This window comes from Amycolatopsis thermalba (assembly GCF_003385215.1).
Lineage (GTDB): Bacteria > Actinomycetota > Actinomycetes > Mycobacteriales > Pseudonocardiaceae > Amycolatopsis_E > Amycolatopsis_E thermalba.
Window position 1 is genome coordinate 56580 of record NZ_PQHW01000001.1, and the last position, 54298, is coordinate 110877.

At 73.5% G+C, this 54298-nt stretch carries 57 protein-coding genes and 1 pseudogene (2 of these 58 only partly in view); 29 read left to right on the forward strand and 29 right to left on the reverse strand.

What is annotated here, in order from left to right:
- From D0D15_RS00250 to D0D15_RS00265, 4 genes are all read right to left on the reverse strand, one after another.
- Positions 1 to 623 carry the 5' portion of a DUF899 domain-containing protein gene (locus D0D15_RS00250; RefSeq protein ID WP_094002863.1) on the reverse strand. 43 nt of this gene lie to the left of the window's left edge, so 623 of the gene's 666 nt are visible here — the first part of the coding sequence; the start codon lies at positions 621 to 623; its stop codon lies beyond the left edge, outside the window.
- Positions 624 to 651: 28 nt separating this feature from the next.
- Positions 652 to 987, reverse strand: coding sequence for an ArsR/SmtB family transcription factor (locus tag D0D15_RS00255; RefSeq protein ID WP_115944130.1), 336 nt, complete (start codon positions 985 to 987; stop codon positions 652 to 654).
- Positions 977 to 1408, reverse strand: coding sequence for an SRPBCC domain-containing protein (locus D0D15_RS00260; RefSeq protein WP_094002788.1), 432 nt, complete (start codon positions 1406 to 1408; stop codon positions 977 to 979). The genes D0D15_RS00255 and D0D15_RS00260 overlap by 11 nt, the downstream gene beginning before the upstream one ends.
- 109 nt (positions 1409 to 1517) lie before the next feature.
- A complete protein-coding gene (locus D0D15_RS00265) occupies positions 1518 to 1886 on the reverse strand; it encodes a DUF5997 family protein (protein ID WP_094002862.1) in 369 nt (122 codons plus the stop codon).
- Between the two features lie 45 nt (positions 1887 to 1931).
- Here D0D15_RS00265 and D0D15_RS00270 point away from each other — a divergent pair, with 45 nt between their 5' ends.
- From D0D15_RS00270 to D0D15_RS00280, 3 genes are all read left to right on the forward strand, one after another.
- Positions 1932 to 2654, forward strand: coding sequence for a LysR substrate-binding domain-containing protein (locus D0D15_RS00270; RefSeq protein ID WP_233156991.1), 723 nt, complete (start codon positions 1932 to 1934; stop codon positions 2652 to 2654).
- A 144-nt stretch (positions 2655 to 2798) separates the two neighbouring features.
- On the forward strand, positions 2799 to 3131 hold the full coding sequence (locus D0D15_RS00275; protein ID WP_094002861.1) for a TfoX/Sxy family protein: 333 nt from the start codon (positions 2799 to 2801) through the stop codon (positions 3129 to 3131).
- Between the two features lie 58 nt (positions 3132 to 3189).
- Complete coding sequence (locus D0D15_RS00280) at positions 3190 to 3498, forward strand: DUF1905 domain-containing protein (RefSeq protein ID WP_094002786.1); 309 nt, start codon at positions 3190 to 3192, stop codon at positions 3496 to 3498.
- Here D0D15_RS00280 and D0D15_RS00285 read toward each other — a convergent pair.
- Both D0D15_RS00285 and D0D15_RS00290 read right to left on the reverse strand, forming a co-directional pair.
- Complete coding sequence (locus D0D15_RS00285) at positions 3482 to 4486, reverse strand: 2Fe-2S iron-sulfur cluster-binding protein (RefSeq protein WP_094002785.1); 1005 nt, start codon at positions 4484 to 4486, stop codon at positions 3482 to 3484. The genes D0D15_RS00280 and D0D15_RS00285 overlap by 17 nt on opposite strands.
- A gap of 1 nt (position 4487) precedes the next feature.
- A complete protein-coding gene (locus D0D15_RS00290; protein ID WP_094002860.1) occupies positions 4488 to 5711 on the reverse strand; it encodes a cytochrome P450 in 1224 nt (407 codons plus the stop codon).
- A gap of 139 nt (positions 5712 to 5850) precedes the next feature.
- Here D0D15_RS00290 and D0D15_RS00295 point away from each other — a divergent pair, with 139 nt between their 5' ends.
- Complete coding sequence (locus D0D15_RS00295) at positions 5851 to 6780, forward strand: AraC family transcriptional regulator (RefSeq protein ID WP_094002784.1); 930 nt, start codon at positions 5851 to 5853, stop codon at positions 6778 to 6780.
- A 103-nt stretch (positions 6781 to 6883) separates the two neighbouring features.
- Here the strand turns inward: D0D15_RS00295 and D0D15_RS00300 are convergent, their stop codons facing one another.
- Together D0D15_RS00300 and D0D15_RS00305 are read right to left on the reverse strand one after the other, a co-directional pair.
- Positions 6884 to 7492 carry a class I SAM-dependent methyltransferase gene (locus D0D15_RS00300; protein WP_094002783.1) on the reverse strand — a complete coding sequence of 203 codons (609 nt, stop codon included), beginning with the start codon at positions 7490 to 7492 and terminating at the stop codon, positions 6884 to 6886.
- A gap of 292 nt (positions 7493 to 7784) precedes the next feature.
- Positions 7785 to 8702, reverse strand: a complete 918-nt coding sequence (locus tag D0D15_RS00305; RefSeq protein WP_094002782.1) for a LysR family transcriptional regulator — start codon at positions 8700 to 8702, stop codon at positions 7785 to 7787.
- Between the two features lie 71 nt (positions 8703 to 8773).
- Here D0D15_RS00305 and D0D15_RS00310 point away from each other — a divergent pair, with 71 nt between their 5' ends.
- Positions 8774 to 9622, forward strand: a complete 849-nt coding sequence (locus tag D0D15_RS00310; protein WP_094002781.1) for an SDR family NAD(P)-dependent oxidoreductase — start codon at positions 8774 to 8776, stop codon at positions 9620 to 9622.
- On the opposite strand, the gene D0D15_RS00315 is transcribed toward D0D15_RS00310, so the two are convergent.
- Together D0D15_RS00315 and D0D15_RS00320 are read right to left on the reverse strand one after the other, a co-directional pair.
- The gene (locus D0D15_RS00315; RefSeq protein WP_094002859.1) at positions 9594 to 9965 is read right to left on the reverse strand and encodes a DUF4267 domain-containing protein; all 372 of its coding nucleotides are present in this window, start codon (positions 9963 to 9965) and stop codon (positions 9594 to 9596) included. The two genes, D0D15_RS00310 and D0D15_RS00315, sit on opposite strands and share 29 nt — an antisense overlap.
- A 324-nt stretch (positions 9966 to 10289) precedes the next feature.
- Entirely contained in the window at positions 10290 to 12362 is a 2073-nt protein-coding gene (locus D0D15_RS00320; protein ID WP_233156990.1) for an N-acetylmuramoyl-L-alanine amidase, read from the reverse strand.
- 353 nt (positions 12363 to 12715) lie between these two features.
- Here D0D15_RS00320 and D0D15_RS00325 point away from each other — a divergent pair, with 353 nt between their 5' ends.
- The 11 genes from D0D15_RS00325 (at position 12716) to D0D15_RS00375 (ending at position 20236) form a co-directional block, all read left to right on the forward strand.
- Positions 12716 to 13015, forward strand: a complete 300-nt coding sequence (locus D0D15_RS00325) for a DUF1540 domain-containing protein (protein ID WP_094002779.1) — start codon at positions 12716 to 12718, stop codon at positions 13013 to 13015.
- Positions 13016 to 13160: 145 nt separating this feature from the next.
- Positions 13161 to 13541, forward strand: a complete 381-nt coding sequence (locus D0D15_RS00330) for a YciI family protein (protein WP_094002778.1) — start codon at positions 13161 to 13163, stop codon at positions 13539 to 13541.
- Positions 13542 to 13578: 37 nt separating this feature from the next.
- Positions 13579 to 14754 (forward strand): RNA polymerase sigma factor, encoded by a 1176-nt coding sequence (locus tag D0D15_RS00335; protein ID WP_233157001.1) that lies wholly within the window; start codon positions 13579 to 13581, stop codon positions 14752 to 14754.
- A 199-nt stretch (positions 14755 to 14953) separates the two neighbouring features.
- Entirely contained in the window at positions 14954 to 15412 is a 459-nt protein-coding gene (locus D0D15_RS00340; RefSeq protein WP_094002776.1) for a DUF4383 domain-containing protein, read from the forward strand.
- 25 nt (positions 15413 to 15437) lie between these two features.
- Positions 15438 to 16421 carry a pirin family protein gene (locus D0D15_RS00345; protein WP_094002775.1) on the forward strand — a complete coding sequence of 328 codons (984 nt, stop codon included), beginning with the start codon at positions 15438 to 15440 and terminating at the stop codon, positions 16419 to 16421.
- A gap of 65 nt (positions 16422 to 16486) precedes the next feature.
- Complete coding sequence (locus tag D0D15_RS00350) at positions 16487 to 16846, forward strand: MmcQ/YjbR family DNA-binding protein (RefSeq protein ID WP_115944131.1); 360 nt, start codon at positions 16487 to 16489, stop codon at positions 16844 to 16846.
- A gap of 26 nt (positions 16847 to 16872) precedes the next feature.
- A complete protein-coding gene (locus tag D0D15_RS00355; protein WP_094002773.1) occupies positions 16873 to 17205 on the forward strand; it encodes an ArsR/SmtB family transcription factor in 333 nt (110 codons plus the stop codon).
- A gap of 69 nt (positions 17206 to 17274) precedes the next feature.
- The gene (locus D0D15_RS00360; RefSeq protein WP_094002772.1) at positions 17275 to 18123 is read left to right on the forward strand and encodes a TIGR03620 family F420-dependent LLM class oxidoreductase; all 849 of its coding nucleotides are present in this window, start codon (positions 17275 to 17277) and stop codon (positions 18121 to 18123) included.
- Positions 18124 to 18207: 84 nt separating this feature from the next.
- Positions 18208 to 19167: a hypothetical protein gene (locus tag D0D15_RS00365; RefSeq protein ID WP_115944132.1), complete on the forward strand. Its 960-nt coding sequence runs from the start codon at positions 18208 to 18210 to the stop codon at positions 19165 to 19167.
- The gene (locus tag D0D15_RS00370; RefSeq protein WP_094002770.1) at positions 19164 to 19607 is read left to right on the forward strand and encodes an ABA4-like family protein; all 444 of its coding nucleotides are present in this window, start codon (positions 19164 to 19166) and stop codon (positions 19605 to 19607) included. The genes D0D15_RS00365 and D0D15_RS00370 overlap by 4 nt, the downstream gene beginning before the upstream one ends.
- Complete coding sequence (locus D0D15_RS00375) at positions 19604 to 20236, forward strand: GrpB family protein (RefSeq protein WP_233156989.1); 633 nt, start codon at positions 19604 to 19606, stop codon at positions 20234 to 20236. The genes D0D15_RS00370 and D0D15_RS00375 overlap by 4 nt, the downstream gene beginning before the upstream one ends.
- A gap of 13 nt (positions 20237 to 20249) precedes the next feature.
- On the opposite strand, the gene D0D15_RS00380 is transcribed toward D0D15_RS00375, so the two are convergent.
- The gene (locus D0D15_RS00380) at positions 20250 to 20585 is read right to left on the reverse strand and encodes a VOC family protein (RefSeq protein ID WP_094002769.1); all 336 of its coding nucleotides are present in this window, start codon (positions 20583 to 20585) and stop codon (positions 20250 to 20252) included.
- Between the two features lie 72 nt (positions 20586 to 20657).
- Here D0D15_RS00380 and D0D15_RS00385 point away from each other — a divergent pair, with 72 nt between their 5' ends.
- Positions 20658 to 21512: a GNAT family N-acetyltransferase gene (locus D0D15_RS00385; protein ID WP_094002768.1), complete on the forward strand. Its 855-nt coding sequence runs from the start codon at positions 20658 to 20660 to the stop codon at positions 21510 to 21512.
- A gap of 100 nt (positions 21513 to 21612) precedes the next feature.
- Here the strand turns inward: D0D15_RS00385 and D0D15_RS00390 are convergent, their stop codons facing one another.
- Positions 21613 to 22245, reverse strand: a complete 633-nt coding sequence (locus tag D0D15_RS00390; protein WP_094002767.1) for a TetR/AcrR family transcriptional regulator — start codon at positions 22243 to 22245, stop codon at positions 21613 to 21615.
- Positions 22246 to 22418: 173 nt separating this feature from the next.
- Between D0D15_RS00390 and D0D15_RS00395 the strand changes: the two genes are divergently transcribed.
- Both D0D15_RS00395 and D0D15_RS00400 read left to right on the forward strand, forming a co-directional pair.
- Complete coding sequence (locus tag D0D15_RS00395; RefSeq protein ID WP_162830476.1) at positions 22419 to 23300, forward strand: alpha/beta fold hydrolase; 882 nt, start codon at positions 22419 to 22421, stop codon at positions 23298 to 23300.
- Between the two features lie 138 nt (positions 23301 to 23438).
- Positions 23439 to 24287, forward strand: coding sequence for an SGNH/GDSL hydrolase family protein (locus D0D15_RS00400; RefSeq protein WP_094002765.1), 849 nt, complete (start codon positions 23439 to 23441; stop codon positions 24285 to 24287).
- A gap of 28 nt (positions 24288 to 24315) precedes the next feature.
- Here D0D15_RS00400 and D0D15_RS00405 read toward each other — a convergent pair whose 3' ends face one another.
- Together D0D15_RS00405 and D0D15_RS00410 are read right to left on the reverse strand one after the other, a co-directional pair.
- Positions 24316 to 26025: a BCCT family transporter gene (locus D0D15_RS00405; RefSeq protein WP_244214917.1), complete on the reverse strand. Its 1710-nt coding sequence runs from the start codon at positions 26023 to 26025 to the stop codon at positions 24316 to 24318.
- Positions 26026 to 26230: 205 nt separating this feature from the next.
- Positions 26231 to 26599, reverse strand: coding sequence for a winged helix-turn-helix transcriptional regulator (locus tag D0D15_RS00410; RefSeq protein ID WP_094002857.1), 369 nt, complete (start codon positions 26597 to 26599; stop codon positions 26231 to 26233).
- A 97-nt stretch (positions 26600 to 26696) separates the two neighbouring features.
- Between D0D15_RS00410 and D0D15_RS00415 the strand changes: the two genes are divergently transcribed.
- A complete protein-coding gene (locus D0D15_RS00415; protein ID WP_094002763.1) occupies positions 26697 to 27518 on the forward strand; it encodes an alpha/beta fold hydrolase in 822 nt (273 codons plus the stop codon).
- Here D0D15_RS00415 and D0D15_RS00420 read toward each other — a convergent pair.
- Both D0D15_RS00420 and mdlC read right to left on the reverse strand, forming a co-directional pair.
- On the reverse strand, positions 27489 to 28724 hold the full coding sequence (locus D0D15_RS00420) for an MFS transporter (protein WP_094002762.1): 1236 nt from the start codon (positions 28722 to 28724) through the stop codon (positions 27489 to 27491). The two genes, D0D15_RS00415 and D0D15_RS00420, sit on opposite strands and share 30 nt — an antisense overlap.
- 28 nt (positions 28725 to 28752) lie before the next feature.
- Complete coding sequence (gene mdlC / locus D0D15_RS00425) at positions 28753 to 30321, reverse strand: benzoylformate decarboxylase (protein ID WP_094002761.1); 1569 nt, start codon at positions 30319 to 30321, stop codon at positions 28753 to 28755.
- 97 nt (positions 30322 to 30418) lie between these two features.
- On the opposite strand from mdlC, the gene D0D15_RS00430 reads away from it, so the two are divergent.
- Positions 30419 to 31342 carry a LysR family transcriptional regulator gene (locus D0D15_RS00430; RefSeq protein ID WP_233156987.1) on the forward strand — a complete coding sequence of 308 codons (924 nt, stop codon included), beginning with the start codon at positions 30419 to 30421 and terminating at the stop codon, positions 31340 to 31342.
- Between the two features lie 44 nt (positions 31343 to 31386).
- Here D0D15_RS00430 and D0D15_RS00435 read toward each other — a convergent pair whose 3' ends face one another.
- Genes D0D15_RS00435 through D0D15_RS00450 form a run of 4 tightly spaced genes read right to left on the reverse strand, consistent with a single transcriptional unit; the run spans position 31387 to position 36584 of the window.
- The gene (locus D0D15_RS00435) at positions 31387 to 31773 is read right to left on the reverse strand and encodes a RidA family protein (protein WP_094002759.1); all 387 of its coding nucleotides are present in this window, start codon (positions 31771 to 31773) and stop codon (positions 31387 to 31389) included.
- A complete protein-coding gene (locus D0D15_RS00440) occupies positions 31757 to 32806 on the reverse strand; it encodes a dipeptidase (RefSeq protein WP_094002758.1) in 1050 nt (349 codons plus the stop codon). Before D0D15_RS00440 ends, D0D15_RS00435 begins: the two co-directional genes overlap by 17 nt.
- Positions 32803 to 34554, reverse strand: a complete 1752-nt coding sequence (locus D0D15_RS00445; protein WP_158224375.1) for a hydantoinase B/oxoprolinase family protein — start codon at positions 34552 to 34554, stop codon at positions 32803 to 32805. The genes D0D15_RS00440 and D0D15_RS00445 overlap by 4 nt, the downstream gene beginning before the upstream one ends.
- Positions 34551 to 36584: a hydantoinase/oxoprolinase family protein gene (locus D0D15_RS00450; RefSeq protein WP_094002756.1), complete on the reverse strand. Its 2034-nt coding sequence runs from the start codon at positions 36582 to 36584 to the stop codon at positions 34551 to 34553. Before D0D15_RS00450 ends, D0D15_RS00445 begins: the two co-directional genes overlap by 4 nt.
- Positions 36585 to 36733: 149 nt before the next feature.
- Between D0D15_RS00450 and D0D15_RS00455 the strand changes: the two genes are divergently transcribed.
- Positions 36734 to 38233: a PucR family transcriptional regulator gene (locus tag D0D15_RS00455; RefSeq protein ID WP_094002755.1), complete on the forward strand. Its 1500-nt coding sequence runs from the start codon at positions 36734 to 36736 to the stop codon at positions 38231 to 38233.
- Here the strand turns inward: D0D15_RS00455 and D0D15_RS00460 are convergent.
- Positions 38209 to 39570, reverse strand: coding sequence for a hydantoinase/oxoprolinase family protein (locus D0D15_RS00460; RefSeq protein ID WP_094002754.1), 1362 nt, complete (start codon positions 39568 to 39570; stop codon positions 38209 to 38211). The two genes, D0D15_RS00455 and D0D15_RS00460, sit on opposite strands and share 25 nt — an antisense overlap.
- Positions 39567 to 40625 (reverse strand): DUF917 domain-containing protein, encoded by a 1059-nt coding sequence (locus D0D15_RS00465; protein ID WP_115944134.1) that lies wholly within the window; start codon positions 40623 to 40625, stop codon positions 39567 to 39569. The genes D0D15_RS00460 and D0D15_RS00465 overlap by 4 nt, the downstream gene beginning before the upstream one ends.
- A gap of 83 nt (positions 40626 to 40708) precedes the next feature.
- On the opposite strand from D0D15_RS00465, the gene D0D15_RS00470 reads away from it, so the two are divergent.
- From D0D15_RS00470 to D0D15_RS00480, 3 genes are all read left to right on the forward strand, one after another.
- Positions 40709 to 41662 (forward strand): threonine ammonia-lyase, encoded by a 954-nt coding sequence (locus tag D0D15_RS00470; RefSeq protein ID WP_094002752.1) that lies wholly within the window; start codon positions 40709 to 40711, stop codon positions 41660 to 41662.
- Positions 41663 to 41729: 67 nt separating this feature from the next.
- Positions 41730 to 42821, forward strand: coding sequence for an LLM class flavin-dependent oxidoreductase (locus tag D0D15_RS00475; protein ID WP_094002751.1), 1092 nt, complete (start codon positions 41730 to 41732; stop codon positions 42819 to 42821).
- A gap of 74 nt (positions 42822 to 42895) precedes the next feature.
- On the forward strand, positions 42896 to 43597 hold the full coding sequence (locus D0D15_RS00480; protein WP_094002750.1) for a lysophospholipid acyltransferase family protein: 702 nt from the start codon (positions 42896 to 42898) through the stop codon (positions 43595 to 43597).
- Between the two features lie 150 nt (positions 43598 to 43747).
- Here the strand turns inward: D0D15_RS00480 and D0D15_RS00485 are convergent.
- From D0D15_RS00485 to D0D15_RS00495, 3 genes and pseudogenes are all read right to left on the reverse strand, one after another.
- Positions 43748 to 44359 (reverse strand): annotated as a pseudogene (locus tag D0D15_RS00485) (aspartate/glutamate racemase family protein).
- Positions 44360 to 44384: 25 nt separating this feature from the next.
- Positions 44385 to 45116, reverse strand: coding sequence for a hypothetical protein (locus D0D15_RS00490; RefSeq protein WP_115944135.1), 732 nt, complete (start codon positions 45114 to 45116; stop codon positions 44385 to 44387).
- 526 nt (positions 45117 to 45642) lie between these two features.
- On the reverse strand, positions 45643 to 46521 hold the full coding sequence (locus tag D0D15_RS00495) for a LysR family transcriptional regulator (RefSeq protein WP_094002748.1): 879 nt from the start codon (positions 46519 to 46521) through the stop codon (positions 45643 to 45645).
- 82 nt (positions 46522 to 46603) lie between these two features.
- On the opposite strand from D0D15_RS00495, the gene D0D15_RS00500 reads away from it, so the two are divergent.
- Together D0D15_RS00500 and D0D15_RS00505 are read left to right on the forward strand one after the other, a co-directional pair.
- On the forward strand, positions 46604 to 47290 hold the full coding sequence (locus D0D15_RS00500) for a type 1 glutamine amidotransferase domain-containing protein (protein WP_094002747.1): 687 nt from the start codon (positions 46604 to 46606) through the stop codon (positions 47288 to 47290).
- A 35-nt stretch (positions 47291 to 47325) separates the two neighbouring features.
- Positions 47326 to 47808: a MarR family winged helix-turn-helix transcriptional regulator gene (locus D0D15_RS00505; protein ID WP_094002746.1), complete on the forward strand. Its 483-nt coding sequence runs from the start codon at positions 47326 to 47328 to the stop codon at positions 47806 to 47808.
- Here the strand turns inward: D0D15_RS00505 and D0D15_RS00510 are convergent.
- Together D0D15_RS00510 and D0D15_RS00515 are read right to left on the reverse strand one after the other, a co-directional pair.
- Positions 47775 to 49091: an alpha/beta fold hydrolase gene (locus tag D0D15_RS00510; RefSeq protein WP_233156986.1), complete on the reverse strand. Its 1317-nt coding sequence runs from the start codon at positions 49089 to 49091 to the stop codon at positions 47775 to 47777. The two genes, D0D15_RS00505 and D0D15_RS00510, sit on opposite strands and share 34 nt — an antisense overlap.
- Entirely contained in the window at positions 49091 to 50377 is a 1287-nt protein-coding gene (locus tag D0D15_RS00515; protein ID WP_094002744.1) for an MFS transporter, read from the reverse strand. Before D0D15_RS00515 ends, D0D15_RS00510 begins: the two co-directional genes overlap by 1 nt.
- Positions 50378 to 50522: 145 nt before the next feature.
- Between D0D15_RS00515 and D0D15_RS00520 the strand changes: the two genes are divergently transcribed.
- Positions 50523 to 51338 (forward strand): mycofactocin-coupled SDR family oxidoreductase, encoded by an 816-nt coding sequence (locus D0D15_RS00520; RefSeq protein WP_094002743.1) that lies wholly within the window; start codon positions 50523 to 50525, stop codon positions 51336 to 51338.
- 5 nt (positions 51339 to 51343) lie between these two features.
- Positions 51344 to 51907: a TetR/AcrR family transcriptional regulator gene (locus D0D15_RS00525; protein ID WP_094002742.1), complete on the forward strand. Its 564-nt coding sequence runs from the start codon at positions 51344 to 51346 to the stop codon at positions 51905 to 51907.
- On the opposite strand, the gene D0D15_RS00530 is transcribed toward D0D15_RS00525, so the two are convergent.
- Positions 51897 to 53087 carry a cytochrome P450 gene (locus D0D15_RS00530; protein WP_094002856.1) on the reverse strand — a complete coding sequence of 397 codons (1191 nt, stop codon included), beginning with the start codon at positions 53085 to 53087 and terminating at the stop codon, positions 51897 to 51899. The two genes, D0D15_RS00525 and D0D15_RS00530, sit on opposite strands and share 11 nt — an antisense overlap.
- A 152-nt stretch (positions 53088 to 53239) precedes the next feature.
- On the reverse strand, positions 53240 to 54298 hold the 3' portion of the coding sequence (locus tag D0D15_RS00535; RefSeq protein ID WP_115944136.1) for an 8-amino-7-oxononanoate synthase. It continues 78 nt past the right edge of the window; 1059 of the gene's 1137 nt are visible here — the last part of the coding sequence; its start codon lies off the right edge, out of view; it ends in the stop codon at positions 53240 to 53242.

The following is a 54298-nucleotide window of genomic DNA, read 5'->3' on the forward strand; positions in this document are numbered from 1 at the left end:
GGCGTGCGCGGGTAGCCCTCGGGTGAGTCCTCCCAGGTCTCCTGCCGTCCGAGCGCGGTGATGTCGAGGTAGCTCCAGGTGCCGCCCATCGCCTCGTCGCCGCGGTTGTTGACGAAGTAGGTGCGGAACACGCGGTCGCCGTCGCGGATGAAGGCGTTGGTGCCGTGGTACTCGGCCACCCCGAAGTCGCTGTCGAAGTCGTCCAGGATGGTGTACCAGGGCATCGTCCAGCCCATCCGCGCCTTGACCCGCTCGATGTCCGGCTGCGGCGCGCGCGAGGCGAACACCAGCGTGGTGTCGCGGGCGTTGAGGTGGGCGGGGTGCGCGACCTGGTCGGCCACCATCGAGCAGCCGACGCACGCGTGGCCGGGCCAGCCGTGCACGCCGGGTTCGAGGAACGCCCGGTAGACGATCAGCTGGCGGCGGCCGTCGAACAGGCCGAGCAGGGTCGTGGGGCCGTCCGGCCCGTCGAACCGGTACTCCCGGTCCACCTCCGTCCACGGCATGCGGCGGCGCGCGGCGGCCATCGCGTCCTTGGCGCGGGTCAGCTCCTTTTCCTTCACCAGGAGCTCCCGCCACGCGGCCTCCCACTCCGGCCGCGAGACGATCGGGGGTGTCCTCATCGGATTCTCCACCTTCCACATCGGACGATCATGCGGTACCTCCCAGGTGGTCGCGCAGTTTCCCCAGCCGGTCGTCCCAGTCGCGGGCCAGTGCGGCGAGGAACTGTTGCGCCACCTGCATCGGGGCCGGCCGGAGGTGGTAGCGGACGCGGCGCCGCTCCCCCGGCTCGGCGGTCACGAGACCGGCGTCGGCGAGCAGGGCCAGGTGCTTGGCGACGCCCTGCCGGGTGATCGGCAGCCGGCCGGCGAGGTCGGTGGCCGTGGCCGGCCCCGCCGCGGCCAGCTCGGCGAGGATCGCCCGCCGCGTCGGATCGGCCAGCGCGGCGAAGACCTGCTCGGCGACGGCCTCGGCGTCACGCCGCATCGAGGTAGGCGGCCAGCTCGCCCAGTTCACGGGCCCAGCCTCGGTTGTTGCCGTCGAACGCTTCGCGGTGCGCGCCGCCGGGCAGCTGGGCGAAGCCGGTCTCCACGACGGTCAGCCGCGTGCCGCGCCCGGCCGGTTCCAGGGTGAACTCGACGTAGGTCCGGCGCGGGTCGTCCTCGGGCAGGCCGTAGATCCGCCAGGTGAAGCCGAACACGCGCGGCTCCTCGACCCGCTCGATGCGCAGGTCCTGGCGGGACCCGTCGTCCCACTTCAGCTCCGCCGCGCCGCCCGGCCGCAGGTCGATCGACGCCTCCTGGCCGAACCACGTGCCCAGCCCCTCGGCGGTGGTCAGCGCGGCCCACACCGTCTCCGGCGGGTGGCCGAGCTCGACGACCCGCTCGATGCGATCCGGAAATGCCATGACGCCTCCTGTTGCAACTCGTTGGTTGCCACACTATGGCAACCGAACGGTTGCGTCAACGGGCGCGAAAAAAGCCGGCCTCCCGTATCGGGGAGACCGGCCGCGGCGCCTACTTCTGCTTCTTCAGCCGCGCTGCCTCCTTGCGCACCTCGGCCTGGGTGGCGCGCTCGTGCTGCAGCCACTCGGGGTTCTCGGCCTTCAGCGCGTCGATCTGCTCGGTGGTGAGCGGCTCGGTGATCCCGGCCCGGGCCAGCCCGCCGATGGACACGCCCAGCTTCGCCGCGACCACCGGCCGCGGGTGCGGGCCGTTGCGGCGCAGTTCGCGCAGCCACTCCGGCGGGTCGGCCTGCAGGGCGTTCAGCTCGTCGCGCGAGACGACACCCTCCTGGAACTCCGCGGGGGTGGCTTCCAGGTACACGCCCAGCTTCTTGGCCGCCGTCGCGGGCTTCATCGTCTGGGGAGTCTTCTGCGACGTCATGCGGTCCAGGGTAACGACCGCGGTCACGGCCGGTAACCTGGCGTGGTGACAGAGCCGACCTCCTTCACCCTCGGGTACGTCCCGGGGGTGACGCCCGGCAAGTGGGTGCGGATCTGGCAGGAGCGGACGCCGGACATCCCGCTGGACCTGGTGCAGGTCACCGCCGCGGAGGCGGCGGACCGGGTGCGCGACCGGGCGGTGGACGCGGTGCTGCTGCGCCTGCCGACCGACCGGAGCGGCCTGCACGCCATCCCGCTCTACACCGAGACGACGGTCGTCGTCGTGCCGAAGGACCACCTGGTGGCCGCCGCGGACGACGTCACCGGCGAGGACCTGGCCGACGAGCTGGTGCTGCACCCGCTCGACGACACCCTCGGCTGGGAGCACCCGCCGGGCCGGCCCGCGCTGGAGCGCCCCGCGACGACGGCCGACGCGATCCAGCTCGTCGCGGCCGGCGTGGGTGTCCTGGTGGTGCCGCAGTCGCTCGCCCGGCTGCACCACCGGCGCGACCTGACGTACCGGCCGCTGACCGACGCCCCGCAGTCGCGCGTCGCGCTCTCCTGGCTCGAAGACGAGACGACCGACCTGATGGAGCAGTTCATCGGCATCGTGCGCGGCCGGACCGTCAACAGCACGCGCGGCCGGCCACCCATGCCGAAACAACCCAAGGCGAAGCGCCCCGCGGAGGAGCGCAAGCCCGCGCCGCGCCGGAACCAGCCGCGGGGCGCGGCGAAAGGCGGCCGGCGCGGCAAGCCCCGCCGCCGCTGACCCGCGGCGCGTCGACCCGCGCTGAGCGGACGCCGGAACGCCCGTCCCGGGGCGATCTGCCGCCGCGACCGAAGCCCCGCCGTGCGGTTCTCCCGCGTGCCGCACATCCCGGCGGCCGCGGGGGCGCACCGGCCATACTCGGGCATGGCTTACGACCACGAACTCGCCGACCGGGTCCGGGATCTGCTGTCCGGCGCGGACGGCATGAGCGAGAAGCGGATGTTCGGCGGGCTGGGGTTCCTCGTCCACGGCAACATGGCCCTCGCCGCGGCCTCCGGCGGTGGGCTGCTCGTGCGGGTCGAGCCGGACGACGGTGAGCGGCTCCTCGGCGGGGACGTGCAGCCGATGGTGATGCGCGGGCGCGAGATGCGCGGCTGGCTGCGCGTCGGCCCCGCCGCCGTCCGGACTCCCGAGCAGCTCGGCGAATGGGTCGAACGGGGCGTGTCCTACGCCCGGGCCCTGCCCGCGAAGGCCTGAGTGATCGCCCGCGCGCCGCGGCCCCGAAACTGTCGGTGCCCCGTGGCAGTCTGACCGCGTGAACATCGCTTTCGACGCCGAACTGTGGGTGTGGGACGCGCGGCGCGCCGACACCTGGACGTTCGTGAGCCTGCCCGCCGGCGCCTCCGACGAGATCAGCGACCTCACCGAAGGCAGCCGGCAGGGCTTCGGATCGGTGCGGGTGCGCGTCCGCGTCGGCGCGACCACCTGGACGACCTCGGTCTTCCCGGACAAGGCGCGCGGCTGCTACGTGCTGCCGGTCAAGCGCGCCGTCCGGGAAGCCGAGGGCCTGCAGCCGGGCGACACCACGGCCGTCACCCTGGAACCCCTCACGAGGCCGGCGTGAACTTCTCCCGGTGGATCCGCCTCGGCGACATCCGGCGCCGCTTGAAGGCCTTCACACCCGCCTCCACCATCGCCGGCGGGCCGCACAGCCACCCCGACCAGCCGCGCCCGCTCGGCACGTCCTCGACGAACGCGTCGGTCGGGAACCCGCCGCGGTACGCCGGATCCGGCTCGTCCGACAGCACCGGCACGAACCGGAAACCCGGGTGCCGCCCGGCGATCTCGGCGAACCGGCCGAGGTCGTACAGGTCCGCCGCGCCCCGCACGCCGTGGTACAGCAGCACCTCCCGCTCCGGGTGCCGCGCCAGCGCGGTGCGGGCGATGCCGACCAGCGGGGCCAGCCCGGTGCCGCCCCCGATGAGCACCATCGGGCCGCCGTCGTCCTCCTCCGCCGGTGGCAGGTGGAAGTCGCCGAGCGGGCCGGTCGCCTCCACCCGGTCCCCGGCGGCGAGCCCGCCGAAGAGCCAGCCGTCGGTGGCGATCCCGCCGGGCACGCGCCGGACGTGCAGCTCCAGCACCTTGTCCTCGTCGGCCGTGTTGGCCAGCGAGTACCGCCGCCGCGCACCGGAGCCCGGCACGACCAGCTCGACGTACTGCCCGGCCTCGAACGCGAGCGGCTCGGACAGGCCCAGCAGCACCCGGCGGGTGTCCCGCGCGATGTCGGCGACCTCCAGCACGGTGGCCGTCAGGTCGCGCAGCGGGTGCGTGGCGCGCCCGGCGTCGGCGGCGCTGCTGACCTCCGTGTCGGCGAGCGGCCGGGCCTGGCAGGCCAGCGCCAGGCCCGCGGCGCGCTCCTCGGGGCTGAGGGTGTCCTCCGGCGCGGCGCCGTGGTCGACCTCGCCGGTGAGCACCTTGAGCTTGCACGTGCCGCAGGTGCCCTGGTTGCACGAGTTGGGCATCCACACCCCGCCGCGCAGGAACGCCTCGAGCAGGGTCTGGCCGGGGGCGCACTCGACCCGCCTGCCGCCGACGCTGACCGCGAACGTCACCTCAGACCTCCCAGGTGACGTGCAGCGAGGTCGGGCCGCGGAAGCCCCAGCCCCAGAACTCCACGCCCTCGCGGGTGTCGCGCTCCAGGTTCGGGATGGCCTCGAACAGCTCCTCCAGCGCGATGCGCATGACGTGGTTGGCGAAGTAGATGCCCGCGCACGCGTGGTTGCCGGCGCCGAAGGCCAGGTGCGGCAGCGGCGGGCGGTGCAGGTCGTACCGCGAAGGGGCCTCGTACTTGCCGGTGTCGTGGTTGGCCGAGCCGTAGGACAGCATCACCGGCGTCCCGGCGGGCAGGTCGACCCCGGCGACGGTCACCGGTTTGGTGGAGATGCGGGCGGTGGCCGACCAGATCGGCGAGGTCCACCGCAGCCCCTCCGAGATCGCCCGCGGGATCAGCGCCGGGTCGTCGACGACCTCTTCCAGCTGCTCGGGCCTGCTGAACAGACCGACCAAAGTGGACGCCATGCCGTGGCCGGGTTCCTGCATCGCGCCGAGCAGGTAGACGTAGATCGTGGGGTAGATGTACTCGCGGTCGCGGGTCTGGCCGGGCGGCATGCCGTCGTGCAGCCAGTGCGAGATGGCGCTGTCGTCGGGGTGCTCGATCCACCGGTCGATCAGCGGGTCGACCACGGCGCGGATCTCGGCCTTGGCCTGGTCGCCCTCGGCGAAGCCCTCGGGGTTGGCGAACTCGCCGTTCTCGTCGACGGCGGCGTTGGTGAACGAGCGGCTCAGCTTGGCGAACCACTCGCGCAGCTTGTCGGAGTCCACGTCCTGCAGGCCGAGCAGGTCGCCGAGCGAGCGGACGCTGACCGGCTCGCAGTACTGCGCGACCAGTTCGGCGTGCCCGTCGTTTTCGAACCGCTCGAGGTAGCGGCGCGCGATGGGCCGCACCAGGTCGTCGATCCAGCGGTCCACCTCGGCGGGCTGCAGGGCGGGCTCGACCATGGAGCGCAGGTCGGCGTGGATGTCGCCGTTGACGCCGATGATCGCCGGGTGCCCGAAGGTGCGGCCGCCGGCCGGGGTGATGACGGCCTCGAAGTCCGGGCTGGTGGCGACCTCGCGGCAGACCTCGGCGGTCGAGGCGACGTAGGAGCCCAGCACGGGCACGAAGGCGAGCGGAGCTTCCGCCCGCAGCCGCTCGTACACCTCGTACGGGTTGCGCTCGAGCTGCGTCATGGTGACCTCGTCGAGCCAGGCGAGGTCGGGCCGTTCGGTCGTCGTCATCGCGGTGTCCTCCCACATCGTCGTCCGGGATGACACGGGAGGCTAGGCAGCGCTGACCCGCGCGGCGACACGCTTCGCGCGGTGACGGCACGGATCGCGCGGCCGGTTCGTGACGTGCGTCTCTGGTAGCCTCCTGCGCATGCCCGCACGGCGTAGTGCGCCGCCCCGGGACTGGCACCAGGCCTCCCGGAAGGTGGCGGAGGCTTATTTCCCGCACGAGCTGCGGCCGCTCGGCGGTGGCCGCGACCCGCGCCTGACGCTGCGCACGCTGGACCTGGGCCCGGTGCTGGTGGGCCATGTCGGGTGGGGCGCCGACGTGCGGATCGGGTGTGAGTACCCGGGCGCGTACGAGGTCAACATGCCGCTGACCGGGCACCTGGAAAGCCGTGGCAGGCACGGGCCGGTGGTGTCGGTGGCCGGGCAGGCGACGGTGTTCCGCGCCGACACGCCGTCGCTGATCAGCCACTGGGACGCGACCTGCACGGTGCTGGGCGTGAAGTTCGACAGCGCGTGGCTGGACCGCGAGGCCGAGCGGGTGCTGGGCGGTGACCGGGTGACGCTGCGTGGTGAGCTGCCCGACCAGCTCGAACTGGGCGCCGGGCAGGGCCGCGCGTGGCGTCAGCTGGTGGGCGGCCTGGCGGCGAACCTGCACGAGCCCGGGATGCTCGGGGAGGTGGTGCGGGAGCAGCTGGCGGGTGCGCTGGCGGCGAGTTTCCTGCTGGCCGGGTGCCCCGAGGCGGGCGCGGGCCCGGTGCCGCGCCCGCGGGCGATCAACCGCGTGCTGGACCGGCTGCGCGACGACCCGGGACGAGCCTGGACGGCGGGCGACATGGCGGAGGTGGCGGGCACCAGCGTCCGGCGGCTGCAGGAGGGGTTCCGGCAGTGGGTGGGCTGCAGCCCGACCGAGTACCTGCTGGGAATCCGCCTGCAACGCGCCGACGCGGACCTGGCTTCGTCGGGGTGCACGGTCAGCGAGGTGGCGGCCCGCTGGGGCTTCTCGAGCGCCAGCCGTTTCGCGGCCGCCTACCGGCGGCGGTACGGGGTGCCTCCGGCGCAGGCGCGCCGCTGAGCGGCTTCTGCGGTGCCGGGCCGTTCGGCCGGCCGAGCACGCCACCTGACTCCCCCACTACCGGCGCGTCCCCGGTGCCGGGTGGTCACGCGCCCCGGAGCGGTTACCCCTTCGCGGTGGCCAGGACCAGGTAGCGGTCCGCGCCGTCGTCGATGGTGTCGAGGCGCCAGCCGGCCGCGGTGAGGGCGGCGCGGATGTTCGGCTCGGCGCGCAGGTCCTCCGGGGTCAGCTCCCGGCCCTGCCGCCGCGCGAGTGCCGCGCGCCCGACCGGATGGAACAACGCCAGCCGCCCACCGGGCCGGCAGACCCGGGCCAGCTCCCGCAACCCGGCCACCGGATCGGCCAGGTGCGACACGAGCCCCGCGGCGAACACCGCGTCCAGCACCCCGGACCGCAACGGAAGGTGCACCGCGTCCCCGAGCACCAGCGCCGCAAGGCGATGGCGCCCGCGCACGGTGGCCTCGGCGAGCATCTCGGGCGTCACATCGACCCCGATGACCGTCCCTTCCGGACCGACTGCGTCCCGCAACTCCGGCAGCGCGCGCCCCGTGCCGCAAGCGATGTCGGCCACCACTCCACCCACCGGCGGCCCCAGCTCGGCGACGGCACGCCGGTAGCGCGGCCCGTCGTCGGGGAACTTCAGCTCCCAGGCCGCCGCCCGCGGCCCGAAGAAGGCCCGCGTCGCAGCGAGATCGGTGGATGGCACGCTCATGGGAGCAGCCTAGGCGTTCCGCCCCCAACCAGGCACACGCAGCGACCACCGCACCGCGGACACCACTCGCACCGAGCCGGGAAAGTGGCGGCCGCCCACCACTGCAGCGGACCTCACGACAGGCCCGCACCTCCGCCACCGGCCCAGCACCACGCACAGCCAGCACAACGGCCGCAACCACCCACACCGGCGAGCGGCCGGCTCACGACAGCCCACGCACCCCCACTCCGCTCCCCACCGGCCGGCACCGCGCAACGCCAGCGGCAACCGGCCTCACGCCAGCCCGCCCACCTCACGACAGCGCCGGCGCCTCCACTGCCGCCAGGCGCAGCGCCTCCGCCACCCGCGCCACCGCCTGGGGCAGTGCGCCGGGCAGCCGCGCGAGCATCAGCCGCCGTTGTTCGGACGGGCCGCCGTGCACCGGGAGGATCCGCACGCCCGCCGGCGCCACCGCGGCGAGCGACGCGGGCGCCGTCGTGATGCCGCAGCCCGCGGCGACCAGGTTCAGCTTCGCCAGCCAGTCGCGCGCCGTGTGGGCGATCTCGGGCCGCTCGTCGAGGCCCGGCCGCACCCCCATCACCTTGTCGCCGCCCGCGCCCGCGATCCACCGCTGGCCGTGCAGATCCGCGATGTCCACGAAGTCGCCGCGCGCCAGCGGATGCGTGGCGGGCACGGCGACGCACAGTCCGCGTTCGGCGAGCGTCCGCAGTTCCAGCGCCGGCGTTTCGCTGTCCGGCGGCCGGAACGGCGGCGCGGCCGCGATCAGCGCCAGGTCCAGCGTTCCGGCACGCAACGCGCGTACCAGCGCCGGGGTACTACCCTCGCGGGTCACCACGGTGATCGCCGGGTGGGTCTCGCGCAACGCGACCAGCGCCTGCGGCACCAGTCCGGCCCCGGCGCTGGCGAACCAGCCGAACCGCACCGTGCTGTGCTCGTCGGGCAGGCCGGCCAGCTCCCGCGCGGTGGCGTCGATCTGGTCGACGACGCTCGCCGCGCGGCGCACCACCACCCGGCCGGCGGGAGTCAGCCGCACGCCGTCGTGCCGCCGTTCCAGCAGCGGCGCCCCGGCGGCGCGTTCGAGCGACGCGATCTGCCGGGACACCGCGGACTGCGTGTAGCCCAGCGCGGCCGCGGCGGCGGTCAGCGTGCCCCGCTCGGCCACCTCCCGGAAAACCCGCAGCGCGGTGAGGGAGGCATCGGTGAAGGCCATGATGAACAGGAATACCCCAGGTGCGGAACTTTCGCTACCCGGATGGCTCCGGGGTTCCTAACGTCGGAGGCATGAACAGAGTCGCAGTTGTCACCGGCGCCACCCAGGGTCTCGGCCTCGCACTGGTCGAAGGTCTCGCGCAGCGTCTGTCCACAGGGGACACCGTGTACCTGACCGGGCGTGACCACGAGCGGATCCAGCAGGCGGTGGAGGCGATGCCCGCCGGTGGTGCCCACGTCCGCGGCGAGGTCTTCGACGTGGGCGACCCGGAAGCCGCCGCCCGGTTCGCCGATCTGGTCCGGGAGCGGCACGGTGGCGTCGACATCGTCTTCGGCAACGCCGTCATGCGCGTCGGCCCGGACGACGACCCGCGCGCGATCATCGACACCTACACCGAGGTCAACAACTTCGGCACCACGCGGCTGTTGCGGGCGTTCGCGCCGCTGGTGCGCGACGACGGCAGCCTCATCGTGGTGGCCAGCTCGCTGGGCACGCTGAAGCAGCTCGCGCCGGTGCTGCACCACCACTTCGACGGCCTGACCGCGCTCGACGAGGTGGACGAGCAGGTCGCCGCGTGGCGGGACGCGGTCAAGGACGGCAGCGCCCGCTCCGGCGCCTGGCCGGGTTTCGTGAACATCCCGTCCAAGATCGCCCAGGTCGCGGCCGTGCGCGCCCTCGCCTCGCAGCGCCGGGACGGCGACCTGACGCGCGGGATCCTGCTGGCGGCGGTGTGCCCGGGGATGATCAACACCCCGACCTCCGCGCTGTGGTGGGACGTCAGCGACGCGCCGACGCCCGCCACGGCCGCGATTGCCCTGCTGGACCTCGTGCTCGAGCCCGGGAAGCCCGAGCACTACGGCGAGCTGGTGCGGTTCGGGCAGGTCGTGCCGTTCACACCAGGAACAGCAGCACGGCGCTGAGCAGGATGACGACGGCGGTCGCGAAGTGGACGCCGAACGCGACCGCCTTGGGCCCGCCATTGCGCAGCACGACGACCGTGTCACCGAACGGGAGCAGCGCGACGACCAGCATGAACCAGGCCTCGGCGTGCGGTCCGGCGAAGGCCAGCAGGGCCAGGCCGACGAGGCCGTAGCCGCCGTCGCGCAGCCCCTTGATCGTCAGGTAGGCCGGGTCGCCGCCGGTCCGGGCGGGGACGCCGTAGCCGGCCGCGGCGGCGCGGGGCGTGAACAGGAACCGCGCGCCGATGAACACGAGCAGCAGGTTGAGCAGGATGGCGAGCCCGTAGGCGACCGGGGTGAGCATCTTCATCTCCTTGCTAGCGTTGCTAGGTACGTGATCGACACTAGCGTGTTGGTGACAGAAGCGCTAGCACTGCTAGATAGGTGGGAGATGTGATCCGTTCGGCGCCCCGGGCGCGGAGCGGGAGCGGTTGAATCGGGCGGCCGGATGAGCCGCTGCGGCCGCGGACCGGAGCGGCCGAGTCGCGTGCGGACGCAGGGGCGAGCAGCTTGATGGGCTCGGACGGCGCGGGTAAGAGCCGCCGCGAGGCAGCGGCGGCTCTTACCGATCAGCGACCGGCGCAGGCCAAGCGACCGCCCCACTGACCGCCAGAGCCCATCCCCCGGCTCAGTACCGGTACGCCACCGCCTTGCCGGTGGCGAACGAGAAGACGATGTAGCCGCCCTGGAAGTCGTTCCGGCGGCCGCCCGCCACGGCGTACTCGTCGCTCGTCGGGTAGCCCAGCCAGGACTTCTCCCAGCCCAGCGACGCCCAGTGGGAGCGGATCGCGCCGTAGATGGCGTGCGCGCCCGTGCCCGGCGACCAGTACACCGACCCGCCGCCGCTGCCGTTGAAGTGGTTGTACCGTCCCACCCCGTCCGGCGTCACCAGCTCGTTCGTCGTCGGGTAGCCGAGCGGGCCCGCCTCCCAGCCCAGCGCGCTCCACCGCGCCCGGATCGCGCCGTAGATCGCCCGCGCGCCGGTGCCCGGCGTCCAGTAGATCGACCCGCCGCCGCTGCCGGTGAAGTGGTTGTACCGGCCCACCCCGTCCGGCGTGCCCCGCTCGTCGGTCGCCGGGTAGGCCAGCGGGCCCGCCTCCCAGCCCAGCGCCGACCAGGTGTCGCGGATCGCGCCCTGGATCGCCTGCGCGCCGGTGCCCGAGGTCCAGTAGATCGACGCGTTCCCGGTGAAGTGGTTGTACCGCCCCACCCCGTCCGGCGTGACCCTCTGATCGGTGCGCGGGTACCCGAGCCCGGTCTCCCAGCCGCGCGCGGCCCACTTGTCGCGGATCGGCCCGTGGATGCCGCGCGCGCCGGTGTCCGGGGTGAAGTAGATCGAGGCGTTCTCGCTGAAGTGGTTGTAGCGGCCCACCCCGTCGGGCGTGCCCCGCTCGTCCGTCGTCGGGTACCCGAACAGCGACTGCCCGCCCAGCGCGGTGAACGTGCCGTGGATGGCGCCGTGCACCCAGTAGGCGCCCAGGTCGGACCGCCACGCGATGGTCGACCCGCCACCGCCGAACGTCGTCGCCCGGCCACCGCCCGGCCAGTCCGTCTCGACCGCGTACACCGGGCCCGCCGCGGCCGTCCCGACCGCCACCCACTTCTGGTGCACCGCGCCGGACCGCCAGTCGCCGGCCAGTTCGGTGGCGCGCGTGCGCAGGGCAGGCAGCTGCGCGTAGCCGGAGTTGCCGGGGCACTCGGTGGCGCCCACGTCCCGGTGCCCGAACACGGTCGGCAGCGTCACCTCGGTGCCCGCCGGGTACTTCGACGTGCCGCCGCCCCGGCTGACCAGCGTGGTCGAACCGGACGGGTCGGTGTAGCCGTTGCCGAGCTTCCACGCGGTCATCCGCGCCACCGCGTCCAGCGTCGCCTCGCTCGGCGCGACCGTGCTGTGCGTGCCGAGCATCGCGATGCCGAACGTGGACGTGTTGAACCCGCCCGCGTGCGCGCCGATCGTGGGCAGGTTCAGCCCGCCCGCGCGGCCCTCGAACACGGTGCCGCACTTGTCGACCAGGGCGTTGTAGCCGATGTCGCCCCAGCCGTTGGTGACCGCGTGGTAGTAGTAGATGCCCCGCACCAGCGACGCCGACTCCTCGCAGGTGTAGTCGTTGCTGTTGTCGGTGTGGTGCAGCGTCACGGCCTTGACGGTGGGCGCGTACTCCGGCGTCCAGGTCATCAGCGATTCGTCGGCGCCCCACTGCGCCCGCGTCACCACGGCCGGCATCGACGGCACCCCCGACGCCTGCGCCACCGTCGCATCCGCCGGGGAGGTCCCGGGATCGACCAGCACGGCGGACAGCTCGCCGGTCACCGGCACGCCGCCGCGTTCGGCGCGCACCTGCAGCCGGTCGGCCGGGCCGGTCCAGATCGGCTCGGTCGTGGACGGCGCCGCCACCCCGTCGCGGCCCGAGTCCTGCCGGTCCACGGCGCGCCAGTCGCTCCACGCGCCGCGCTGCGACCGCCACCGCACCGACACCTTCTCCGGCGCCGCGCCCCGCCAGCTCAGCCCGGCCAGCGAAAACCCTTCCCGCGCCGCGACCTCCCGCGCGCCCGGCGCCACCTCGGGCGCGTTCGCGAGCGCCACGGTGGACGCCTTCGGCTCGACCGGCCCCGCCCCGGGCTGCGCCGCGGCGGGCGCGGACACCACGACCGCGACGGCCGCGACGACGGACAACAACGAACCCCAGTGACGCGGGCGCACGCGAACTCCTCGGTGAAGCCGACACAAACGCGAGGAGCCTACGCGACGAACCGGATCATGAGGACGAAAAATTCGAGAATTTTTCACACGGGAACCGGGTGATCATGGTTGGGAATTATCCCGCCACCAGGCGATCGTCTACAGTGGACACCAGTGGTACGGACAATCACCCGAAGGGGCGGGAATCATTTCCGGGGGCGCCCTCCCGCAATTCTCGTCCGTGCTCCCACCAGCGCAAACCGCACCTTCAAGGATAGGCTCACCTAATTCCCGCCGAATTGCCGCGCACGCCCGGCGGTGGCATTGTCCGGGGTACCGGACGATGTCCCACCACCCTGTCGTGAGGAGCGGTTATGACCAGCACCGAGATGCCCGCTGTGGCCGAGTGCACCGTCACCGGGTGCTCGTACAACCACGACGGATGCCACGCCTTCGCCATCACCGTCATGGGCGAGAACGGCTCGGCGGACTGCGGCACCTTCGTGCCGCTGAACACCAAGGGCGGCCTGGACCGGGTCGTCGCGCAGGTCGGCGCCTGCTCGCGCACCGACTGCACGTACAACTCCTCGCTCGAGTGCACCGCCTCGGGCGTCCGGGTCGGGCCGGGTACCGGCGGTCACGCCGCCAACTGCCTCACCTACACCCCGCGCTGAGCGCCCGGGACGACGAGGGCACGGCCGCCGCGCGCGGCCGTGCCCTCGTGCTTTTCCCGCGCGTCCGGGCGAGAATCTCCCGGCGGGCTGTCGAGTCAGGGGCATCCCGTTCGTCATCTTCGGATGAGGACGACGGGGAGGACGGATGCGCTACCTGCTGATGATCTACAACTGCGAGCGGCCGCAACCGCCGGATCCGGGCTTCGCCGAAGCCCTGGCCCGGGTGACGGCGTTCGCCGACGAGCTGCGGCGGCGTGGCGTGCTGGTCGCCGGCGACCCGGTGCAGGACGTGCACACCGCGACGACGGTGGCCGTGCGCGAGGGGCGGACGCTGATCACCGACGGGCCGTTCGTGGAGACGCACGAGCACCTGGGCGGCTACTACGTGCTGGACTGCCGGGACCTCGACGAGGCGCTGGAGCTGGCCGCGCTGTGCCCGTTCGCCGAGAGCGGCACCATCGAGGTCCGGCCGCTGGCGCACGTGCCCGGTGTCGGCCACAGCCCCGCGCCCTCCGGTGCCGGCTGAGGCGGTCGGGCGCGTCTACCGCGAGCACCGCGCACGGATGCTGGCCGCGCTGGTCCGGGTGCTCGGCGATTTCGAGCTGGCCGAGGACGCGCTGCAGGACGCGTGCGCGCTGGCGTTGCGCGCGTGGCGGGAGACGGTGCCCGGCGATCCGGTCGCGTGGCTGCTCACCACCGCCCGGAACCGGGCCATCGACCGGCTGCGGCGGGAGCGGGCGGGCCGGGAGAAGGAGGAGCGGGCCGGCGCCGGGTGGCCCGCGATGAGCGAGCCCGGCGCGGAACGCCTGCTCGCCATCGGTGACGAGCGGCTGAGCCTGATCTTCACCTGCTGCCACCCGGCACTGGCGCCCGAGGCCCGCGTCGCGCTCACGCTGCAGGCCGTGGCCGGGCTGACCGCGGCGGAGATCGCGCGCGTGTTCCTGGTGCCGGAGGCGACGCTGGCGCAGCGGCTGGTGCGGGCCAAGCGCAAGATCCGCGACGCCGGGATCAGCTTCGCCGTGCCGGCCGACCACCTGCTGCCGGAGCGGCTGTCCGGGGTGCTGGCGGTGGTGTACCTGATCTTCACGCAGGGCTACACGGCCGCGCCCGCGGAGGCGGGCACGCTGCGCGCCGAGGCGATCCGCCTCGCCAAGCTGATCGCCGCCCTCATGCCGGACGAGCCGGAAGCACTCGGGCTGGTCGCGCTGCTCCTGCTGCACGACTCGCGGGCCGCCGCGCGGCACTCCCCCACCGGCGAGGTGGTCCTGCTGGCCGACCAGGACCGCGGCCGCTGGGACCGGGCCGCGATCGCGGAGGCCGTCGGGGTGCTGGACCGCGCGCTGCGACACGGCACGCCCGGCCCGTACCAGCTGCAGGCGGCGATCGCGGCGCTGCACGCGCAGGCGCGCTCGGCCGGCGAGACCGACTGGCCGCGGATCGCCGCGCTCTACGCCGAACTGCTGCGGGTCGCGCCGTCGCCGGTGGTGGCGCTCAACCACGCGGTCGCCGTCGCGATGACCGACGGGCCCGCGGCCGGGCTGGCGCTGCTGGAGCGGATCGACGGCCTGGACCGCTACCACCTGTTCCACGCCGCCCGCGCGGACCTGCTGCGCCGGCTCGGCCGCGCCACCGAGGCCGCCACGGCCTACCGGCGGGCGCACGACCTGGCCGCGAACCCCGCCGACCGCCGCTTCCTGGCCGCCCGCCTGACCGCCCTCGGCGAGCCGGAGTCCACCTGAGACCGTCCATTCTCGGCCACCGGCCGGGGCTGCCCGGACATCGGCGGCGCCTGCCGTGCCGGCCGGATCCGCGCCGTCCCGGACCGGAGCCGCGGCCGCGCTGAGCACGGTCACCAGCGGCCCGCGTGCGCTCGCCGACGGTTAGGCCGCCGGCGGCCGGGAAGCCACCCCGGTGAACCGACTTCCGGGAGGCAGGACCATGTCGCACACCCCCACCGCCGCGGGCACCGCCCGCACCGTCACCCAGATCCTCGCCGCGGTCGTCGCCGTGGTGTTCCTGCTGGTCGGCATCGCCGGGTTCATCCCGGGGCTCACCACGAACTACGACCAGCTCACCTTCGCCGGCCACCACTCGGGCGCGATGCTGCTCGGCGTGTTCGCCGTGTCGGTGCTGCACAACCTGGTGCACCTGCTGTTCGGCGTCGCCGGGCTGGTGCTGGCCCGCACCGCGCGCGGCGCCCGCGCCTTCCTCATCGGCGGCGGGCTCGTCTACCTCGTGCTGTGGCTCTACGGCCTGCTCATCGACCACGGCTCGGCGGCCAACTTCGTGCCGGTCAACGACGCCGACAACTGGCTGCACCTGGGCCTGGGCGTCGGGATGATCGTGCTCGGCCTGTTCCCGCTCTCGGCGGGCCGTCCCCGCGCCGACACGCGCTGAACCGCGCGGGTGGCACGATGAGGCCATGAGCAATGTCGAGGCGGACCCCGCCGAGCTGGTGTGCGGGGACCGGCCCGCCGCGGCGCGCACCGTGACCGTCCTGACGCCGCGCGATGTCCCGCTGGGCGGGCCACGCGCGATGCGGGTCCGCCGGACACTGCCGCAGCGGCAGCGGTCGCTGATCGGCGCGTGGTGCTTCGCCGACCACTACGGCCCGGAGGACGTCGCCGCGGGCGGCGGCATGGACGTCGCGCCACACCCGCACACCGGGTTGCAGACCGCGAGCTGGCTGTTCAGCGGCCAGATCGAGCATCGCGACAGCCTCGGCACGCACGCGCTGGTCCGGCCCGGCGAGCTGAACCTGATGACCGGCGGGCACGGCATCGCGCACTCGGAGGTGTCCACACCGGACACCACGACGCTGCACGGTGTCCAGCTGTGGATCGCGCTGCCGGACGAGCACCGGCACACCGCGCGGGACTTCCACCACCACGCGCCGCCGGTGGCCGAGCTGCCCGGCGCGGCCGTGCGGGTCTTCCTGGGCAGCCTCGCCGGCAGCACCTCGCCGGTCCCGTCATTCACTCCCCTGCTCGGCGCCGAACTCACGCTCGGCCCCGGCGCGCGCGTCGTGCTGGACGTCGACCCGGCCTTCGAGCACGGCGTGCTGCAGGACCTCGGCGGGGTCACCGTCGCGGGCAGGAAGCTGAGCAACGGCGACCTCGCCTGCCTCGCGCCCGGCGCGGGTGAGCTGGAGCTGGTCAACGACGGCAGCGGCCCGGCGCGGGTCCTCCTGCTCGGCGGCGCCCCGTTCGCCGAGGAGATCGTGATGTGGTGGAACTTCGTGGGCCGCAGCCACGAGGAGATCGCCGCCTACCGGGCGGCCTGGCAGGCGGGGTCGGAGCAGTTCGGCCGGGTCGAGGGCTACCGGGGAGCGGTGTCCCGGCTGCCGGCGCCGGAGCTGCCGCACGCGCGCATCAAGGCGCGCCGCAACCCGCCTGCACCGGGGTAGTTCCGGCCCGCGGATGGACGGCACACTGGTGACGGGGCGGCTCGCGACCGGGTGCGGAGGTGCGGATGGCGGTGCTCGACGATGTTCGCGCGCTGGGCTCGGAGCTCGAGCGCTCGTATCCGGTGTACGTGCGCGGCCGGTTGAAGTTCCGGGTCCGGCAGATCGTCTACGTCACGTTCTCCCCCGACGAAACGGTGATGGAGTTCGCGTTCCCCAAGGAGGAGCGCGCCGCGCTCGTCGCCGGCGAGCCGCACAAGTTCCGGCTGCCGTCGGCGCCGGACATGCGGTTCAACTGGGTTCGCGCCGAGCTCGCCGCGCTGGACCCGGCCCGGGCCCGCGAGCTCGTCGTGGACGCGTGGCGGATGGTGGTCCCCCGGAAGCTCTCCCGCGCCTACGACCTCGCCCATCCCGGCGGCCCGGGATGACGGTCGCGCCGGATAACCTGGACGCCATGACGGAAGCCGCGGTCACCCCGGACCCCGACGTCGTCCGCGCGCTGCGGGCGCTGTCCAATCCGGTGCGCCTGCAGCTGCTGTCCTGGCTGCGCGAACCCGAGCGGCACTTCCCGATGGACCAGGCGATCGCCGATCCGGCCGAGGTCGGGGTGTGCGTGAGCCACATCCAGGCCAAGGCGGGGCTCGCCCAGTCCACGGTGTCGGCGTACCTGGCCGAGCTGCAGCGCGCCGGCCTCGTGCGCGCCACCCGCGTCGGCAAGTGGACCCACTACAAGCGCGACGAGCAACGCATCGCCGAGCTGGTCGCGGTGCTCGGCCAGACCCTCTGACGCCCCCCGCTCCCCTGGACGGGAGGCCCACGCACGCGCTCATATCGAGAATCTGCGATACTTCGATACATGGATGACCTGGGCACGTTCGGGATCTACACGTTCGACTTCGAGCACCAGCCGGCGGCACTGATGCGGGAGTCGGTCCGGGAACTGGAGGAGCAGGGCTGGCGCGCCTTCTGGTTCCCCGAGATCGGCGGACGCGAGGCGTTCACGCAGGCCGCCGTCCTCCTCGCGGCCACCGAGCGGCTGCGCGTCGTCAACGGCATCGCGCAGATCTGGTCGCACCCGGCGGCCTCGGCACACGGCGCGGCCGCCCTGCTGGCCGACGCCTACCCCGGCCGGCACGTCCTCGGCCTCGGCTTCGGCGGCACGCCCCACCCGGGCGTGAAACCGCTGGCCGCCCTGCGCACCTACCTCGACGAGCTGGACGCGCGGGAGTCCGCGGCTCCGATCCGCCGCATCCTGGCCGCCTACGGGCCGAAGATGCTCGAACTCGCGCGGGACCGGGCCGCGGGCGCGCAGACCTACCACGTCAACGTCGAGCACACCGCCCAGGCACGCGGGATCCTCGGCCCGGACGCGTTCCTCGCCGTCGAGCACGCGGTGCTGTTCGAGACCGACCCGGCGAAGGCCCGGGCGGTCGCGCGGGAGCACCTGCACACCTACCTGACCACGCCGTACAACGTCGCCAAGTTCCGGCGGCTGGGCTACACCGAGGACGACCTCGCCGGTGGCGGCAGCGACCGGATCGTCGACGACCTGGTGTTCTGGGGCGACACCGCGACCATCGCCGAGAAGCTTCGCCGGCACGTGGCGGCGGGCGCGGATCACGTCGCCGTGCAGGTCATCGGCATCCCGCCGGGCTCGACCGCGCGGCCGCGCTGGCGCGAACTCGGCGAGGCGCTCCTGCCCTGACCGGTTTTCCTGTGGACTCTCTCAGGATGGATAGCGTAGCTTCCCGTATTGGATAGTTGCCCTATCCGACTGGGAGGAGAAACCATGACAACCCTGCTCGGCCGGGTCCCGGCCTGGCACCGCCCGATGATGTGGACCGCCGGGCTCATGGCCGGCATGACCGTGGTGTCGCTCGCCGGCCTGGCGCTCGACGACCGGGTCCTGCTCGGCGCGCCGATCTGGCTCAAGCCGCTCAAGTTCGCGATCTCGATCGCGGTGTACTGCGTGACCTGGGCGTGGTTGCTCACGCTGCTGCGCCGGGGACAGCGCCTGGCCGCCGGGGTGTCCACCGCGATCGCGGTGATCGTGGTGGTCGAGTACGCGATCATCGTGCTGCAGGTGGTTCGCGGCCGGGCGAGCCACTTCAACGCCGCGACCGCGTTCGACGCCGCCCTGTTCGCGATCATGGGCGTGTCGATCGCGGCGCTGTGGACGGGCACGCTCGTGCTCACGATCCTGCTGCTGCGCACGGAGATCGCCGATCCGGCGGCGCGGTGGGCCATCCGGCTCGGCGCGGTCGTGTCGCTGGCCGGGATCGGGCTCGGCGCGCTGATGGTCGGACCGACCGAGGAGCAGTCGCGGTCGCTGCGGGACGGCACGTTCGAAGGTCTCATCGGCGCGCACAGCGTGGGCGTGGCCGACGGCGGGCCGGGCATGCCGCTCACCGGGTGGAGCACGACCGGCGGCGACCTGCGGATCCCGCACTTCGTGGGCATGCACGCGCTGCAGGTGCTGCCGCTGTTCGCGCTCCTGCTGACCGTGCTGGCCCGGCGGTTCGCGCGCCTGGAGTCCGGCCTCGTGCGGGCGCGGCTGGTGGCGGTGGCCGGGTTCGGCTACGCCGGCGTGGTGGCGCTGGTGACCTGGCAGGCATTGCGCGGGCAGCCGCTGATCCGCCCCGACGCCTGGACGTCGCTGGCGCTGGCCGGGCTGGTCCTCGGCGGCGCGGCGGGCGCGTCCTGGGCGCTGGCCGCCTCGCGCGACCGCGTGGAAGCGGGGGTCTCGTGAGCACGACGAGCCTGTTCCAGATCACCTTCTACCTGGCCGCGCCGTTCTGGGCGCTGATGATCCTCGCGCCGGGATGGTCCGGGACGCGGCGGGTCATCGCCTCGCCGTGGATCGTCCTGCCGCCCCTGGCGATCTACACCGTGTTCGCGATCGGCGACTTCGGCACGCTGTGGGCGGTGGTGAGCCGCCCGGACCTGGAGACGCTGCGGGCGTTCCTGGGCACCCCCGAGGGCGCGGCGGCGATCTGGGCGCACCTGATCGCCTTCGACCTGTTCATCGGCCGCTGGATGTACTTCGACGCACGGGAGCGGGACGTGCGTCACGCGTTCCTGGCGCCGATCCTGGTGCTGACGATCCTGCTGTCGCCGTTCGGGTTGCTGGCGTACCTGGCGGTCCGCTCGGCGCGAAGTCCACAGAGGACACTTTCGGCGCGGCGATGACGCGCTGGAAGGGCGGGTCCAGCGCTGCTGGCTTCGGGGTGGTGGCCACGTTCGCGGGGATCACCCGCCACCACGACCTCGATCCGGACGAGAACCCGTGGGTGCACCGCCCGCCCGCGCCGGTGACCGTGCGGATCGTGCCCTACGACCCGGCCTGGCCGCGCCGCTACCGGGAACTGGCATCGGGAATCCGCGCGGCGCTCGGGGCGGCCGTCCTGGATCTGGAGCACGTCGGCTCGACCTCGGTGCCCGGGCTGGCCGCGAAGGACGTCATCGACATCGACCTCACCGTCGCCGACCCGCGCGCGGAGGACGCCTACGTGCCCGCGCTGGAGCGGCGGGGGTACGTGCTGACGATCCGGGAGCCGTCCTTCCACGAGCACCGCTGCCTGACCCTGGCCGAGCCGCGGGTGAACCTGCACGTGTTCGGGCCGGACTGCCCGGAGACCATCCGGCACCGCCTCTTCCGCGACTGGCTGCGCGCCCATCCCGGCGACCGCGTGCGCTACCAGGAGGCGAAGCTGGCCGCGATCCCCGGCGGCGGCACCGTGATGGACTACAACGCCCGCAAGCAGGCCACGATCCGCGAGATCCACGACCGGCTGTTCCGCGCCCACGGGATGCTCTAGATCCCGGCGGTGCTCACGCCACGGGAGCGCCGCCGAAGCCGATCTCGTTGCCGTCGGGGTCGCGGAAGGTGATCTTGCGGACGCCGTTGTCGTAGATCTCGCGCTGGGCCGGTTCCAGCCCGCGTTCGGCGATTCCGGCGACCACCGCGTCCAGGTCGTCGACGAAGATCGTGTGCTGCGCGTGGCCCGCGTGCCCGGGCCGGTGCTCGATGTAGACGTAGCGGTGCTCGGCCAGCTCCCACACCGCCTCGACGTCGTTCGGCTCGAAGGTGATCGGTCCCAGCAGCCGCTCGTACCACTCGCGCGCGGCGGCGTAATCGCTGACCGGGATCCCGGCGAAGAGGTCCATGCGCCGCAGCCTAGCCACGACCGGCCGAAAACCGGGTGCCCTCACCCTCCCCGGTGGTGTGTGATCGGCGGTATGACGATCGAACCAGCCGCCGGCGACCTGGCCGGGGCCGTGGCCGCACTGCGGGAGTGGCAGCGCGACGACGCGCCGGTGCAGCTGCATCCGGGCGACGTCGGCTGGTTCTGGCGCTCCGGCGCGGAGGCCACGGCCGCGGCGGTCCGGACCTGGTGCCGGGACGGGCGGATCGTCACCGCCGGGCTGCTGGACGGACCCGATCTGCTGCGGCTGGCGGTCGCACCGGGCGCGCTCCGGGACGAGGAGCTGGCCCGGCAGCTGGCCGGCGACCTCGCCGACCCGGCGCGTGGTGTCCTGCCGCCGGGCAAGGTGTTCCTGGAAGCCCCTCCCGGCGCGCTGGTCCGGGACCTGCTCGCCGAGGACGGCTGGCGCGCCGGCGAGGCGTGGACGCCGCTGGTCCGCGACCTGACCGAGCCGGTGGCGGACCCGGGCCTGCGGATCGAGGTGACCGGGCCGGAGCAGGCTCCCGCGTGGAGCGCCGTGCTGCGCGCGTCCTTCGACGGCTCGACGTTCACCGAGCAGCGCTGGCACGCGATGGCGGCGGGCGCCCCGTTCGCCGACGCCCGCTGCCTGCTCGCCTACGACCGGGGCACGGCGGTGGCGGCGGTGGCGGTCTGGTCGGCCGGCCCGGGCAGGCGCGGGTTGCTGGAGCCGGTGGGCGTGCACCCCGGCCACCGGCGGCACGGCCACGGCCGGGCGATCACCCTCGCCGCGGCGGCCGCACTCCGCGAACTGGGCTCGTCGAGCGCGCTGGTCTCCACCCCGAGCACCAACGTCGCCGCGGTGGCCACCTACCGCTCGGCCGGCTTCCGGCAGCTGCCCGAGCGCCTGGACCTCTACCGCGACACCTAGGGAGTCTTCTCAGCACGCTGCCGGGCGCGGAAAAAGGGGGCTGCACGGCCGCTTCCGCGGCCCGGCCACCCGCCGAGCGCGCCGCCTACCACCGCGACGCCTAGGGCCGCCGCAGGCCCCAGCCGACCAGGTCCGCCGCCAGCGCCAGCAGGCCGGCCAGTCCGCGTTCGTCCTCGCGCAGCTTGTCCGGGCGCCAGGCCAGGCTGATCACGCCGTTCCAGCTCGACCACAGGACCTTCGCCGCCTTGCGCGCGTCCAGCGGGCGGATCGTGCCGTCGGCGATGCCCCGTTCGATCGCGTCGATCATGCGCGCGTTCTGCTCGTCCACCCGGCGCGCCAGCCGCGCGGCGGTCTCGGCGGCGGCGTCGTAGTTGCCCAGCGGCGCGGGGAAGGCCAGCATCCGGAAGAACTCCGGCTGCTCCAGGTAGAACCGCAGGTACTGCTCGGCGGCGGCCTCCAGCTGCTCGACCGGCGAGCGGTCCGGCGTGTAGGCGCGGTCCATGTACTCGCGGTCCACGTCCAGCGCCCGGTCGACCACCGCGGCGTGCAGGCCGGCCTTCGAACCGAAGTTGTTGTAGATCGAGCCGACCGCGACCCCGGCGCGCTCGGCGATCTCCTCGACCGTCACCTCCTCGACCGGGCGGCGGGCGAAGACCTGTTCGGCGGCCTTGAGGAGGGCGTCGATCGTGCGCTGCTTCCGCGGATCCCGTGCCTTGACGTCGCCGGTGGCCATGCCGGACACCCTACGCGTTCCTGCATCCGTTGCAAGAACTCCGCGCGCCTGCTACCGTGAGCCCACTTTTGCAACGATTGCAGGAACTACGGAGGCAGGGATGACGACAACCTGGGCCCGGGACATCTCCTGGAAGCTCGGTCCGCGCCGGTACCCGGCCCAGGAGGAAACCCATGTCCCAGCCCGCTGACATGCGGTCGGTTCAGGTCGACGGCGCCCGGCTCGCCTACCTGGACCTCGGGGACCCCGCCGCGGAACCCGTCGTGCTGCTGCACGGCTATCCGGCCAACCACCGCTCCTGGCGCCACCAGATCCCCGCACTCGCCGAGCGCCATCGCGTGCTGGCCCTCGACTGGCTCGGCTGGGGCGCCTCGGAGCGCCGGACCGATCTGCGGTTCGACTACGACACCGAGGTCGCCCGCCTCGGCCGCGTCCTGGACGCCCTCGGCATCGGCGAGTGCAACCTGTTCGGCCACGACTACGGCGGCTTTCTCGCCCTCGGCTTCGCCCAGCGCCACCCCGCCCGCGTGCGGCGGCTGGCGATCCTCAACAGCCGCGCCCACCGCACCTTCGTGCCCGCCTGGTACGCCGTGTTCTCCCTGGTGGGACTGCTCGGCCGCAGCCCGCTCGCGGGCGCGTTCGCCAAGATCCTGCCCGTGGCCGCGATCAACCGCGCGGGCCTGCGCACCCCGCTGCGGGAGGGCGTGATCGACCGCGGCACCCTCGACGACTACCTCGGCTGGATGCGGGGCACCGACGGGGCCCGCTGGCTGCTGCACTACTTCAGCGACTACCGCGTCCCCGCCCGCCGCGATCTCGCCGAGGGCCTCGGCCGCATCCCCTGCCCCACGGCGATCGTGTGGGGCACCGGCGACGACTACCTGCGCACCACGATCGCCGAGGAACTCGCCGCCGGGATCCCGCGCGCCGAACTCACCCTGATCGCGGGCGCCGGGCACTTCGTGACGGAGAAGGCACCGCGGGAGGTCCTCGCCGCCCTGCGCCACCTCCTGGACCGGGACCGCGCCGGCGCCAAGATCCACGACGGCGCGTGAGGGCGGACTTGTCACACCGGTGAGGGTCCGGTCGCGGGATGCGACCGGGCTCCTTGACAAGCGTTTCGCGGATGCCCGACGATCAGCTACCTACTCGTCAGTAGTTTCGGCACCCGTCAACGACGCCCGGGAGAAGCCATGCCTCGCCGCCTCGCCGTCCTCCTCGCCGCGGCCACCGCGGCCGCCACCCTCGCCGCACCCGCCGCCCACGCCGAATCCCTGGACTACGTGGCGCTGGGCGACTCCTACAGCGCCGCCTCCGGGGTGCTCCCGCCCGATCCGGCCGCCTCGCCGCTGTGCCTGCGCTCCAGCCGGAACTACCCGCACGTCCTCGCCGTCGAGATCGGCGCGCACCTCACCGACGTCACCTGCGGCGCCGCGGAGACCAAGCACTTCACCACCGCCCAGTACCCGGGCGTGCCGCCGCAGCTCGACGCCGTCGGCGCGGACACCGACCTGATCACCATGACCATCGGCGGCAACGACAGCGGCGTGTTCATCTCCGCGATCCTCGCGTGCGGCTCGGCCGGCATCCTCACGCTCGGCCAGGGCAGCCCGTGCCGCGACATCCACGGCTCCAGCTTCGAGGACACCGTCCGGACCAAGACCTACCCGGCGCTGGTGACCGCGCTGCGGGCGGTGCGGGACAAGGCCCCGGACGCCGAGGTGGCGATCCTCGGCTACCCGTGGATCCTGCCCGCCACCGGCGGCTGCTTCGACCGGATGCCCGTCGCCGCCGGCGACGTGCCCTACCTGCGCAGCCTCCAGGCCACGCTGAACGACGCCGTCGAACGCGCGGCCGGCGAAACCGGCGCGACCTACGTCGACCTGTCGGCGGCCTCCGAAGGCCACGACGCGTGCCAGGCGCCGGGCGTGCGCTGGATCGAACCGGTCCTGCAGGGCACCAATCCGGTCGTGGTGCACCCGAACGCCAGGGGCGAGGCCGCGATGGCCGCCCGGACGCTCGCGGTGCTGGGCCTGCGCTGACCTGAACGCCGCCCGCCCGGGCGCCGGATCACGTGCGGCGGGAGCGCAGGCGGCGGCGCCTGCGCTCGTCGCCGGTGCGCTCGTCGTGGATCTCGGCCAGCGAGCGCAGCATCTCGCGCTCCCGGATCACCAGCGGATCGGTGCGCAGATCCCGGTACAGCGTCACGCACAACCCGATCATCACGACGACGAACGGCACCGCCACGAGGATGGTGAGGTTCTGCAGGCCGGTCAGCGCGTCCTCGCCGCCGACGAGCAGCATCACCGCCGCGACCGCACCGGTCAGCACACCCCAGAAGATCACCGCGTTGCGGTGCGGGTTGACCGAGCCCTTCTGCGACAGCGTGCCCATCACCACGGACGCGGCGTCGGCGCCGGACACGAAGAAGATCGACACCAGGATCATCACCAGGATCGCCATCGGCACGAACCACGGCAGGTGCTCCAGCAGCGTGAACGTGGCGGACTCGGAACTGCCCGCGCCCGCGATGTCCACACCGGACCGTTGTTTCTCGATCGCCGCGCCGCCGAAGATCGCGAACCACACGAGGCTCACCACGCTCGGCACCGCGATGACGCCGATGACGAACTGCCGGATCGTGCGGCCGCGCGAGATGCGGGCGATGAACATGCCGACGAACGGGGTCCAGGAGATCCACCACGCCCAGTAGAAGACCGTCCAGCCGGACAGCCAGGTCTGCATCTCCGCGCCGCCGGTCACGCCGGAGCGGCCGGACATCTCGGCCAGCTCGCGGAAGTAGTCGCCGATCGCGCTGGGCACCAGGTTGAGGATCAGCACGGTCGGGCCGACCACGAGCACGAGCACCGCGAGCAGCGCGGCCAGCACCATGTTGATGTTGGACAGCCACTGGATACCCTTGGCGATGCCGGACACCGCCGAGGCGATGAACGCCACGGTGAGGATCGCGATGATCCCGACCAGCAGGCCGGTGCCCGGGTTGTCGATCCAGCCGACCGACGCCATGCCGCCGCCGACCTGCAGCGCGCCCAGGCCGAGCGAGGCGGCCGAGCCGAACAGGGTCGCGAAGATCGCCATCACGTCGATCGCCTTGCCCAGCGGCCCCTCGGTGCGGCGCCTGCCCAGCAGCGGCGCGAACACCGAGCTGATCAGCTGGCTGCGGCCGCGCCGGAACGTGCTGTAGGCGATGGCGAGCCCGACGACCGCGTAGATCGCCCACGGGTGGACGGTCCAGTGGAACAGGGTGGTGGCCATCGCGGTGTGCACGGCCTCGTCCGAACTGGGGGCCGCGGGCCCCGGCGGCGGGCTGGCCAGGTGCGACACCGGCTCGTACACGCCGAAGAACATCAGGCCGATGCCCATGCCGGCGCTGAACATCATCGCGATCCACGAGGCGGTGCGGAACTCGGGCTTCTCGTCGTCGCGGCCCAGCCGGATGCGCCCGTAGCGGCTCACCGCCAGCGCGACGACGAAGACCACGAACCCGCTCGCGGCCAGCACGAACGCCCACCCGCCGTACGGGATCACCGCGTCGTTGAGCACGGTGCCGGCGACGTCGGCCAGGCTGCCCGGCGAGGCGACCCCCCAGGCGATGATCGCCAGCGCCAGCGCGGCGGCCACCCCGAACACCGTGCGATCGGTCCGCGGCGGCTCACCCGCCGCGCCGACCGGAGGCACGTGCTCGTCCGGGAGGTGCCCGGCGATACCGGTCTCCTCGGGAACCCTTGCGCGGGCCTCGGCTTCAGAGTCAGCAGACATACGCACGCGCCTTCGCGAGGGGCGCGGCCTCCCTTCCGGTGCGGTAACCCGAACGGGTCAAACCTAAATCATTGGTCGACCTACCGTTGCCGATGGGTCGGAAATGAGCAACCTCACGGGCCCGTTTCCGGGTGCCGGTTGGCGTGTCCACCTGCGGAATGGCAGGTTCGCCACAGTCCGGACACGAACGGCTCAAGAACGGCGTTCAAGAGCAGTCCGTCGCGGCGCGGTCGATTTCGGCCATGTGCGTCTCCGCCCAGTTCCGCACCACCGCGAGCGCCTCCTCCAGCGACAGCCCCAGCGCGGTGAGCCGGTAGTGCACGCTCGGCGGCACGGTCGGCTCGACCCGCCGTTCGGCGAGGCCGTCCCGCACCAGGCTGCGCAGCGTCGTGGACAGCATCTTCTGCGAAACGCCGGGCATCCGCCGCCGGAGTTCGGCGAACCGCACCTCGCCCGGGGCCGCCTCGGCGAGGACCTTCACCGCCATCGACGTCCACTTCGTGCCGATCCGGTCCAGCAGCGCGCGGGTCGGGCAGTCCGGATCGAACAGATCACCCCGGGGAGACGTGGTCACCTCGAACTCACCACCTGTGCCGAAAGTGCGGTCTTCCCGGCTCACCGCCGGTTACCTACGTTGACGTGGTCACCAATGGTAACCCCAGGAGGAGCCCGTGGACCTGCACCGCGTCCGGACCAACGGCATCGAGACCACCGTCACCACCGCCGGAGAGGGCCCGGCCGTCCTGCTGCTGCACGGCTTCCCGCACACCCGGCACGTGTGGCACGGGATCGTGCCCGCGCTCGCCAGGCACCACCGCGTCATCGCGCCGGACATGCGCTGGACCGGCAGCGACGCCGCCGGCGGCTACGACGCCGGCACGCTCGCCGCCGACGCGCTGGGCGTCCTGGACGCGCTCGGCGAGGACACCGCCGCGGTGGTCGGCATCGACGCGGGCACAACACCCGCCGCACTGCTCGCCCTGCGGCATCCCGGCCGGGTCCGCCGCCTGGCCGTCATGGAATCGCTGCTGGGCACCCTGCCCGGCAGCGGGGACTTCCTCGCCGCCGGGCCGCCGTGGTGGTTCGGCTTCCACGCGGTGCCCGGCCTGGCCGAGGAGGTCCTCACCGGTCACGAAGCCGCCTACCTCGGCTGGTTCCTCGCCGCCGGCACGCGCGGGCGCGGCGTCCCGGCCGCGGTCCGGGACGCCGTCGTCGCCGCCTACACCGGGACCGAAGCCCTGCGCCGCGCGTTCTCCTACTACCGCGAGCTGCCGCGCAGCGCCCGGCAGATCGAGGCGGCCGTGCGCGCCCGGCGCCTGACCGTGCCCACCCTGGCCATCGGCGCGCACCCGGTCGGCGACGCGCTCGCCCGCCAGCTCCGGCCGGTCACCGACGACCTGACCAGCCACCTCATCGAAGACTGCGGGCACATCATCCCGCTGGACCGGCCGGCCGAGCTGCTGTCAGTGCTGGAGCCCTTCCTGCGCCGGTGACGCCGGAGCCGCCGACGGCGCCTCGCGCTTGCCCGAGCCCAGCAGAAGGATCGCGCCCAGGCCGAGCCCGGCGACGACCGCGAAGAAGTAGAAGCCCCACGGGTAGGCCACCCCGGCGGTCACCAGCGCGCCGGTGACGAACGGGCCCAGGATCGAGCCGAGCCGGCCGATCGCCGAAGTCATGCCCAGCGCCGTGCCCCGCGCCTGGGCCGGGAAGGCGTGCGCGACGTAGCCGTAGATCAGCACCTGCGCCGAGAACACGAACACACCGGTCAGCAGCACCAGCCCGTTGAGCACGAAGGCGTTGCCGATCTTCAGGCTCAGCAGCGCCAGCAGCACCGCGCCGGCGCCGAACCAGATCCGCGCGATCGGGCGGATCCCGAACCGGTCGGCGATGGTGCCGGCGAGGACGAGCCCGATCACCGCGCCGATGTTGAGCACCAGCAGCAGCGTGATCGACGTGGACAGCGGGTAGCCGGCGGTGCGCATCAGCTGCGGCAGCCACGTGTTCAGCCCGTACACCAGCAGCAGGCCCATGAACGAACCGGTCCAGACGGCGATGCTGATGCGGCGGAACTTCGGGCCGATCAGGTCGCGGAAGCCGAACTTCGCGGCGTCCTGCTTGGCCTCCAGGTAGGCGGCCGACTCGGGCAGCTTCCACACCATGATCGGCACCACGAGCAGCCCGGCGATGCCGCCGCCGTAGAACAGCACGTGCCAGTTCTCCACCGCGGCCAGCGCGAGCACCGAGGTGAGCACCGCGCCGACGTGGTAGCCGGTCATGGTGAACGTGGACGCGCTGGCCCGGCGCCGCGCGGGCAGGTTCTCCGACATCACGGTCAGCGCGACCGGCATGCACGCGCCCAGCCCGAGCCCGGCGACGAACCGGAACACGCCGAAGGTGGCGACGTTCGGGGCCAGCGGCAGCACCAGCGTGAACACCGAGAACAGCAGCACCGAGCCGATGAGCATGATGCGGCGGCCGAACCGGTCGGTCAGCGGGCCGAGCGCGGCGGCGCCCACCGCGACGCCGATCAGCGACACGGTCGCCACGGCGGTCGCGCCGGCGGCGGTGAACCCGAGGTGCCCGGTCTTGAGCAGCGTCGGGATGGTGGCGCCGAGCGCGACCAGGTCGTAGCCCTCGAGCAGGACGGTCAGCCAGCACAGCACCGCCGTCCAGACCGAGCGGGCGGGAGACGTCGTCATTGCCGTTCTCCTTGTGGGGTGGGGGGAATCAGGGAGTGGTCGGTTCGGTGTCGACCTGGATCAGGCGCGGCCCGGCCGGAGCGGTCTTCAGCTGGGCCCGCAGATCGTCCACATCGGACACCGTGGTGGCCGGCACACCGTAGCCGGCGGCGATCGCGGTGAAATCCAGGCCCGGGATCTCGGTGCCCGGCACGTCCGTGGTGCCCAGCAGGTCCGCGAACCAGCGCAGCGCGCCGTAGGTGCCGTTGCGCAGGATCACGAACGTCACCGGCACCCGGTAGTGGGCCGCGGTCCACAGCGCGGTGATGCCGTAGTTCGCGGAGCCGTCGCCGATCACGCCGACCACCGGGCGGCCGGGCAGGCCCATCGCGACCCCGACCGCGGCGGGCATCCCGAATCCGAGACCGCCCGCGGCGGGCCAGAAGTACGAGCCGGGGCGGCGCAGGTCCATCTGCCGCCACCAGGCGGAATTGGTCGACGTGGACTCCACGACGTAGGCGGTGTCGGCGGGCTGGGTCTCGCGCAGCGCGGCGAACACCTGTTCCGGGTGCAGGGCCCGCTCGCCGGTGGCCGGCTCCGGGGTGGGCGCGAACGCGGTCTCCCCCGCCTCGCGCGCGGGCAGCCGGACGAGCAGGCCGTCCAGGACCGGCCCGGCGGCGGCGACCAGCGACTCCCCCATCGGCGCGCGGGCCGCCTCGCCCGGGTCGTCGGTGACCTGGACCAGCGCCGCGCCGTCGGGCAGGAACGGGCCGGGCACGTGCTGGTGGTACCGGAACACCGGCGCGCCCAGCACCAGGATCAGGTCGTGCCCGTCGAGCCGCGACGACACCGAGCCGATCCCGGCCGGCAGGACGCCGCGGAACAGCGGGTGCCGGTTGGGGAACGGCAACCGGTGCGGCGACGGCGCCACCCACACCGGCAGGGCGAAGTGCTCGGCGAAGGCCACCGCGCGGTCGAAGAGGCCGAGGGCGTCGATGTCGCCGCCGAGCACCAGCACGGGGTTCCGCGCGGCGTCGAGCCGTCGCGCGAGGTCGTCCAGCTGCGCCGCGTCCGGGGACAGGCCGCGGCGGACCGTGCGGTCGAGAACCGGGCTGTCGTCGATCTCGGCGGACCAGTCGTCGTAGGGCACGGACAGGTAGGTCGGGCGGCGCCGCAGTTCGGCCTCGAACACCGCCTGCGCGAGCGACCGCGGCACGTCGCCGGGGCAGCTGGGTTCGCCGGACCAGCCGGCCAGTGGCCGCATCAGGGAGGTGGCGTCGACGTTGGCGAGCATCGCCTCCAGGCCGATCGCCGAGCGGACCTGCTGACCCGCGGTCAGCACCAGCGGCGAACGGGAGTAGACGGCGTTGGTCAGCGCGCCCATCGCGTTGCCCGACCCGGCGGCGGCGTGCAGGTTGACCAGCGCCGGGCGGCCGGTGGCCTGGGCGTAGCCGTCGGCCATGCCGACCACCACGCCCTCGTGCAAGCCCAGCACGTAGGTGAAGCTCGCGGGCAGATCGGCCAGGAACGGCAGCTCGTTCGAGCCGGGGTTGCCGAAGATCGTGGTGAGGCCACGGCGTTCGAGGAACTCGTGGGCGATCTTCCGGACGGTCGGCATGCTCGGTGTCCTCCTCGGCAACGGGGTGTCCCGAGGGTGGCAGATCATCCGGTCGTGCTCCAATCAATGTTGCCGACCGCCCTCATAGACAGGATCGATGATGCGGGACTTCGACCTCAACCTCGTGCGCGCGTTCGTGCTGCTCTACGAGACGCGTAGCGTCACGGCGACCGCGGAGTCGATGCACGTCACGCAGCCGACCGTGAGCTACAGCCTGCAGAAGCTGCGCCGGCGGTTCTCCGACGAGCTGTTCCGCCGCACCGGCGGCGGGCTGGTGCCGACCACGACCGCGCAGGCCCTGTACCCGCCGCTGCACCACGCGCTGGCCGAGATCGAGTCCACGCTGAGCGGCGCGCACTCCTTCGACCCGGCGACCGCGTGCGCGCGGTTCACGCTGGCCCTGTCGGACCTGGGTGAGGTGACACTGCTCCCCCGGCTGATGGCGGCGCTGGCGGCGCGGGCGCCCGGGGTGACGCTGACGGTGCGGCCGCTGGACGTGGACAGCGCGGTGGACCAGCTCGGCCGCGGCGAGATCGACGCGTTCGTGGCCTCACCGCTGATCAGCTCGCAGCGGGTGACGCGGATCCCGCTGTTCTCCGAGGGCTACGTGGGCATGGTCGCGCGGGACCACCCCCGGCTGCGCGGCGCTGCCATGTCCGTGGCGGAGCTGACCGCGGAGCGGCACATCACGGTGTTCGGCCCGACCGGGCACCACGGCCCGCGCCGGGCCCTCGAGGCGCGCGGCCTGCTGGACCGGGTGGTACTGGAGGTGACGCGGTTTTCCACGCTGCCCTACCTGGTGCAGGACAGCGAGCTGGTCGCGATGGTGCCGAGGCTGGTGGCGGACGCCTTCGCGAGCGGCCACCGCGTGCGGCTGCTGGAGCTGCCGTTCGACATCGAGCCCGCGCAGGTCTCGGTGTACGCGCGGCACAGCCACGCCCGCACCCCGGCGCAGCAGTGGCTGACCGGGTTCATGCACGAGACCCTCGCCAGGCCGGGGGCCGCGCCGGCGCAGCCGTGACCGGCGGTGCCGCTCGGCGGCACCGCCGGTCACGAGTTGCGGGATCAGGGCCGGCCGGCTCCCGGGCGGTAGGCCACCGCGGTGATCTCCACGCGGAGGCCGAACGGCAGCGCGGCGACGCCGACCGTCGTCCGGGTGGGCAGCTGGCGGTCACCGAAGAACCGCCGGTAGGCGGCGTCCATGGCGGCCCAGTCGTCGATGTCGGCGAGATAGCAGGTCACGGCGACGAGGTCGTCCACCGTGGCGCCGGCCTCGGCGAGGATGCGCTCCAGATTTCCTAGCGCGGTCAGGGTTTCGCTCTCGATGCCACCGGGGACGATCGCGAAGTCCGCGTCGAATCCGCCCTGGCCGGACACGTACAGGAGGTCACCGGCGACGATGAGCGGGGTGTAGGCGCCCTTCGCGGTGCCGGGGTCAACGTTGGTGCGCATGTGCGGCTCCCGTGCTGGGTTCGTGGTGGTCGAGCACGCCGTCGAGGAAGGCGCGCAGGTTGTCGTGCAGGACGGCGTCGCACTCGGCGGGTGACCAGCCGCGCGCCCGCATCCGCTCGGCGAGGTGGGGGAAGTCCGCGGGTCCTTCGAACCCGTCCACCGCCGCGTCGAACGTCATCCCGTCCGGCATGATCACGTCCGGCGGGATGTGCAGCGCCCCGGACCGGACGATCTGGCGGGAGAAGTCGGACCCGATCGCCAGGTGCTTCACCCCGACGACCTCGCGGGCGTGGTCGAGGTGGTCGACCGCCTTGTCGAGCGTCGCCGCGCCGCCTTCGACGCCGAGCGTCACCGGGTGCGGCATCACCCCGATGAGCCCGCCCGCGCCGGCCACGGCGGTGAGCTGCTCGTCGCTGAGGTTGCGCGGGCTGTCGTACACCGCGCGGCACGCGGCGTGGCTGACGAGCACGTGCCCGTGGGCCGCCCGGTCCAGGACCTGGTCGAGCGTGCGGGGGCTGGCGTGGGCGAGGTCGATGGCGACGTGCCGGTCCACGAGCGCGTCGACCAGGGTGCGGCCGAGCGCGCTGAGCCCGCCGTCGCTGTCGTGCTCGCCCAGGCCGTCGGCGAACGGGTTGCGGCGGTTCCAGGTCAGCCCGACCATCCGCACGCCGAGCGCGACGAACGGCTCGAGCAGGGCGGGCGTGTACCCGAAGGGCTCGGTTCCTTCCATGCTCAGCACCAGGGCGACCCGGCCGCTGCGTTCGGCCTCGGCGAGGTCCCCGGCGCCCCGGGCCCAGACCAGATCCTCCGGGTTCTCCCGCAGCGCCCGGTGGAAGGCGCCGCACTGGGTGAGCGCCGCCCGCAGGCCGCCTTCGGGCAGCTCCTCCAGCCCCGCGCTGACCGGGCACACCGTCAGCGCGACCTGTCCCCGCCGCAACTGGCCCAGCCAGTACCGGCCGAACGGGTTCGGCAGGTGCGCGCGATGGGCGACCTCGTAGAGCAGGTCGTTGTGCGCGTCGGCGAACCGGGTCATCGGGCACCACCGGCGCGCAGCGCCTCCGTGCTCTTCTCGTCGACGCGCCACGCGCCGGATTCCTGACGGACCCGGACCCCGTAGAGGAATTCCGCGTCCTCGGCGCTGAGCAGCTCCTCGCGGACGTCGCGCAGCACCGCCGCCGGATCCCGGTCGAACGGGTCGCCCAGCCCGCCGCCACCCGAGGTGACCGCGGTGAACGAGTCGCCCGGCCACAACCGGTGCGCGCTGTTGTGCCTGGTCACGACGACCTCCCGGTCGGTGCCGGGACGCACGACCACCCGCGCCGGCTTGCCCGGGCGGCCACCGTGCGTGCCCCGGCCCATCACGTCCACGGTGTTCTCCACCATCACGTTGAGGTTCAGCCCGTTCTCCAGGATCCGGTAGTCGCGGCGAACCCCCGCGCCACCGCGGTGCCGCCCGGCCCCCGCGACGTACGGGGCGTACTCGAACCGCTCGATCCGCACCGGGTACCGCGTCTCGATGATCTCCACCGGGGTCGTCGGCACGTCACCGTTGCCCATCACGTTCAGCACCGCGCCGTCCCCGCCGGGCCGTCCGCCGGTGCCGCAGTCGACCGGGTCGCTGAAGATGAACGGCATGCCGTCGCGCGGGTCCGAGCGGGACAGCACGATGCCGGTCAGCTGCGAACCGCCCGCCGGGCACCAGTCCGGCACCGCCTCGGCCAGCGCCCGCACGCACAGCTCGACGACGGTGACCACCGAGTACCCGTAGGAATCGCACGGCGCCGGGCGCTCCGCGGTCAGCGCCGTGCCCGGGGTGAGGTCGAAGTCCAGCGCCCGGAAGTGGCCCGCGTTCGTCGGGTCGGTCGGCATGGTCAGTGCCTTGAGCGCGATCCGCACCGCGCTCCCGGCGACGATCGGGTTGAGGTTGACCGGGCCGGTCCGGGCCGGGCTGGTGCCCTCGAACGACGCGGTCATGCGATCGCCGTCCACGCGGAGGTTCACCGCGAGCCGGACCGGGTCGTTCTCCACCACACCGTCGGAGTCCAGGCACATGGCCGCCCCGTACTCACCGTCCGGGATCTCCGCGATCTTCCGGCGGACGGCGGCGTCGGTGCGCTCGATGACGAACGCCATCGACGCGGCGACCACGTCGGCGCCGTACTTCTCGCACAGGGCCTGCACGCGCAGCGCGCCCTGGCGGGTGGCGGCCAGTTTGGCTTCCAGGTCACCCATCACCAGGCCGGGGAACCGGACGTTCGCGGCGATCAGCTTGAACAGCTCGGCGTTCCGTTCGCCGCCCGACACCAGCTTGAGGTGGGTGAAGCAGATGCCCTCCTGGTAGATGCTCGTCGAGTCGCGGCACCAGCCGCCCGGCTCCTTGCCGCCGATGTCGGCCCAGTGCGCGGTGGCCGAGGAGAACGCGACGAGCCGGCCCGCGTGGAAGACCGGGCGGTAGATGGTCGTGTCGGAGATGTGCGTCCCGCTGAGGTAGGGATCGTTGACGATGAACACGTCACCCTCGCCGAACGCGTCGAGGCCGAGGCCGGCGACACCGGTGCGGATGGTGTCCCCGAGGCAGCCGATGAAGGCCGCGACACCGGGCGCCTCGCCCCACATCTCGCCCTCCGGCGAGACGATGCCGAGCCCGAAGTCCTGCGATTCGAACAGCAAAGGGTTGTACGCGGTCAGCCGCAGGGTTCTGGCCATTTCCAGCGCCGCGGAGGTCATTCCGTTGCGGATGATCTCGGCGGTGACGACGTCGATGCGGTCCGGCCCGGTCACGGCTGGTCCTCCGTTCGCGTGATGATCATGGTTCCGAGGTCGTCGATTTCGAGCGTCCAGCCGGGCGGCACGACGGTGGTCGTGGTCCATTCCTCGACGATGGCCGGTCCCGGCACGCGCTGGCCGGTGGCGAGGGCGTCGCGCTCGTAGATCACGGTGTCGGTGAAGCCCTGCCCGAAGTACACGGGACGGATCTCGCGTGGTTGCGCCGGTTCCCGTGGGGTCCACACCGGCCAGTCCGGTTCGGTCACCGGCCCCACGACCCGGGCCCGGCAGTGCACGAGTTCCAGATCCGCGTCCGCCGCGCCGTGGCCGTACAGCCGGCGGTGGGCGCCGACGAAGCTCTCGCGCACCCGGGGCAGCAGCGCGTCGCCGGAGTCCAGCCACTCCCGCTCCACCGGCACCGGGATGGTGGCGTCCTGGCCCGCGTAGCGCATGTCGAGCTGGAACGTGGTGATCAGGGAGTCGCCGGTGAACCCGTACTGCGCCACCTGGTCGGCGGCCTGATCGGCGAGCGAGGTGAGGATCTTGACGACCTCGGCGCGGCGGGTCTCCTCCCACGGCAGCACCCGCGTCAGCACCGCGTCTTCCCGGTAGTCGGAGCTGAGGATGCCCCACGCCGAGAAGTTCGCCGGCGCCCGGGGGACGACGACCTTGCCGACCTCGCAGTGGCCGGCCACCGCCGCCGCGAACAGGCCACCACCGCCACCGTAGGAGTACATGACGAAGTCGCGCGGGTCGAGACCGCGTTCCACGGTGATCGCGCGGATGGCGTAGGTCATGCTCGTCTCCGCGATGGCCAGCGTGCCCGCGGCGGCCTCTTCCACCGACAGGCCGAGGGGCCCGGCGATCTTCGACCTCATCGCCGCGGCCGCGGCATCCACCGAGAGCCGCATCCGGGAGCCGAGGAAGCGCTCCGGATCGATCCGGCCGAGCAGCAGGTGGGCATCGGTGACGGTCGGTTCGGTGCCGCCGAGCCCGAAGGCGGCCGGCCCCGGATGGGCCCCGGCGCTGCGCGGTCCCACCTGCAGCACGCCGCGGTGGTCGATCCAGGCGATCGACCCGCCCCCGGCGCCGATGGACACGATGTCGATGGTCGGGCCGAGGATCGGGCGCCCGGCCACCGCCGTCTCGGACCGCTCGAGGATCTGCCCGTCCTCGATGAGGGCGACGTCGTAGCTGGTGCCGCCGACGTCCGCGCAGATGACGTCCCGGTGGCCCAGCCGCGCGGCCAGCGCCGCCGCGCCGATCACCCCGCCGGCGGGCCCGGACTCCAGCGTCCGGATCGGCTTGCGCGCGGCGAGGTGCTCGGCGATCACGCCGCCGTTGGACTGCATGAGCGCGACCGGCCGGTCGTAGCCGTGCGACCGCAGGTTCCGGACCAGGTCGCCGATGTAGCGCTCGAACCCGGGCTGGACGTAGGTGTTGAGCACGGTCGTGGACGTCCGCTCGTACTCGCGCCACTCGGTGATCAGCTCGCTGGAGGCGGTCACCGCGACGCCGGGGTGCGCCTCCCGCACCAGCTCCGCTGCCCGCCGCTCGTGCTCCTGGTTGGCGTAGGAGTGCAGGAAGCAGATCGCGATCGCCTCGGCGCCGCGTCCCACGAGCAGGCCGGCGGCCGCGAGCACCCCGGCTTCGTCGAGCGGCTCGATGATCGTACCGTCCCCGGCGATCCGTTCCCGGACCTCCGCCCGCATGTCGCGGGGCACCAGCGAACGCACGGGTTCGTAGCACAGGTTGTAGATCTCCGGGCGCCCGCCGCGGGCCAGCGCGAGCACGTCGCGGAAGCCGCCGGTGGTGATGAGGCCGACCGCCACCCCGCGCTCCTGCAGGATGGTGTTGATCGCGACCGTGGTGCCGTGGAAGATCCGCTCGATCGCGCCGATGCCGACCGGCAGCCTGCCGAGGCCGGTGAGGAACTCCTCCACCAGCTTCGACGACGTCGACGGCTGCTTTTCGATCACCAGCTCGCCACTGGCCTCGTCGAGCATGACGAAATCGATGAACGTCCCGCCGACGTCGACGGCCACGCGGGTTCCAGGTGTCTTGCTTGGTGCAGGCACTGGCACTCCCTTCGTCCGATGTCCGCCCAGTATGTGAAGCCGGAACCCGGCCGTCTTCGGGTCGATCGCACGGTTTTGTGGTCGCGTTCGTGCACAACGCACAGCATCATGGAGGGATGACGACGGTCGGCGAAGTGCTGCGCGACCCCCATCTGGCCGGGCTGGTGACCCGGCTGGCACCCGGCGGCGAGGTGTCCGGGGTGCCGGTCACCGGGGTGTCGATCGCCGAGGACGTCGCCGGGATCGCGGGTGCCGGCGCGGGCACGGTGGTGATCCTGACCGCCCGCGCGTCGGCGGATCTGACCGGTTACCGGCTCGACGTGGCGCTCCGCGTGGCGGCCGAGCACGCGGTGGCGGCGGTGGTCCTGCTGACCGCGGAACCGCCCGTGATCGAGCCCTCGGCGTCCGCGATCGCGGTGTCCGGCCCGGTCGTGGTGCTGCACGCCGATGCGCGGACCTCGCCGGCCGAGCTGGTGGTGGCGGTGGACCGCAGGCTCACCACCGGCGCCGCGGCCGCGCTCGAGCGGGCCCACCACGGGCTGACGCGGCTGTGCGGCCTGCTCGCGGAGGGCGCCTCACTGGACGATCTCCTCGCCGCGGCGGGGACGATCGCCGGACCCGTCGCGTACCGCCCGCCGGGACCGGGCGAACTGACGGCCCCGGTGCTGGTCGACGGCCGCGAGGAAGGAGCGCTGAGCGCCGCCCGGACGGGCGACCGCGCGGACGACATGGCGCAGGAGCTGGTGCTCGCGCTGTGCGCCGCGGCCGTCGGCGAGGTCGTCCGGCGCACCCGGCGCGCCGAGGAGGCGCCCGAGCAGCGCCGTGCCGAGCTGCTGACCGAACTGCTGTCCGCCGAACGGGCCGGCGCCGAACGGTTGCTCGACCGGGCGCGTGCCCTCGGCATCGACATCGACGGCTGGCACACGGCGCTGCTGCTGGACACCGGCGACCCCGGCGCGGACGACCTGCGGGAGAGCGCGCGGTTCGACCGGGCCACCGAGGTCCGGCGCGTCGCCTTGGAAGTCGCGCGCGACGCCGGGGGCGTGTGGCAGCGGGCGCGCAGCGGGGCCGCGCAGCTCTTCGTGCGGATCGACCCCACCGATCCCGGGCTCGGCGCGGTCCCCGCGGTCACCGCCGTCGCCAGGGAGATCGTGGCGGGCGCGGCCGATCTGGGCATCCCGGCGCGGGCCGGCGTGGGCAGCGCGCATCCCGGCCCGGAGGGGATGCGGCGCTCGGTGGCGGAGGCGCGGGGGGCGCTGGCCGCCCGGGAGGATCCGGTCGTGGCGTTCGATTCCCTGGGCACCAACCGGTTCCTGGCCGAGTGGTCGGCGTCGGCGAGCGGCCGGGACATCAGCCGGACCCTGCTCGCTCCGCTGGACCGGCTGGATCCGGAGCGGTGCGCGACGGCGGTGCGCACCCTGGCCGCCTACCTCGACCACCACGGGTCGCTGCTGCACGCGGCCGAGGCGCTGCACCTGCACCGCAACTCGCTGTCGTACCGGATCCAGCGGATCCTCGCGATGCTGGACGTCGACCTCGACGACCCGGACCAGTGGATGATGCTCCAGCTGGCCTGCCGGATCCGGCTGCTTCAGGAAGGCCGCACGCGCAGCTGAGGCGGTCCTTCGACGCGTGCCCGGACCCGGACCGGGCTGTCCGGCAGGTAGGGCAACGGCAGCTCGCTCACCTCGACGACCGAGATCGCGTCCGGGTCGGCGCCGTGGCCCACCGCTCGCTCGACGGCCCGCCGGGTGAGCGTGGCGCGCCGCTCACCGGCCGGGGTGCCGCGGGGCAGGATGGCCTCGGCGGTGGCGCCGACCGGCGCCAGCGCCGCGCCGAGGGCCGCGGCGAACTCACCCTGCCGGGGGCGCAGCACGTCATCGAAGCCGGGCAGGCCGGCCGGGAGGTCATCGGGCGGACCGACCACCACCAGCTGGTCGGGCGCCCCGCGGTCCCGCATCGGCTCGATCGCCCGCAGGAACCGGGACCCGGTGGCGGCGCGGGCCGTGACCACCTGCGGGACCGCCACGGTCGTCGGCACCCCGGCGATCATGCGTCGTCCCGGGGTCAGGCGCGGACGGCCGGCGCGCACCACGCCGACCGCCACCCCGCCGCGCGTGACCCGGCAGACGAACGCCTCGGCCACGCCGGCCAGCAGGGCGCCGCCGCGCAGCCAGGCCGCGTCGCAGCCGGCGTGGGTCAGCAGCGGGAAGCGGGCCGCGTGTTCGGCGAGCATGAGTGTCCCGTCGGTGCGCACCACGAAACAGGGAGCGTGCACGCCCCGCTCGCGCGAGGCCGCGGCCACCGCGTCCGTCACGCGGCGCCCCACCCCGGTCAGCGCGGCGTTCAGCACCGCGGTGTTCTCGCGTTCCAGCAGTCCCAGGACGCCGAAGTGGTGACTCAGCACCACCGGAAGCCCGGGCAGCGCGGTCTCGATGATCCGCTCGGCCGCCCGCTCGTCCGCACCCGAAACCCCGGAGAACGTGCCGGTGACCGATACCGCCGCCGCCGTGGCGCCCGCGTGTGCCAGGGCGTCGCGCAACCCCGTCCGGTCGAGCGGTTCCGGCGCGCTGCCGTCGACGGTGCGCCCGCCGGAGACGATCACCTCGCCGGCCGAGACGGCGGTCCGCAGCGCCTCCGGCCAGCCGGCCAGCGGCGGGAAGGCCGATCGTGGCGAGGCCGCCAGCCGCACGGCCAGGACGGGGCTCAGCTCGCCGAGCCGGTGCAATCCCGTCGCCGCCCAGTTCCCCGCGACCACGACGGCCGCCACCGCACCGGGCCGGACCGGCCCGGCGGCCAGCAACCGGGCCAGCGCCGCGTCCACGTCCGCCGCCGCCGATCCCGTGGCGGCGGTCTCGACGGCCGCGACCGGGTGGCCGTCCGGCGTGACCGCCGCGGCTTCGGTCCGCTGGTTGCCCAGGGCGACGGCCACCCGCACCGGCCCGGTCGTCATCGCGGCGCCTCCCCGGCGAGATCGAACCCGAAGGCGGCCGGCCCGGCGAGCGCGAGGCCCTCCGGTGTCCGCCAGGCCGCGGGCCCGTCCGCGACGATCGCCGTCACCAGCAGGTCCTCGCGCAGCTCGTCGATCAGCAGCGGACGGCGGGTTTCCGTGGCGAACAGGACGATGGTGTCCGGAGTGGCGGCCACGACCCGGCCGCCGTCGAGCGCCAGCAGGAACTCCTCCTGGAACTCGACGCGCAGCGACCGGTCCCCGTCCGCGCTGTCGATCATCAGCGAACCACCGGTGCGCTGCTCGGGTCCGTGGTGCCGGAGGTGCCGCACGTGGCCGCGGACCAGGACACGACCACCGCCGAGCGCGGATTCGACGCTCCCGGCCCTGCCGAGCGCGGCGCGGCCGATGGCGAGCGCCCGGGACACCGTGCCGCGGAGCGCGGCCCGCCGGGCCACCGCCGCCTCCATCAGCTCGAACGCGAACGCGCCGAGACCGCCGACCCCGGCGAGCACACCGAACGCGGTGGTCACGAACCGTTCCCGGGTGCGGGCCCGGATCGTGATGCTCTGGCCGGCGCCGTCGACCACGAACGCGGGCGTCGGCGGCACCCCGGCCAGGCCCATCACGGTGGCCATGTTCGGCATCGGGCGCCCGGTGCCGTCGGCGTCGGCCAGCGGCAGTCCCAGCACGGCGGCCCAGGCCAGGGGAATCAGCCCGTTCGCGCCGGCGAGCTGGAAGGGCATCAGCGCGTCGACCGGCCGTCCGTGGACGTCCCGCACGGCGTCGGCCAGCTCGGCCGGTTCGTCCCCGGTGGGCAGGCGCTCCTCGAACACCAGCGGGGAGCCGAGCATGCCGCACGGCATGACGAGCGCATCGGGTGGCAGCTCGTCGAGATCCACCACGCGGACCGGGCCGGACCGCTCGACCGCGTCGCGCGCGAGCCGCTCGGCGAGCGTCGCCCCGCCCCCGCCGCCGCAGCCGAGCACCGCGCAGCCGCGCGCGAACGCGGCCACGTCACGGCGGCCGATCCGGCGAGGCAGCCTGTCCGGGCTCATCGCACGAGTATCCACGCCGCGGCCCCTCACCACGGGTGGGACACTGCTGGACCTGGCCGCCGGGCACACACCAGGGTGGGGGCATGCTGACGACGCGTCTCGACACGGCCCGGATCCGGGCCGCCCGCCAGGTGATCGACCCGGTGTTCCTCGGCTCCCCGCTCTACCGCTGCGAGGCGCTGGAACCCGGCCTCGGTTGCGCGGTCAGCATCAAGCTGGAGACGGCGAACCCGGTGCGCAGCTTCAAGGGCCGCGGCACCGAGGTGATCGCGAGCGCGCCCGGCGCGGATGCCGTGGTGTGCGCCAGTGCGGGCAACCTCGGCCAGGCACTGGCCTGGTCCGGCCGCAACCGGGGGCTCGACGTCACCGTCGTGGCGTCCCGCTTCGCGCCGGTGACCAAGCTCGACCGCATCCGCGCCCTGGACGCCCGGCTGGAGCTGGTGGACGGCGACTTCGAGCTGGCCCGCGAGCGGGCGGCGGACATCGCGCGGCACGACGGGATCCGGCTGGTCGAGGACAGCCTCGACATCGAGACGTGCGAGGGCGCGGCGACCATCGGCCTGGAACTGGTGGACGCCGCGCCGCCGTTCGACGCCGTGCTGATCGCTCTCGGCGGTGGCGCGATGGCGACCGGGGTGGGTCACGTCGTGAAGGACTGCCTGCCCGGCGCCGAGGTGATCTGCGTCCAGCCGCTGGGCGCACCGGCGATGACGCTGTCCTGGCGCGAGCGGCGCGTGGTCACCACCGATGCCACCGACACGATCGCCGACGGCGTCGCCGGGCGGCGCCCCATTCCCGCGGTGCTCGACGACCTCCTCCGGGTCGCCGACGACGCCGTCCTGGTCCGGGAGGAGTCGATCATCGCCGGGATGCGGATGCTGCTCGACCACGCCGGCCTGGTCGTCGAACCCTCGGCCGCGCTGGGCGTGGCGGCCATCCTGGAAGACCGCGAGCGCTTCGCCGGGCGGCACGTGGTCACCATCGTGTGCGGCGGCAACGTCGACCCGGAGGCCCACCGCCGCTGGACCGGCGGATAATCTCGCCCGGAATATTCTTCCGCGCGAGACGTTCTACCGGCCGACACCAGATCAGCAGGAGGCTGTCATGCAGTTCGGGATCTTCTCCGTCAGCGACGTGACCACGGATCCGACGACCGGCCAAACTCCGGACGACACCCAGCGCGTGCGGTCGATGCTGACCATCGCCCAGCACGCCGACCAGGCCGGGCTCGACGTCTTCGCCACCGGCGAGCACCACAACCCGCCGTTCGTCGCGTCCTCCCCCACCACCCTGCTCGGCTACCTGGCCGGGGTGACCAAGAACATCATCCTGTCCACCTCGACGACGCTGATCACCACCAACGACCCGGTGAAGATCGCCGAGGACTACGCGATGCTGCAGGTCATCTCGGGCGGCCGGATGGACCTGATGATGGGCCGCGGCAACACCGGGCCGGTCTACCCGTGGTTCGGCCAGGACATCCGGCAGGGCATCCCGCTGGCGATCGAGAACTACGCTCTGCTGCGCCGCCTGTGGGAGGAGGACGTCGTCGACTGGGAGGGCAACTTCCGCACCCCCCTGCGCGGCTTCACCGCCACCCCGCGTCCGCTCGACGGGGTTCCGCCGTTCGTCTGGCACGGCTCGATCCGCAGCCCGGAGATCGCCGAGCAGGCCGCCTACTACGGCGACGGCTTCTTCCACAACAACATCTTCTGGCCGATGTCCCACACGAAGAAGATGGTGCACTTCTACCGGCAGCGGTTCGAGCACTACGGCCACGGCCCGGCCGACACCGCGATCGTCGGGCTCGGCGGGCAGGTCTTCATGCGCAGGAACTCCCAGGACGCGTGGAACGAGTTCCGCCCCTACTTCGACAACGCCCCGGTCTACGGCCACGGCCCGTCGATGGAGGACTTCACCGCGACGACCCCGCTGACGGTCGGCAGCCCGCAGCAGGTGATCGACCGGTACGCGGCGATGCGCGAGGACGTCGGCGACTACCAGCGCCAGCTGTTCCTCATCGACCACGCGGGCCTGCCGCTGAAGACCGTGCTGGAGCAGATCGACCTGCTCGCCGAGGAGGTCGTCCCGGTGCTGCGCAAGGAGATGGAGGCCAAGCGGCCCGCGCACGTGCCGGCGAACCCGCCGAGCCACGCCGAGCGCGTCGAGGCGGCACGGGCGAAGGCGGCTTCCTGAGCCTCCGGCGAACCGGACGAACGTCACATCGCGACCCTACGGAGAAGTAACCTACGGTCCCGTAACCTGACGGGATGGCAGAGCTCGTGTACCCACCCGTCGTCCTGTTCGCGAAGACCATGTTCCGGGTCCTCGACCTGAAACTGCGCGTCGAGGGCAGCGAGCACATCCCCGCCCGCGGTGGCGCGGTCATCGCCTGCAACCACGTCTCCTACCTGGACTTCATCTTCTGCGGCCTGGGCGCGCAGCCGGCGAAGCGGCTGGTGCGGTTCATGGCGAAGAAGGAGGTCTTCGACCACCGGATCTCCGGCCCGCTGATGCGCGGCATGGGCCACATCCCGGTCGATCGCGCGGCCGGGCGCGGCGCCTACGACGAGGCGGTCGCCCGGCTGCGCGGCGGCGAGGTCGTGGGCGTCTTCCCGGAAGCCACGATCAGCCCGTCGTTCACGGTCGAGGAGGTCAAGTCGGGCGCGGCGCGGATGGCGGCCCAGGCCGGGGTGCCGCTGATCCCGATGGCCGTGTGGGGCTCGCAGCGGCTGTGGACGAAGGGCCGGCCGCGCCGGCTCACCCAGCGGCACGTGCCGATCTCGATCCTGATGGACGAGCCGCTGCACCCCGGCCCGGCCGACGACGCCGACGCCGTCACCCGCGAGCTGCGTGACCGGATGAGCCTGCTGCTCGACCGGGCCCAGGCGGAGTACCCGGAAAAGCCCGCCGGCCCGGACGACCTCTGGTGGCTGCCCGCCCACCTCGGCGGCACCGCGCCCCAGCCCTGACCCGCCGCAGCTCGCCCGCCCGGGTTTGGCCGACCGGACGCCGACCGCGCGGGGATCAGCCGACCGGCGCGGCGGGCAGCGGGCGGACGCCCAGCGCGGGAGATCAACTGCCCGGCACCACGGGCAGCGCGCGGACACCCAGCGCGGGGGTCAGCTACGCGGCGCGGCGGGCAGCGGGCGGACGCCCAGCGCGAAGTCGGCCGCGGCCTCGGCGTGCAGGCGCGTGGTGGGGAACACCGGCACGGCACTGTCGGCCTCGCCGACCAGCAGTTCGAACTCGGTGCAGCCGTACACGACGCCCTCGGCACCGGCCGTCACCAGCCGTTCGATCACGCCGCGGCAGGCCGCGCGGGACTCCTCCCGCGTCACGCCCCGGACCAGCTCGTCGTAGATGATCCGGGGCACCAGGTCGCGGTCGGCCGCTTCGGGCACCAGCACGTCGAGCCCGTGCGCGGCGAGGCGGTCGCGGTAGAACGGCTGCTCCATGGTGAACCGCGTGCCGAGCAGGCCGACGGCCGGCGTCGGTGATCGCGGCGGCGGTGGCGTCGGCCAGGTGCAGCATCGGGATTCCGACCGCGTCCGCGATCGTCCCGGCGACCTTGTGCATGGTGTTGGTGCACAACACGACGACGTCCGCGCCCGCCGCCTCCAGCGCCCGCGCCGCCCGGGCCAGCTCGGCGCCCGCACCCGCTCGTTGACCAGCCGGTAGTACTCCACAGAGGACTCCCAGCTCATGCCGCCCGGCAGACCGATCACCTTCACGGCGACCAGTCTGCCGGGCGGGTGATCAGGCCTTGCGGCGGGCGCGCACCAGGAACACCAGCGCCGCGCCGCCGAGGACGAGGGCCGCGCCGAGGCCGATCAGCCAGCCGCCGTCGAAGCCGGTGTGCGCCAGGTCGGAGGCGTCGCGCGCGGTGGCCTTCGGGGTTTCGCTGGTGGCCGCCACGGCGGCGGCGCCGGCCGGGGAGCTGCTGGCGGTGGTCCCGGCGGTGGACCGCGACGGGGTGCTGGTGCTGACCGCGCTGGTGGACGTGGCCGGGGCGGTCGTCGTGGTGCTGGTCCTGGCCGCCGAGGTGCTGGTGCTGGTGGTGGTTTTCCCGATGCCGCAGACGAACCAGTGGCTCAGCTGCGGGATGTTGTCGTTCTTGCCGGTCGCGGGGGCGCGCAGGTCCGTCCACGGCGGGGTGGTCGAGAGGCCGAGCTTGCCGGGCTCGTAGACGTTGTAGGCGTTGCCGCCCTTGACGATGATGCCGGTCACCGTGATGTCCGGCGACACGGAGACGATGTCGAGGTACTGGTCGTCGTCGAGCTTGCCGCGGGTGAAGGTGTAGTCGCCCGGCGCGGTGAGGGTGGTGCCGGCGAGTTTGGCGCCGGCGCAGGTGCTGGCGTTGCCGTCGTGCCGCGTGGCGCGCGGGTCCTCGGCGGCCGCGTGGGCCGTCGCGGTGCCGAGAACGAAACCGGTGGCCAGCAGGGCCGCGGCGATGTCCGCGCGCAGCGACCGGCGTCGGATGAGCGTCATCGTGCGAACTCCAGGGGGTCGGGAGAGGGCGCGCGCCGATCCCACGGCCGGCGCGACGAGCAGGCGCACGCTACCCCGAACGGAGGAGCAAGATCACCCCCGATCGCGCTCGGTGACCGTTTCGAGGCCGTTCGGTGCCCAATCCGAAGTAGAACAGCGGTAACCGTGCGGTGGACCGGCGAGGCGGGGCCGCTGCCGCCGTGGTACCGGCGCCGGAGCACCGTGATCACGGTGAGCGCCTGCGCGACGGTGGTCGCCGTGGTCGTGGCGGCCGCGACCCTCCGGTCCGGCTGGGACGGCCTCCTCCGCCCGGCCATCCAGGCGGCGGCCATCGCGCTGCTGACTGTCCTCACCACGCCGAAACTGCTGGAGAACGGCTCGATCGCGTCGGTGCGCAGTTCTTCCTGCGGCGCACCCGCAACGCGCCCCGCCCCGAGGAGGACCCGGCCGTGGCCCGGCAGTCGGCGACGTCTTCGCCCTCACCGAGCTGTCCCTGGCGGCGCGGGATGCGCCACCGGCTACCGAGCTACCACGTGCGGGCCTCGCGCAGCAGGAGGTCCCGCACGTGCTCCACCGCGGGGTTCGCCCCGGCGCCCGGCCGCTGCACCAGGAACACCGTGTTGATCGGGGCCTCCTCCGGCTCGTGCAGCGGGACCAGGGTGCCGGAGGCCAGCTCGGCGGCGCACAGGTACCTCGGCAGCACGCTGTACCCGGCGCCGGCGGCCACCGCGGCCACCACCCCGCGCAGGTCGGGCATCGTCACCGCCGCCTCGGCGGTCAGCCGCTTGCCGAAGACGTCCCGCCAGTACCGGCGCGCGATCGGCAGGTCCTCGGCGTAGGTCACCAGCGGCATGCCCGCCGTCGCGCCGCAGACGTCGTCACCGGCCCGCGCCGCCCACGACGGCGCCGCGACGAGCACGTAGTCCTCGTCCATCAACGGGTAGGCCACCAGCGCGCGGCCGCGGGGACGGCGGGTCGAGACCACCAGGTCGTGGTGGCCGGCCCGCAACTGCTCCAGCAGCGGATCGGTCAGCCCGGTCGCCACGCGCAGCCGCACTCCCCCGGCGACCAGCGGTGCCAGCGCGGGCATCACGCGCACGCACAGCAGCTCGGCCGGCCCGGCCAGGTACACCGGCTCCGGCGGTCCGGAGTGGACGATGTCCGTCCCGGCGACGGCGGCCAGCGCGTCGACCGGCCCTGCGACGCGCCCCGCCAGCTCGTGCGCCAGGTGGGTCGGCTCGGCGCCGCGCGGGACACGGGTGAACAACGCGCGGCCCAGCTGCTGTTCGAGCGTGCGCACCTGCGCGGTCACCGTCGGCTGGGACAGCCCCAGCAGCGGCGCGGCCGCGGTGAACGAGCCCGACCGGTAGACCGCGAGGAAGGTGCGCAACAGGTTCAGGTCCACCCGGACAAGGTATCGGAAAACCGATGGCAGCGATCGCCTCTTCTATTCGATTTCCGATGACAGCGCGCCTACCGTCGAGGACATGGCGAACATTCTCTTCGTGATGACCGGTGCCGACCGCTGGACGTTCGCGGACGGCACCCAGCACCCGACGGGCTTCTGGGCCGAGGAGGCCGTGGTCCCGTTCGAGACGTTCACCGCGGCCGGCCACCGGGTCACCGTGGCCACGCCCGGCGGTGTCGTGCCACCCGTCGACGAGGCCAGCCTCACCCCCGAGGCCACCGGCGGCGCCGAGACCGCCGCACACCTGCGCGAGGTCGCGGCCACCGCCTTCGCCCACCCGGTCGCGCTGGCCGACGTCGACCCGGACGGCTTCGACGCGGTCTACGTGCCCGGCGGCCACGGCCCGATGGAGGACCTCGCGTCCGACGCCGGCTCCGGCCGCCTCCTCACCCGGGCGCTGCGGGACGGCAAACCGATCGGCGTGGCCTGCCACGGCCCGGCCGCGCTGCTGGCCGCCACCGACGAGGGCGGCAACGCCTTCGCCGGATACCGGATCACCGCCTTCAGCAACGCCGAGGAGGAGCTGGCCGGCAACGCCGCCAAGGCACGCTGGCTGTTGCAGGACCGCCTGACCGAGGCGGGCCTGAAGGTCGAGACGGGCGAGCCGTTCGCCCCGCACGTGGTCGTCGACCGCACCGTGGTCACCGGGCAGAACCCGGCGTCGTCGGCCCCGCTCGCGGCGGAACTGCTGAAGCTGCTGCCCTGATCGCGAAGGTCCACACCGGACCGTGGCAGCATGGGGTGGTGACCGAACACCACGCCGACGACGCCCCGCTGACCCTCTACCTGGTCAAGAGGCTGGAGCTGGTGATCCGCTCGCTGATGGACGACGCGCTGCGCCCGTTCGGGCTGACCACCCTGCAGTACACCGCGCTGACGGCGCTGCGGCACCGCAACGGCCTGTCGTCGGCGCAGCTGGCGCGCCGCTCGTTCGTCCGGCCGCAGACCATGCACACCATGGTCCTCACGCTGGAGAAGTACGGGCTCATCGAGCGTGCGGAGGACCCGGCCAACCGCCGGGTCCTCCTCGCCACCCTCACCGAGCGCGGACGGCAGGTCCTCGACGAGTGCACCCCGCTCGTGCGCCAGCTCGAGGACCGGATGCTGGCCGGCATGGACGCCGGCAGCCGCGCCGCCTTCCGGCAGGGCCTGGAGGACGGCTACGGCATGCTCGCCTCGCACGCCAACGCTCAGCGCGCGTTGACGAACGGCGGCGGCGAGTAACGCACGAACGCCGCGTCCCCGATCGCCGACGCCACGTCCTGCAGCCGCTCCGGCCGCGCGGCGTCCGACCAGGCGCCGGTGCGGATGCGGTGCTGCACCGCGAACACCCCGGCCAGGTACTCGGCCGGGGTGAACGCGCAGTGCCCCACCCGCTGCACGTAGGCCTGCCGCAGCAGGGCGCTCTCCCCGGCCCCGGCCACCCGCAGCGCGTAGTCCCGCTGGTACTCCACGGGCGCGAGCTGGTCGGCGATCGTGTGCAGGGTCAGCTCCGGCACCCGCAACCGTCCCGTCGGCGTCGAGGTGCGCCGCATCCACGCCACGGCTGCGGAGTCCGGCGCGATGTCCGCGGCGCGGGTCAGCGTGCCCAGGTCGGCGTGCAGGTCCAGGCCCGCCTCCCGGTACAGCGCCGCGACCTGCGGCAGCCGCGCGGACCGGTGCATCAGGCGCGCGTAGTCCACGCCGGTGTTCCAGCCGCTGTCGCCGCCGGCGACGGAGACGATGCTGACGCGGGACGGGATCACGAACGGCAGCGTCTGCAACAGCCACGTGTACTGGGCCTGCTGCCGGGCGGCGTGGTCCGTCGGCGGCTGCGGCCCGGCGGCCCAGATCGGCGTGTTCATCAGCGACGCGGCCAGCGCGATCCGCGCCCGCCCCGCCGGGGTTTCCTGCGCCCGCCGCACCGCCGTGGTGAGCGCGGCGACGGTCGCGGCCGCCTGCGCGGGCGTGGTGAACCCGGTCAGCTGCACATCCTGCCCGGGCAGCAGCAGCTCGGCCAGGGCGTGCTCGCCGTCGAGCTGGTAGTTGTTCAGGTTGATCCCGCCGCCGACCAGGCCGCACGTGGTCAGGACACCGTCGACGCGTCCGGCCGCGCGCTCGGCGAGCAGCGCCGACACCAGGCCGCCCATGGACTGCCCGAGCGCCACGACCTCCCGTGCCGGGCCGATGCGGTCCTCGACCGCGGCGAGCGTGCTGAGCTGGTCGGCCACCGCGGTGTCCAGCGCCCAGCCGGCGTGGGCGTAGGACGAACCGGCGAGCGCGTAGCCGCGGTCCAGCAGCGCCTGGGCGGTTGCCGGGTCCGGCGCGTTCGCGGCCGGGTTGTCCGGGCCGGGGCGGAAACCGTGGCTGAACAACACGAGCGTGCCGTTCCAGCCGTCCGGCACGTCGGCGATCCAGGTGGCGCCGTCCGGCAGCGTGCCGCTCAGCCGGGTCGCCGCGCTCGCGGGCGCCGCGGGCAGGACGGCGGCGAGCACGAAGGTCAGCAGCGCGATCCCGAGGCGGCGCATCACGCGTCACCCCGCGGCGTCAGCGCGACGGCGACCAGCGCCAGCAGAGCCATCCCGGCCAGGTACACGCCGACCAGCAGCGAGCTGCCGGACGCGGTGAAGATCGCGGTCGCCACCACCGGCGCGAGGCCGCCGCCGACCACGTTGCCCAGCTGGTAGCCCAGCGACACGCCGCTGTAGCGGATCCGGGTCGGGAACTGGTCGGACAGCAGCGCGGGCAGCGGCCCGTACTGGGCGGACACGGTGATCACCGCGACCACGCACGCCACCAGCGCCAGCACGAACACCCCGGTGTCGAACACCAGGAAGAACAGCAGCGCCGCCACCGCCTGGGCGATCGCGCCCGCGGCGATCACCTTCCGCCGCCCGAAGCGGTCCGCCAGCCCGGACAGCCCGTAGATCGCGCCGAGCTGCACCACGCTGGTGAGGATCACGACGACCAGCAGCGCGTTGCGCGAGTAGCCGATCTCGGCGGTGCCGTAGGACAGGATGTAGGTGAGGATGATGTAGCCCATCGCGGTCGACGCGCCGGTCACGAACACCGACCGCACCACGGCCAGCGGGTGGTCGCGCAGCACCTCCAGCAGCGGCACGCGGGCCGGGCGCTGCCGGGCCGCCTGCTCGAACAACGGGCTCTCGGTGAGGCGGCGGCGGATCACCAGGCCGAAGATCACCAGCACGAAGCTGACCAGGAAACCCAGCCGCCAGCCCCACTCCACGAACGCCTCGCGGGTGGACGTGGAGGCCACCAGCAGCACCAGGTTCGCGGCGATCGCGCCCGCGGGGACACCCAGCTGTGGCGCGGCGCCGTAGAGCCCGCGGCGCGACGGTGGCGCGTGCTCCACGGCCATCAGCGCCGCGCCGCCCCATTCGGCGCCCACGCCCACCCCCTGGGCCAGGCGCAGGACCACGAGCAGGATCGGCGCGGCAACCCCGATCTGGGCGTAGGTCGGCAGCAGCCCGACCAGCACGGTGGCCGTGCCCATGATCAGCAGCGAGATGACGAGCATCCGCTTGCGGCCGATCCGGTCGCCGAAGTGGCCGGCGACGATCCCGCCGACCGGGCGCGCCAGGAACCCGACCGCGAACGTGGTCAGCGACGCGAGCTGGCTGACGGCGGGGTTGCCGGACGGGAAGAACTGCGGCCCGAAGACGAGCGCGGCGGCCGCGCCGTAGAGGAAGAAGTCGTACCACTCGATCGCGGTGCCCACGAAGCTGGCGACGGCCACTCGCCGGGCTTCGCGGGTCCCGGAGCCCGGCGCGGAGACGGCTTGCTGGTGCGTCATCGAACCACCAATCATCAGAGCCTCTGATATGCCGTCGAAGAATGGCATTCCGGGCCGGGCCGGTCAAGGCTCTTGACTGAGTACTCACTCAGGGGCAGTCTCGGCGGTGACCCGCGACGGCGCGGGAGACGAGGAGACTCACACGATGGCGGGACGGGTTGCGGGCAAGATCGCGTTGATCACCGGCGCGGCACGGGGTCAGGGCCGGGCGGACGCGGCGCGGCTGGCGCAGGAGGGCGCCGACGTGATCGTGGTGGACATCGCCGCCGAGCTGCCCAGCGTCACCTACGCCTCCCCCACGCCGGCCGACCTGGACGAGACCGTGCGCCTGGTGGAGAAGACCGGGCGGCGGGCGGTCCGGGTGCAGGCGGACGTGCGGGACCTGGCAACGCTGCGCGCGGGCGTCGACGCCGGTGTCGCGGAGCTGGGTGGGCTGGACATCGTGGTGGCCAACGCCGGGATCTGCGTGCCCGCGCCCTGGGACGACGTGACCGAGGAGATCTTCGACGACACGATCGGCGTGAACGTGCGCGGCGTGTGGAACACCGTGATGGCGGGCGCGCCGCACCTCGTCGAGCGGGGCGGCGGGTCGATCATCCTGATCAGCTCGGCGGCCGGGATGAAGGTGCAGCCGTTCCTGGTGCCCTACACGACGAGCAAGTGGGCGGTGCGCGGGATGGCGAAGGCGTTCGCCACCGAGCTGGCGCGGCACAACATCCGGGTCAACAGCGTGCACCCGACGGGCGTGAACACCGGGATGACCGGCGAGGGACTGCAGGCCGCGTTCGCCAAGGGGTTCGAGCGGGACCCGAAGCTGGCCGGGATGCTGACGAACCTGCTGCCGGTGGCGATCACCGAGCCCGAGGACGTCGCCGACACGGTGCTGTTCCTGGCCTCGGACGAGTCGAAGTACGTCACCGCGCACGAGCTCGCCCCCGACGCCGGCGTCACCGAGTTCTGACCCCGGTGGACGGACCCGCCTCCTCCGGCCGCGACCGCATCCTGGCCGCGGCCGAGGAGCTGTTCGCCGAACGCGGCTACGCCCGCACGTCGACCGCCCGCCTGGCGACAGCCGCCGGGGTGCCGCAGGGGCTGATCTTCTACCACTTCGGCACCAAGGAAGGGCTGCTGCTGGCGCTGATCCGGGAACGGTCGACGCGGACCCTCGCCGATCTGGTCCCGTCCCCGGTGCCGGCCGATCCGCACGCCGCCGTGGTGGAGTTGTGGCGGCGGCTGTCGCGGCTGCTGGGCGAGCAGACGCCGATGCACCGGATCGTGTTCCGGGAGAGCGAGCACCACCCCGAGCTGCGGGCCCGGGCCCGCGAGATCCACGACACGATCACCGCGGCCGTGAGCGGCTATCTCGCCGAGGTGACCGGCCACGCGAAGGCGACGCCGCGCCACCACGCGGCGGCGCGGATGCTGGTGGCCACCTCCTCGGCCAGTTCGGTCGCTCCCGGCGGTCCGGTGCCGTCGGCGAAGGCGGTGGCGGATCTGTTGCTGGACGGGCTGGGCCGGGCTACCAGGTGACCGGCAGCTCGTAGACGCCGTAGACGGAACCGTCGTGCTTGAACGGGATGTCCTCGATGCCCGCGGCGAGCGCTAGCGTCGGGACGCGGCGGTACAGCGTGCCGTAGACGATCTGCAGCTCCAGACGCGCCAGCTGCTGCCCGAGGCACTGGTGCACGCCGAACCCGAAGGCCACGTGCCGCCGCGCGTTGCGGGTGATGTCGAGCCGGTCGCCGTCCGGGAAGACCGACGGGTCGCGGTTGCCCAGGTCGTTGGCGAGGATGATGCCCTCGCCCGCGCGGATGACCGTCCCGCCGATCTCGATGTCTTCCAGGGCCACCCGGCGGCGGCCGTTGTGCGTGATGTTCAGGTACCGCAGCAGTTCCTCGACCGCCGAGGCCACCAGCGCGTCGTCGCCCTCGCGCAGCAGCGCCAGCTGGTCCGGGTGCTGCAGCAGCGCCAGCGTGCCCAGCGCGATCATGTTGGCCGTGGTCTCGTGACCGGCGATCAGCAGCAGGACGCCCATCTGCGCGGCGTCCATTCTGGACAGTTCACCGGCGGTGACGCGCTCGGCCAGCCCGGACAGCAGCTCGTCGCCCGGCCTGGCGAGCTTGTCCCCCATCAGCCCGTCGAGGTAGTTCACCAGCCCGGCCGAAGCGGCGGACCGCTCCTCCGGCGCGGCGTCCCGGCGGATGATGGTCCTGCTGTGGTCCTGGAAGAACTCGTGGTCGGTGTAGGGCACGCCGAGCAGTTCGCAGATCACCAGCGACGGCACCGGCAGCGCGAACGCCTCGACCAGGTCCACCGGATTGGGCTCGGCGAGCAGGTCGTCGACGAGGTCGTCGACGATCTGCTGCACCGCGGGCGCCATCGCGCGCACGCGTTTGACCGAGAACGGCGCGGTCACCATGCGGCGCAGGCGGGCGTGGTCGGGGTCGTCCATCAGGATGAAGCCGATCCCGCTGCCGCCCGGCTGCACCGGCGCCGGGCTCGGGTAGCCGGGGCGCGTGATGTCCGCGCTGACCCGGGGATCGGCCAGCAGCGCGCGCTGCTCGTCGAAGCGGGTCACCAGCCACGGGGTGCTGCCGTCCCACAGCCGCACGCGGGCCAGCGGGCCCTGCTTCATCAGCTCGATGCCCGCGGGCGGCGGGTCGAACGGGCACCGCGCCGCGCGGGCCATGGGGAATGCGGGAACGGTCATCGCGAAACTCCAGTCCAGGGCGTTTCCGGCGGCGGGGTCCAGCCGGGGACCGGCCGTCCACAACGGACACCGGCGTCCTCCGCCGGGCCCTCGCCTCGGTGACCAGCTAACCGGGCCCGGCGTGCTAAGTCAAGCGATTGATTTAACTCTGGTCACACGAGTTGCCGGTGCTCGGCGGCGACCGCGGCCACGATGCCGACCGCACGCTCCCAGCTCATCTCGTCCAGGCCGGCGTGGGTCGTGATGCGCAGCCGGGAGACGCCGTCCGGCACGGACGGCGGCCGGAAGCAGCCCACCCGCACTCCCGTCGCGAGGGCGCGGGCCTGGGCGGCGAGCGCGATCCGCGGGGAGGGCATCGGCACCGACAGCACCGCGCCCGCCGAGCGCGGCACGCCCAGCCGGTCGGCCAGTGCGGCGCCGCGCTCGTGGATCCGGGACGGCAGGCCGGGCTGCCCGCGCAGCACGCGCAGCGCCGGCAGGGCTCCGGCGGCGGGGGCCGGCGCCAGACCGGTGTCGAAGATGAACGGGCGCGCCCGGTTGACGAGGTGGTCGATCAGCGCGGCGGAGCCGAGCACCGCCCCGCCCATGGCGCCCAGCGATTTGGACAGCGTCGCGGTCATCACCACGTGCGGGTGGTCGTGCAGGCCGAGGCCGTGCAGCAGGCCGCGGCCACCGTCACCAACCACGCCGAGCCCGTGGGCCTCGTCGACGACGAGCAGCGCGCCGTGGGCGGCGCAGGTCTCGGCGAGCTCGGCCAGCGGTGCGGCGTCGCCGAGGACCGAGAAGATCGACTCGGTCAGCACGAGCGCCCGCCTGCCCCCGGCCGCGGCGAGCGCGTCCCGCACGGCGGTGACGTCGTTGTGCGGGACCACCCGGATGACGGCCCGGGACAGGCGCGCGGCGTCGATCAGGGAGGCGTGCACGTGGGCGTCCGAGACGATCACCGTGTCCCGGTCCGCCAGCGCGGTCACCACCGACAGGTTGGCGTGGTAGCCGGTCGAGAACACCAGCGCCGCCGCGCGGCCGGTGAACCCGGCCAGCTCGCGCTCCAGCTCGGCGTGCAGGGTGGTCGTGCCGGTCACCAGCCGGGACGCGCCGGCGCCGGCGCCCCAGACCAGGGCGGCCTCGGCCGCCGCGCGGCGGACGTCCGGGTGGCCGCTCAGTCCCAGGTAGTCGTTGTTCGCCAGGTCGATCGCCTCGTCCCCGGCCGC

Coding starts and splice junctions, on each gene's coding strand:
- D0D15_RS00255 (WP_115944130.1), bottom strand. CDS start 987: ATGCGGCGTGACGCCGAGGCCGTCGCCGAGCAGGTCTTCGCCGCGCTG.
- D0D15_RS00260 (WP_094002788.1), bottom strand. CDS start 1,408: ATGGCATTTCCGGATCGCATCGAGCGGGTCGTCGAGCTCGGCCACCCG.
- D0D15_RS00265 (WP_094002862.1), bottom strand. CDS start 1,886: ATGACGTCGCAGAAGACTCCCCAGACGATGAAGCCCGCGACGGCGGCC.
- D0D15_RS00275 (WP_094002861.1), top strand. CDS start 2,799: ATGGCTTACGACCACGAACTCGCCGACCGGGTCCGGGATCTGCTGTCC.
- D0D15_RS00290 (WP_094002860.1), bottom strand. CDS start 5,711: ATGACGACGACCGAACGGCCCGACCTCGCCTGGCTCGACGAGGTCACC.
- D0D15_RS00295 (WP_094002784.1), top strand. CDS start 5,851: ATGCCCGCACGGCGTAGTGCGCCGCCCCGGGACTGGCACCAGGCCTCC.
- D0D15_RS00300 (WP_094002783.1), bottom strand. CDS start 7,492: ATGAGCGTGCCATCCACCGATCTCGCTGCGACGCGGGCCTTCTTCGGG.
- D0D15_RS00305 (WP_094002782.1), bottom strand. CDS start 8,702: ATGGCCTTCACCGATGCCTCCCTCACCGCGCTGCGGGTTTTCCGGGAG.
- D0D15_RS00310 (WP_094002781.1), top strand. CDS start 8,774: ATGAACAGAGTCGCAGTTGTCACCGGCGCCACCCAGGGTCTCGGCCTC.
- D0D15_RS00315 (WP_094002859.1), bottom strand. CDS start 9,965: ATGCTCACCCCGGTCGCCTACGGGCTCGCCATCCTGCTCAACCTGCTG.
- D0D15_RS00325 (WP_094002779.1), top strand. CDS start 12,716: ATGACCAGCACCGAGATGCCCGCTGTGGCCGAGTGCACCGTCACCGGG.
- D0D15_RS00330 (WP_094002778.1), top strand. CDS start 13,161: ATGCGCTACCTGCTGATGATCTACAACTGCGAGCGGCCGCAACCGCCG.
- D0D15_RS00335 (WP_233157001.1), top strand. CDS start 13,579: ATGCTGGCCGCGCTGGTCCGGGTGCTCGGCGATTTCGAGCTGGCCGAG.
- D0D15_RS00340 (WP_094002776.1), top strand. CDS start 14,954: ATGTCGCACACCCCCACCGCCGCGGGCACCGCCCGCACCGTCACCCAG.
- D0D15_RS00345 (WP_094002775.1), top strand. CDS start 15,438: ATGAGCAATGTCGAGGCGGACCCCGCCGAGCTGGTGTGCGGGGACCGG.
- D0D15_RS00350 (WP_115944131.1), top strand. CDS start 16,487: ATGGCGGTGCTCGACGATGTTCGCGCGCTGGGCTCGGAGCTCGAGCGC.
- D0D15_RS00355 (WP_094002773.1), top strand. CDS start 16,873: ATGACGGAAGCCGCGGTCACCCCGGACCCCGACGTCGTCCGCGCGCTG.
- D0D15_RS00360 (WP_094002772.1), top strand. CDS start 17,275: ATGGATGACCTGGGCACGTTCGGGATCTACACGTTCGACTTCGAGCAC.
- D0D15_RS00365 (WP_115944132.1), top strand. CDS start 18,208: ATGACAACCCTGCTCGGCCGGGTCCCGGCCTGGCACCGCCCGATGATG.
- D0D15_RS00375 (WP_233156989.1), top strand. CDS start 19,604: ATGACGCGCTGGAAGGGCGGGTCCAGCGCTGCTGGCTTCGGGGTGGTG.
- D0D15_RS00380 (WP_094002769.1), bottom strand. CDS start 20,585: ATGGACCTCTTCGCCGGGATCCCGGTCAGCGATTACGCCGCCGCGCGC.
- D0D15_RS00385 (WP_094002768.1), top strand. CDS start 20,658: ATGACGATCGAACCAGCCGCCGGCGACCTGGCCGGGGCCGTGGCCGCA.
- D0D15_RS00390 (WP_094002767.1), bottom strand. CDS start 22,245: ATGGCCACCGGCGACGTCAAGGCACGGGATCCGCGGAAGCAGCGCACG.
- D0D15_RS00395 (WP_162830476.1), top strand. CDS start 22,419: ATGTCCCAGCCCGCTGACATGCGGTCGGTTCAGGTCGACGGCGCCCGG.
- D0D15_RS00400 (WP_094002765.1), top strand. CDS start 23,439: ATGCCTCGCCGCCTCGCCGTCCTCCTCGCCGCGGCCACCGCGGCCGCC.
- D0D15_RS00405 (WP_244214917.1), bottom strand. CDS start 26,025: ATGTCTGCTGACTCTGAAGCCGAGGCCCGCGCAAGGGTTCCCGAGGAG.
- D0D15_RS00420 (WP_094002762.1), bottom strand. CDS start 28,724: ATGACGACGTCTCCCGCCCGCTCGGTCTGGACGGCGGTGCTGTGCTGG.
- mdlC (WP_094002761.1), bottom strand. CDS start 30,321: ATGCCGACCGTCCGGAAGATCGCCCACGAGTTCCTCGAACGCCGTGGC.
- D0D15_RS00430 (WP_233156987.1), top strand. CDS start 30,419: ATGATGCGGGACTTCGACCTCAACCTCGTGCGCGCGTTCGTGCTGCTC.
- D0D15_RS00435 (WP_094002759.1), bottom strand. CDS start 31,773: ATGCGCACCAACGTTGACCCCGGCACCGCGAAGGGCGCCTACACCCCG.
- D0D15_RS00440 (WP_094002758.1), bottom strand. CDS start 32,806: ATGACCCGGTTCGCCGACGCGCACAACGACCTGCTCTACGAGGTCGCC.
- D0D15_RS00455 (WP_094002755.1), top strand. CDS start 36,734: ATGACGACGGTCGGCGAAGTGCTGCGCGACCCCCATCTGGCCGGGCTG.
- D0D15_RS00460 (WP_094002754.1), bottom strand. CDS start 39,570: ATGACGACCGGGCCGGTGCGGGTGGCCGTCGCCCTGGGCAACCAGCGG.
- D0D15_RS00465 (WP_115944134.1), bottom strand. CDS start 40,625: ATGAGCCCGGACAGGCTGCCTCGCCGGATCGGCCGCCGTGACGTGGCC.
- D0D15_RS00470 (WP_094002752.1), top strand. CDS start 40,709: ATGCTGACGACGCGTCTCGACACGGCCCGGATCCGGGCCGCCCGCCAG.
- D0D15_RS00475 (WP_094002751.1), top strand. CDS start 41,730: ATGCAGTTCGGGATCTTCTCCGTCAGCGACGTGACCACGGATCCGACG.
- D0D15_RS00480 (WP_094002750.1), top strand. CDS start 42,896: ATGGCAGAGCTCGTGTACCCACCCGTCGTCCTGTTCGCGAAGACCATG.
- D0D15_RS00490 (WP_115944135.1), bottom strand. CDS start 45,116: ATGACGCTCATCCGACGCCGGTCGCTGCGCGCGGACATCGCCGCGGCC.
- D0D15_RS00500 (WP_094002747.1), top strand. CDS start 46,604: ATGGCGAACATTCTCTTCGTGATGACCGGTGCCGACCGCTGGACGTTC.
- D0D15_RS00510 (WP_233156986.1), bottom strand. CDS start 49,091: ATGCGCCGCCTCGGGATCGCGCTGCTGACCTTCGTGCTCGCCGCCGTC.
- D0D15_RS00515 (WP_094002744.1), bottom strand. CDS start 50,377: ATGACGCACCAGCAAGCCGTCTCCGCGCCGGGCTCCGGGACCCGCGAA.
- D0D15_RS00520 (WP_094002743.1), top strand. CDS start 50,523: ATGGCGGGACGGGTTGCGGGCAAGATCGCGTTGATCACCGGCGCGGCA.
- D0D15_RS00530 (WP_094002856.1), bottom strand. CDS start 53,087: ATGACCGTTCCCGCATTCCCCATGGCCCGCGCGGCGCGGTGCCCGTTC.